At 72.8% G+C, this 55,163-nt stretch carries 53 protein-coding genes (2 of these 53 running past the window's edge); 30 read left to right on the top strand and 23 right to left on the bottom strand.

Annotated features, from left to right (window positions below; genetic code table 11):
• The 3 genes from ACZ6BG_RS00790 to ACZ6BG_RS00780 all read right to left on the bottom strand — a co-directional run.
• On the bottom strand, positions 1-42 hold the 5' end (the start) of the coding sequence (locus tag ACZ6BG_RS00790; protein ID WP_468994851.1) for a COX15/CtaA family protein. Its footprint begins 981 nt before the window's first position; the window shows 42 of its 1,023 coding nt (coding positions 1-42); its start codon is at positions 40-42; its stop codon lies off the left edge, out of view.
• 89 nt (positions 43-131) lie between these two features.
• Positions 132-902 (bottom strand): ABC transporter permease, encoded by a 771-nt coding sequence (locus ACZ6BG_RS00785; RefSeq protein WP_468994848.1) that lies wholly within the window; start codon positions 900-902, stop codon positions 132-134.
• Between the two features lie 88 nt (positions 903-990).
• Positions 991-1,917 (bottom strand): ABC transporter ATP-binding protein, encoded by a 927-nt coding sequence (locus ACZ6BG_RS00780; RefSeq protein WP_468994844.1) that lies wholly within the window; start codon positions 1,915-1,917, stop codon positions 991-993.
• 163 nt (positions 1,918-2,080) lie between these two features.
• On the opposite strand from ACZ6BG_RS00780, the gene ACZ6BG_RS00775 reads away from it, so the two are divergent.
• From ACZ6BG_RS00775 to ACZ6BG_RS00725, 11 genes are all read left to right on the top strand, one after another.
• The gene (locus ACZ6BG_RS00775) at positions 2,081-2,479 is read left to right on the top strand and encodes a formate/nitrite transporter family protein (RefSeq protein ID WP_468994841.1); all 399 of its coding nucleotides are present in this window, start codon (positions 2,081-2,083) and stop codon (positions 2,477-2,479) included.
• Between the two features lie 369 nt (positions 2,480-2,848).
• Entirely contained in the window at positions 2,849-3,601 is a 753-nt protein-coding gene (locus ACZ6BG_RS00770) for a helix-turn-helix transcriptional regulator (protein ID WP_468994839.1), read from the top strand.
• Positions 3,598-5,019: a Fe-S cluster assembly protein SufB gene (sufB, locus tag ACZ6BG_RS00765; RefSeq protein WP_289952409.1), complete on the top strand. Its 1,422-nt coding sequence runs from the start codon at positions 3,598-3,600 to the stop codon at positions 5,017-5,019. The genes ACZ6BG_RS00770 and sufB overlap by 4 nt, the downstream gene beginning before the upstream one ends.
• Before the next feature lie 65 nt (positions 5,020-5,084).
• Entirely contained in the window at positions 5,085-6,305 is a 1,221-nt protein-coding gene (gene sufD / locus ACZ6BG_RS00760) for a Fe-S cluster assembly protein SufD (protein ID WP_468994836.1), read from the top strand.
• Positions 6,305-6,622, top strand: a complete 318-nt coding sequence (locus tag ACZ6BG_RS00755; protein ID WP_468448693.1) for a non-heme iron oxygenase ferredoxin subunit — start codon at positions 6,305-6,307, stop codon at positions 6,620-6,622. Before sufD ends, ACZ6BG_RS00755 begins: the two co-directional genes overlap by 1 nt.
• A 6-nt stretch (positions 6,623-6,628) precedes the next feature.
• Positions 6,629-7,393, top strand: a complete 765-nt coding sequence (sufC, locus tag ACZ6BG_RS00750; RefSeq protein ID WP_468994833.1) for a Fe-S cluster assembly ATPase SufC — start codon at positions 6,629-6,631, stop codon at positions 7,391-7,393.
• Positions 7,390-8,658: a cysteine desulfurase gene (locus tag ACZ6BG_RS00745; RefSeq protein WP_468994830.1), complete on the top strand. Its 1,269-nt coding sequence runs from the start codon at positions 7,390-7,392 to the stop codon at positions 8,656-8,658. Before sufC ends, ACZ6BG_RS00745 begins: the two co-directional genes overlap by 4 nt.
• 12 nt (positions 8,659-8,670) lie before the next feature.
• A complete protein-coding gene (gene sufU, locus ACZ6BG_RS00740) occupies positions 8,671-9,135 on the top strand; it encodes a Fe-S cluster assembly sulfur transfer protein SufU (RefSeq protein WP_405654381.1) in 465 nt (154 codons plus the stop codon).
• A complete protein-coding gene (locus tag ACZ6BG_RS00735; protein ID WP_468994827.1) occupies positions 9,132-9,470 on the top strand; it encodes a metal-sulfur cluster assembly factor in 339 nt (112 codons plus the stop codon). The genes sufU and ACZ6BG_RS00735 overlap by 4 nt, the downstream gene beginning before the upstream one ends.
• Before the next feature lie 146 nt (positions 9,471-9,616).
• Entirely contained in the window at positions 9,617-9,937 is a 321-nt protein-coding gene (locus ACZ6BG_RS00730; protein WP_468994824.1) for a DMT family transporter, read from the top strand.
• Positions 9,937-10,494: a TetR/AcrR family transcriptional regulator gene (locus ACZ6BG_RS00725; RefSeq protein ID WP_468994822.1), complete on the top strand. Its 558-nt coding sequence runs from the start codon at positions 9,937-9,939 to the stop codon at positions 10,492-10,494. The genes ACZ6BG_RS00730 and ACZ6BG_RS00725 overlap by 1 nt, the downstream gene beginning before the upstream one ends.
• Here the strand turns inward: ACZ6BG_RS00725 and ACZ6BG_RS00720 are convergent.
• On the bottom strand, positions 10,466-11,356 hold the full coding sequence (locus ACZ6BG_RS00720) for a winged helix-turn-helix transcriptional regulator (protein WP_468994818.1): 891 nt from the start codon (positions 11,354-11,356) through the stop codon (positions 10,466-10,468). The two genes, ACZ6BG_RS00725 and ACZ6BG_RS00720, sit on opposite strands and share 29 nt — an antisense overlap.
• A 102-nt stretch (positions 11,357-11,458) precedes the next feature.
• Between ACZ6BG_RS00720 and ACZ6BG_RS00715 the strand changes: the two genes are divergently transcribed.
• The 5 genes from ACZ6BG_RS00715 to ACZ6BG_RS00695 all read left to right on the top strand — a co-directional run bounded on the left by ACZ6BG_RS00715 (position 11,459) and on the right by ACZ6BG_RS00695 (position 16,340).
• Complete coding sequence (locus ACZ6BG_RS00715; RefSeq protein ID WP_468994816.1) at positions 11,459-12,706, top strand: MFS transporter; 1,248 nt, start codon at positions 11,459-11,461, stop codon at positions 12,704-12,706.
• 33 nt (positions 12,707-12,739) lie between these two features.
• Positions 12,740-13,738 (top strand): 2,3,4,5-tetrahydropyridine-2,6-dicarboxylate N-succinyltransferase, encoded by a 999-nt coding sequence (gene dapD, locus ACZ6BG_RS00710; protein WP_468994814.1) that lies wholly within the window; start codon positions 12,740-12,742, stop codon positions 13,736-13,738.
• A 100-nt stretch (positions 13,739-13,838) separates the two neighbouring features.
• Positions 13,839-14,441 carry a hypothetical protein gene (locus ACZ6BG_RS00705; RefSeq protein ID WP_468994811.1) on the top strand — a complete coding sequence of 201 codons (603 nt, stop codon included), beginning with the start codon at positions 13,839-13,841 and terminating at the stop codon, positions 14,439-14,441.
• Positions 14,442-14,562: 121 nt separating this feature from the next.
• Entirely contained in the window at positions 14,563-15,117 is a 555-nt protein-coding gene (locus tag ACZ6BG_RS00700; RefSeq protein WP_468994808.1) for a SigE family RNA polymerase sigma factor, read from the top strand.
• Complete coding sequence (locus ACZ6BG_RS00695) at positions 15,114-16,340, top strand: WD40 repeat domain-containing protein (protein ID WP_468994806.1); 1,227 nt, start codon at positions 15,114-15,116, stop codon at positions 16,338-16,340. Before ACZ6BG_RS00700 ends, ACZ6BG_RS00695 begins: the two co-directional genes overlap by 4 nt.
• Here ACZ6BG_RS00695 and dapA read toward each other — a convergent pair.
• Entirely contained in the window at positions 16,301-17,269 is a 969-nt protein-coding gene (dapA, locus tag ACZ6BG_RS00690) for a 4-hydroxy-tetrahydrodipicolinate synthase (RefSeq protein ID WP_468994804.1), read from the bottom strand. The genes ACZ6BG_RS00695 and dapA overlap by 40 nt on opposite strands.
• A 233-nt stretch (positions 17,270-17,502) precedes the next feature.
• Here dapA and ACZ6BG_RS00685 point away from each other — a divergent pair, with 233 nt between their 5' ends.
• The 3 genes from ACZ6BG_RS00685 to ACZ6BG_RS00675 all read left to right on the top strand — a co-directional run bounded on the left by ACZ6BG_RS00685 (position 17,503) and on the right by ACZ6BG_RS00675 (position 20,172).
• Entirely contained in the window at positions 17,503-18,306 is an 804-nt protein-coding gene (locus ACZ6BG_RS00685) for an SGNH/GDSL hydrolase family protein (RefSeq protein ID WP_468994802.1), read from the top strand.
• 129 nt (positions 18,307-18,435) lie between these two features.
• A complete protein-coding gene (locus ACZ6BG_RS00680) occupies positions 18,436-19,134 on the top strand; it encodes an antibiotic biosynthesis monooxygenase (RefSeq protein WP_468997804.1) in 699 nt (232 codons plus the stop codon).
• 186 nt (positions 19,135-19,320) lie between these two features.
• Positions 19,321-20,172: an SRPBCC family protein gene (locus tag ACZ6BG_RS00675; RefSeq protein ID WP_468994798.1), complete on the top strand. Its 852-nt coding sequence runs from the start codon at positions 19,321-19,323 to the stop codon at positions 20,170-20,172.
• A gap of 92 nt (positions 20,173-20,264) precedes the next feature.
• On the opposite strand, the gene ACZ6BG_RS00670 is transcribed toward ACZ6BG_RS00675, so the two are convergent.
• A complete protein-coding gene (locus tag ACZ6BG_RS00670; protein ID WP_468994795.1) occupies positions 20,265-22,106 on the bottom strand; it encodes an endonuclease/exonuclease/phosphatase family protein in 1,842 nt (613 codons plus the stop codon).
• Between the two features lie 454 nt (positions 22,107-22,560).
• Here ACZ6BG_RS00670 and ACZ6BG_RS00665 point away from each other — a divergent pair, with 454 nt between their 5' ends.
• Positions 22,561-24,036: a hypothetical protein gene (locus ACZ6BG_RS00665; protein ID WP_468994792.1), complete on the top strand. Its 1,476-nt coding sequence runs from the start codon at positions 22,561-22,563 to the stop codon at positions 24,034-24,036.
• Positions 24,037-24,274: 238 nt separating this feature from the next.
• On the opposite strand, the gene ACZ6BG_RS00660 is transcribed toward ACZ6BG_RS00665, so the two are convergent.
• The 4 genes from ACZ6BG_RS00660 to ACZ6BG_RS00645 form a co-directional block, all read right to left on the bottom strand.
• Positions 24,275-24,721 (bottom strand): hypothetical protein, encoded by a 447-nt coding sequence (locus tag ACZ6BG_RS00660; protein WP_468994789.1) that lies wholly within the window; start codon positions 24,719-24,721, stop codon positions 24,275-24,277.
• 27 nt (positions 24,722-24,748) lie between these two features.
• On the bottom strand, positions 24,749-25,906 hold the full coding sequence (locus tag ACZ6BG_RS00655) for a chymotrypsin family serine protease (RefSeq protein WP_468994786.1): 1,158 nt from the start codon (positions 25,904-25,906) through the stop codon (positions 24,749-24,751).
• A gap of 51 nt (positions 25,907-25,957) precedes the next feature.
• Positions 25,958-26,152, bottom strand: coding sequence for a hypothetical protein (locus tag ACZ6BG_RS00650; protein ID WP_051811011.1), 195 nt, complete (start codon positions 26,150-26,152; stop codon positions 25,958-25,960).
• A 278-nt stretch (positions 26,153-26,430) separates the two neighbouring features.
• The gene (locus tag ACZ6BG_RS00645) at positions 26,431-27,237 is read right to left on the bottom strand and encodes an SDR family NAD(P)-dependent oxidoreductase (RefSeq protein ID WP_468994784.1); all 807 of its coding nucleotides are present in this window, start codon (positions 27,235-27,237) and stop codon (positions 26,431-26,433) included.
• A gap of 133 nt (positions 27,238-27,370) precedes the next feature.
• Here ACZ6BG_RS00645 and ACZ6BG_RS00640 point away from each other — a divergent pair, with 133 nt between their 5' ends.
• Positions 27,371-28,840 carry an alkaline phosphatase PhoX gene (locus ACZ6BG_RS00640; RefSeq protein ID WP_468994782.1) on the top strand — a complete coding sequence of 490 codons (1,470 nt, stop codon included), beginning with the start codon at positions 27,371-27,373 and terminating at the stop codon, positions 28,838-28,840.
• Positions 28,841-28,867: 27 nt separating this feature from the next.
• Here the strand turns inward: ACZ6BG_RS00640 and ACZ6BG_RS00635 are convergent, their stop codons facing one another.
• The 11 genes from ACZ6BG_RS00635 to ACZ6BG_RS00585 form a co-directional block, all read right to left on the bottom strand.
• Complete coding sequence (locus ACZ6BG_RS00635) at positions 28,868-31,252, bottom strand: protein kinase domain-containing protein (RefSeq protein WP_468994779.1); 2,385 nt, start codon at positions 31,250-31,252, stop codon at positions 28,868-28,870.
• A 478-nt stretch (positions 31,253-31,730) separates the two neighbouring features.
• Positions 31,731-34,316, bottom strand: coding sequence for a protein kinase domain-containing protein (locus ACZ6BG_RS00630; protein ID WP_468994776.1), 2,586 nt, complete (start codon positions 34,314-34,316; stop codon positions 31,731-31,733).
• A 293-nt stretch (positions 34,317-34,609) separates the two neighbouring features.
• Positions 34,610-35,836, bottom strand: a complete 1,227-nt coding sequence (locus ACZ6BG_RS00625; protein WP_468997802.1) for a TerD family protein — start codon at positions 35,834-35,836, stop codon at positions 34,610-34,612.
• Between the two features lie 272 nt (positions 35,837-36,108).
• Positions 36,109-36,330: a hypothetical protein gene (locus ACZ6BG_RS00620; protein ID WP_468994773.1), complete on the bottom strand. Its 222-nt coding sequence runs from the start codon at positions 36,328-36,330 to the stop codon at positions 36,109-36,111.
• A gap of 98 nt (positions 36,331-36,428) precedes the next feature.
• A complete protein-coding gene (locus ACZ6BG_RS00615) occupies positions 36,429-37,418 on the bottom strand; it encodes a zinc-dependent alcohol dehydrogenase family protein (protein WP_468994771.1) in 990 nt (329 codons plus the stop codon).
• Positions 37,415-38,221, bottom strand: coding sequence for a carbohydrate ABC transporter permease (locus ACZ6BG_RS00610; protein ID WP_468997800.1), 807 nt, complete (start codon positions 38,219-38,221; stop codon positions 37,415-37,417). Before ACZ6BG_RS00610 ends, ACZ6BG_RS00615 begins: the two co-directional genes overlap by 4 nt.
• A gap of 86 nt (positions 38,222-38,307) precedes the next feature.
• Positions 38,308-39,258, bottom strand: coding sequence for a carbohydrate ABC transporter permease (locus tag ACZ6BG_RS00605; protein ID WP_468994768.1), 951 nt, complete (start codon positions 39,256-39,258; stop codon positions 38,308-38,310).
• Positions 39,255-40,625: an ABC transporter substrate-binding protein gene (locus ACZ6BG_RS00600; RefSeq protein WP_468448642.1), complete on the bottom strand. Its 1,371-nt coding sequence runs from the start codon at positions 40,623-40,625 to the stop codon at positions 39,255-39,257. The genes ACZ6BG_RS00605 and ACZ6BG_RS00600 overlap by 4 nt, the downstream gene beginning before the upstream one ends.
• A 182-nt stretch (positions 40,626-40,807) precedes the next feature.
• The gene (locus tag ACZ6BG_RS00595) at positions 40,808-41,569 is read right to left on the bottom strand and encodes a DeoR/GlpR family DNA-binding transcription regulator (RefSeq protein ID WP_468994762.1); all 762 of its coding nucleotides are present in this window, start codon (positions 41,567-41,569) and stop codon (positions 40,808-40,810) included.
• A 376-nt stretch (positions 41,570-41,945) separates the two neighbouring features.
• Positions 41,946-43,154 carry an alpha/beta hydrolase family protein gene (locus tag ACZ6BG_RS00590; protein ID WP_468994759.1) on the bottom strand — a complete coding sequence of 403 codons (1,209 nt, stop codon included), beginning with the start codon at positions 43,152-43,154 and terminating at the stop codon, positions 41,946-41,948.
• A gap of 101 nt (positions 43,155-43,255) precedes the next feature.
• Entirely contained in the window at positions 43,256-44,065 is an 810-nt protein-coding gene (locus ACZ6BG_RS00585) for an NAD-dependent epimerase/dehydratase family protein (RefSeq protein WP_468994757.1), read from the bottom strand.
• A 213-nt stretch (positions 44,066-44,278) separates the two neighbouring features.
• Here ACZ6BG_RS00585 and ACZ6BG_RS00580 point away from each other — a divergent pair, with 213 nt between their 5' ends.
• From ACZ6BG_RS00580 to ACZ6BG_RS00570, 3 genes are all read left to right on the top strand, one after another.
• Positions 44,279-45,220 (top strand): 5-dehydro-4-deoxyglucarate dehydratase, encoded by a 942-nt coding sequence (locus tag ACZ6BG_RS00580; protein WP_468994754.1) that lies wholly within the window; start codon positions 44,279-44,281, stop codon positions 45,218-45,220.
• Positions 45,217-46,383 (top strand): hypothetical protein, encoded by a 1,167-nt coding sequence (locus ACZ6BG_RS00575; RefSeq protein WP_468994753.1) that lies wholly within the window; start codon positions 45,217-45,219, stop codon positions 46,381-46,383. The genes ACZ6BG_RS00580 and ACZ6BG_RS00575 overlap by 4 nt, the downstream gene beginning before the upstream one ends.
• Positions 46,384-46,485: 102 nt before the next feature.
• Positions 46,486-47,841, top strand: a complete 1,356-nt coding sequence (locus tag ACZ6BG_RS00570; RefSeq protein ID WP_468994749.1) for a S28 family serine protease — start codon at positions 46,486-46,488, stop codon at positions 47,839-47,841.
• On the opposite strand, the gene ACZ6BG_RS00565 is transcribed toward ACZ6BG_RS00570, so the two are convergent.
• Positions 47,816-49,033: an MFS transporter gene (locus tag ACZ6BG_RS00565; RefSeq protein WP_468994746.1), complete on the bottom strand. Its 1,218-nt coding sequence runs from the start codon at positions 49,031-49,033 to the stop codon at positions 47,816-47,818. The genes ACZ6BG_RS00570 and ACZ6BG_RS00565 overlap by 26 nt on opposite strands.
• A gap of 140 nt (positions 49,034-49,173) precedes the next feature.
• Between ACZ6BG_RS00565 and ACZ6BG_RS00560 the strand changes: the two genes are divergently transcribed.
• From ACZ6BG_RS00560 to ACZ6BG_RS00535, 6 genes are all read left to right on the top strand, one after another.
• A complete protein-coding gene (locus ACZ6BG_RS00560; protein WP_468994743.1) occupies positions 49,174-49,776 on the top strand; it encodes a TIGR03086 family metal-binding protein in 603 nt (200 codons plus the stop codon).
• 142 nt (positions 49,777-49,918) lie between these two features.
• Positions 49,919-50,905: a dihydrodipicolinate synthase family protein gene (locus tag ACZ6BG_RS00555; protein ID WP_468994740.1), complete on the top strand. Its 987-nt coding sequence runs from the start codon at positions 49,919-49,921 to the stop codon at positions 50,903-50,905.
• 122 nt (positions 50,906-51,027) lie between these two features.
• Positions 51,028-52,740 carry an L-arabinonate dehydratase gene (gene araD / locus ACZ6BG_RS00550; protein ID WP_468997798.1) on the top strand — a complete coding sequence of 571 codons (1,713 nt, stop codon included), beginning with the start codon at positions 51,028-51,030 and terminating at the stop codon, positions 52,738-52,740.
• A 72-nt stretch (positions 52,741-52,812) separates the two neighbouring features.
• Entirely contained in the window at positions 52,813-53,601 is a 789-nt protein-coding gene (locus ACZ6BG_RS00545; RefSeq protein ID WP_468994737.1) for a CPBP family intramembrane glutamic endopeptidase, read from the top strand.
• Complete coding sequence (locus ACZ6BG_RS00540; RefSeq protein ID WP_468994733.1) at positions 53,598-53,936, top strand: PadR family transcriptional regulator; 339 nt, start codon at positions 53,598-53,600, stop codon at positions 53,934-53,936. The genes ACZ6BG_RS00545 and ACZ6BG_RS00540 overlap by 4 nt, the downstream gene beginning before the upstream one ends.
• Positions 53,933-54,706 carry a hypothetical protein gene (locus ACZ6BG_RS00535; protein WP_468994729.1) on the top strand — a complete coding sequence of 258 codons (774 nt, stop codon included), beginning with the start codon at positions 53,933-53,935 and terminating at the stop codon, positions 54,704-54,706. Before ACZ6BG_RS00540 ends, ACZ6BG_RS00535 begins: the two co-directional genes overlap by 4 nt.
• A gap of 197 nt (positions 54,707-54,903) precedes the next feature.
• Here the strand turns inward: ACZ6BG_RS00535 and ACZ6BG_RS00530 are convergent, their stop codons facing one another.
• Positions 54,904-55,163: the final stretch of a peptidoglycan D,D-transpeptidase FtsI family protein gene (locus tag ACZ6BG_RS00530; RefSeq protein WP_468994723.1), read on the bottom strand. It continues 1,186 nt past the right edge of the window; 260 of the gene's 1,446 nt are visible here — the last part of the coding sequence; its start codon lies off the right edge, out of view — the gene reads right to left on this strand; it ends in the stop codon at positions 54,904-54,906.

Genomic DNA, 55,163 nt, shown 5'->3' with positions numbered 1-55,163 from the left:
TTGAGCGGCGTCGGCTCGGGTCACGTTTGGCACGGGCCCCATCGTAGAAGGCCGCTTGTGCACGCCTTCACGAGGGGGACGTATCCGCTCCATTTGTGGCGTGGGTTACGCCAGAGGGTGACGTCGGCGGCCTACTCCCAGCGGAAGAATCGTGCCGCCGCGCCGAGTCCGAGGACCGACCACACCGCCAGGATCCCGAGGTCCGCCCACGGCATCGCGGCCCCGTCCTGGAGCACGTCCCGAAGGCCGTCCGAGAGCGCCGAGATCGGCAGCAGGCCGAGCGCCGACTCGACGGCGCCGGGGAACTTGTCGAGCGGCACGATGACGCCGCCGCCGACCAGCAGGAGCAGGAAGACCAGGTTGGCGGCGGCCAGGGTCGCCTCCGCCTTGAGGGTTCCGGCCATGAGCAGGCCGAGCCCGGAGAAGGCGGCCGTGCCGAGGACCAGGAGCAGCAGCACCGCGAACGGGTTGCCGTGCGGCGACCAGCCGAGCGCGAAGGCGATCGTCGTGAGCAGCGCGATCTGGAGGACCTCGGTGACCAGGACCGACAGGGTCTTGGCCGTCATCAGGCCCCAGCGCGGCAGCGGCGAGGCGGCGAGGCGCTTGAGCACGCCGTAGCGCCGCTCGAAGCCCGTGGCGATGGCCTGCCCGGTGAAGGCCGTCGACATCACGGCGAGGGCGAGGACGCCGGGGGTCAGGAAGTCGACCGCCTTGCCCTCGCCGGTGTCGACGATGTCGACCGCGCTGAACAGGACGAGCAGGAGCGTCGGGATGACGACGGTGAGCAGCAGCTGTTCGCCGTTGCGCAGCAGCATCTTCGTCTCGAGCGCGGCCTGCGCGGCGATCATGCGGGGGAGCGGGGCGGCGCCCGGCTTCGGCGCGTACGTACCGGCGGCGCTCATCCGCGCAGCTCCTTGCCCGTGAGGTCCAGGCTGTGCCTTCCCGTGGGACGACCCCGGGACCCCCGGCCGAAAGACGACTGGGCCTGCGTCATGAGCGCAACTCCTTGCCGGTGAGCTCCAAGAACACGTCTTCGAGTGTGTGGCGTTCGACCGAGATCCGGTCCGGCATGACGCCGTGCTGGGCGCACCAGGAGGTGACGGTGGCGAGCAGCTGGGGGTCGACGGTGCCGCTGACGCGGTAGGCGCCGGGGGTGAGTTCGGCGGCGGCGGAGTCCGGGGGCAGCGCCTTCAGGAGGGAGCCGACATCGAGTCCGGGGCGGCCGGTGAAGCGCAGGGTGTTCTCGGCGCCGCCCCGGCACAGCTCGTCGGGGCTGCCCTGGGCGATGACCTTGCCCGCGTCGATGATGGCGACGTCGTCGGCGAGTTCCTCGGCCTCGTCCATGTGGTGGGTGGTGAGGATCACCGATACACCGTCGGTGCGCAGGTCGCGCACCAGGCTCCAGGTGGCCCGGCGCGCCTGGGGGTCGAGGCCCGCGGTCGGCTCGTCGAGGAAGACGAGCTCGGGCCGTCCGACCACGGCCATGGCGAGCGCGAGGCGCTGCTGCTGGCCGCCGGAGAGACGGCGGTAGGTGGTGCGACCGCAGGAGTCGAGGCCGAGGCGTTCGATGAGGGCGGGGACATCGAGGGGGTGCGCGTGCAGCTTCGCGACGTGGCGCAGCATCTCGTCGGCGCGGGCGCCGGAGTAGACGCCGCCGGACTGGAGCATCACGCCGATGCGGGGCCGCAGCGCGGCGGCCTGCCGGACCGGGTCGAGGCCGAGGACGCGGACCTCGCCGGCGTCCGGCCTGCGGTAGCCCTCACAGGTCTCGATGGTGGTGGTCTTGCCGGCGCCGTTCGGGCCGAGGACGGCGGTGACGGCGCCCGCGCGGACGTCGAGGTCGAGGCCGTCCACCGCGGTCTTCTTTCCGTACCGCTTGACCAGACCCACGGCCTGGACGACGGACTCAGTTCCCATGCCGGGAAGTCTAGAGAGGGTCGCGGCGTGCGCGGCCAGGGGGGCCGCGGGGGGTCAGGAGGGACCAAGAGGGCCCTTCGCCCTGGTCGGACCGGGCCCTGGGGTTGTCGGAAGGGGACTTATTCGGTCGGATCAGGGCGCGGCCGAGGCATGGCGTCGATGTGTGATCAGCGTCGCCGAGAACATCACGGAGACCGCGGGGCAGGCCGCCCACAAGGCCCGTGACCTGGCGGACCGCCCGCGCTACTTCGTGTCGGCCGTGCTGGCGGGCGCCTACATCGGCATCGGCGAGGTGCTGCTCCTGACGGCGATATCGCCGTTCGCCGCCGACCGCTCACCCGCCGTGCGGCTCCTCGAAGGGGCGGTCTTCCCCGTCGCCCTGACGATCGTGATGTTCGCGGGCGCCCAGCTCTTCACGTCGAACGTGATGGTGATGCCGGTGGGCGCCCTGTCGGGACGTACGGGGGGGCGAAGGACCTGGCGATGGGCTGGGGCCTGTCGCTCACGGGTGATCTGGCCGGGACCCTCGCCCTCGCGGCGATGGCACACGCCTCGGGGGTGACGTCCGCCGGGTCGGCCAGGGCCATGCTCGCCGGGATGCTGCGCGGCAAGGAGGCGCTCGGCGGCGGGGCGTACTGGTTCACGAGCGGGGCGCGGCGGGGCCAGGCCTCGCCGGTTCTCGTGCTCGCCGTGGCTCACTCCGGGCGCGCGCGGTTCGTCCGCGATCGTGTCGCGGGTGCACAAAGGGCCGGTGGGAGGGGGTGCGGGCGGGGGCGGGGGCCTTCCGGGCGGGTCGGGAACGGGCCGCCGATTTGATCGATCAGTGATCGTTTCCGCAGGTCAGCTTAGGTATACCTAAGTGACGTAGCGCACCGAACAGTGATCCGGGCGCGGGTTGTCAGGCCCTGAGGAATTACGCAACAATGGCGTTGTGAAAAACGTTGGCGAGGCTCGGGAGACCCCCACGGGGGCCCCTCAGGAAGACCTCGCGACCGGGGAGCGGTCGACCCGCAACCGAGTCGCGCGCTCCGTCCTGGACCACGGCCCGTCCACCGTGGCCGACCTCGCGGGCCGCCTCGGCCTGACCCAGGCCGCCGTCCGCCGCCACCTCGACTCCCTCGTCCAGGAGAACGTGGTCGAGGGCCGCGAGAAGCGGGTCTACGGCGCCCGGACCCGAGGCCGCCCGGCCAAGGTCTTCGCCCTGACCGACTGCGGCCGCGACGCCTTCGACCAGTCCTACGACAAGCTGGCCGCCGACGCCCTGCGCTGGATCTCCGAGACGCACGGTGAGACGGCCGTCGTGGAATTCGCCCGCGCCCGCATCGCCGAGCAGGCCAAGGCCTATCGCGCGGCGATGGACGCGGCACCCCCCGAGCGCAGGACCGACGCGCTGGCGAAGGCATTGACCGCCGACGGGTACGCTGCTACGGCGCGCAGCGCGCCGGTGGGGGAGCAGCTCTGCCAGCACCACTGCCCGGTCGCCCATGTCGCCGAGCAGTACCCGCAGCTGTGCGAGGCGGAGACGGAGATCTTCTCCGCGCTGCTCGGGACCCACGTCCAGCGCCTGGCCACCATCGCCCATGGGGACGGCGTCTGCACGACGTACATCCCGGGCGCGGCCCCGCACAGCACACAAGCCACCGAAGAAGCATCCACAAGCACGGCCGGGAGGAACCCCGCATGACTCTCCCCACGGAGACCGCCCACCCTGAGCTGGAGGGCCTGGGCAATTACGAGTACGGCTGGGCCGACTCCGACGCGGCCGGTGCCGCCGCCAAGCGCGGCCTGAGCGAGGACGTCGTCCGGGACATCTCGGCGAAGAAGTCCGAGCCGGAGTGGATGACCAAGCTGCGCCTGAAGGGCCTTCGGCTCTTCGACAAGAAGCCCATGCCGAACTGGGGCTCGGACCTCTCCGGCATCGACTTCGACAACATCAAGTACTTCGTGCGCTCCACGGAGAAGCAGGCGGAGTCCTGGGAGGACCTGCCCGAGGACATCAAGAACACGTACGACAAGCTCGGCATCCCCGAGGCGGAGAAGCAGCGCCTCGTCGCCGGCGTCGCCGCCCAGTACGAGTCCGAGGTCGTCTACCACCAGATCCGCGAGGACCTGGAGGAGCAGGGCGTCATCTTCCTGGACACCGACACGGCCCTGAAGGAGCACCCGGAGCTCTTCAAGGAGTACTTCGGCACGGTCATCCCCGTCGGTGACAACAAGTTCGCGTCCCTGAACACCGCCGTCTGGTCCGGCGGATCGTTCATCTACGTCCCCAAGGGCGTGCACGTCGAGATCCCGCTCCAGGCCTACTTCCGCATCAACACGGAGAACATGGGCCAGTTCGAGCGGACGCTGATCATCGTCGACGAGGACGCCTACGTCCACTACGTCGAGGGCTGCACGGCGCCGATCTACAAGTCGGACTCCCTGCACTCCGCGGTCGTGGAGATCATCGTCAAGAAGGGCGCCCGCTGCCGCTACACGACCATCCAGAACTGGTCGAACAACGTCTACAACCTGGTCACCAAGCGCGCCGTGGCGTACGAGGGCGCGACCATGGAGTGGATCGACGGCAACATCGGCTCCAAGGTGACGATGAAGTACCCCGCCGTCTACCTGATGGGCGAGCACGCCAAGGGCGAGACCCTGTCCATCGCCTTCGCGGGCGAGGGCCAGCACCAGGACGCCGGCTCCAAGATGGTCCACATGGCGCCCAACACGTCCTCCAACATCGTGTCGAAGTCCGTGGCGCGTGGCGGTGGCCGCACCTCCTACCGCGGTCTCGTCGAGATCGGCGAGGGCGCGGCCGGATCGAAGTCCAACGTGCTGTGCGACGCGCTGCTCGTGGACACCATCTCCCGCTCCGACACGTATCCGTACGTGGACGTCCGTGAGGACGACGTGTCCATGGGCCACGAGGCGACCGTCTCCAAGGTCTCCGAGGACCAGCTCTTCTACCTGATGAGCCGCGGCCTCACCGAGTTCGAGGCGATGGCGATGATCGTGCGCGGCTTCGTCGAGCCCATCGCGAAGGAGCTGCCCATGGAGTACGCCCTTGAGCTCAACCGGCTGATCGAGCTGCAAATGGAAGGCGCGGTCGGTTAAGACCCGCCCTCTTGAGCAGTCGCCAGATTTCTTGACGTACGTAGGAAGAGAGCAGACCGACAGCCATGGCTGAGGCTCAGAACGCCCCCAAGTCCTCGACTTCGCTCGGACAGGGGGGACCCCCCTCGGTGGGCTCGACCACCGCAGGCCAGATCGCGGTGGCCGCCGAGTCGACCGTCGCCACGCGCATGAGCGCGCCGCCGTCCTTCGACGTGGCGGACTTCCCGGTCCCGCACGGTCGCGAGGAGGAGTGGCGGTTCACCCCGCTGGAGCGCCTTCGCGGGCTGCACGACGGCACCGCGGCCGCCACCGGCGACGGCGTGCGGATCGACGTCGAGGCCCCCGAGGGCGTCGTCGTCGAGACCGTCGGCCGTGACGACGCGCGGCTCGGCAAGGCGGGCGTCCCCGTGGACCGCGTGGCCGCCCAGGCCTACTCCGCCTTCGAGAAGGCCGGTGTCGTCACCGTCCCCAAGGAGACGGTGCTCACCGAACCGATCCGCATCGCCGTGCACGGCGAGGGCGGCGTCGCCTACGGCCACCAGGTCATCGAGCTCGGCGCCTTTGCCGAGGCCGTCGTGGTCATCGACCACACCGGCGACGCGGTCCTCGCGGCCAACGTCGACTACGTGCTGGGCGACGGTGCCAAGCTCACCGTCGTCTCCGTCCAGGACTGGGACGACAAGGCCGTCCACGTCGGCCAGCACAACGCGCTGATCGGCCGGGACGCCACCTTCAAGTCGTTCGTGGTCACCTTCGGCGGCGACGTCGTGCGCCTGCACCCGCGCGTGACCTACGCGGGCACCGGCGGCGAGGCCGAGCTCTTCGGCCTGTACTTCACGGACGCCGGCCAGCACCAGGAGCACCGCCTCCTCGTCGACCACAACGTCCCGCACTGCAAGTCCAACGTCGTCTACAAGGGCGCGCTCCAGGGCGAGCAGGCACACGCCGTCTGGATCGGCGACGTCCTCATCGAGGCCAAGGCCGAGGGCACGGACACCTACGAGATGAACCGCAACCTCGTCCTCACGGACGGCGCCCGCGTGGACTCCGTACCGAACCTGGAGATCGAGACCGGCGAGATCGTCGGCGCCGGTCACGCCTCCGCCACCGGCCGCTTCGACGACGAGCAGCTCTTCTACCTGATGGCCCGCGGCATCCCGGCCGACGAGGCCCGCCGTCTGGTGGTCCGCGGCTTCTTCGCCGAACTGGTCCAGCAGATCGCCGTCGCCGACATCGAAGAGCGCCTCCTCGTGAAGATCGACGAGGAGCTGGAGGCGTCCGTCTGATGGCATTCGTACGCGCCTGTGGCCTCAGCGAGCTGGAGGAGGACACCCCGAAGCGGGTGGAACTCGACGGCACGCCGGTCTCGGTCGTCCACACCGAGGGCGAGGTGTTCGCGATCCACGACATCTGCTCGCACGCGAACGTCTCCCTCTCCGAGGGCGAGGTGGAGGACTGCCAGATCGAGTGCTGGCTGCACGGTTCCGCCTTCGACCTCCGCACCGGCAAGCCGTCCGGCCTGCCCGCGACGCGCCCCGTCCCCGTATACCCCGTAAAGATCGAAGGGGACGATGTGCTCGTCTCCGTCACCCAGGAGTCCTGAGGCACCATGGCTACGCTTGAAATCCGCGACCTGCACGTCACCGTCGAGGCCGACAACGCCACGAAGGAGATCCTCAAGGGCGTCGACCTCACCGTGAAGCAGGGCGAGACGCACGCCATCATGGGCCCCAACGGCTCCGGCAAGTCGACGCTCGCCTACTCCATCGCGGGCCACCCCAAGTACACGATCACGCAGGGCACCGTCACCCTCGACGGCGAGGACGTCCTCGAGATGGAGGTCGACGAGCGTGCCCGCGCGGGCATGTTCCTCGCCATGCAGTACCCGGTCGAGGTCCCCGGCGTCTCCGTCTCCAACTTCCTGCGCACGTCGGCGACGGCGATCCGCGGCGAGGCCCCCAAGCTGCGCACCTGGGTGAAGGAGGTCAAGGAGTCGATGGCCGCGCTCCAGATGGACCCCGCCTTCGCCGAGCGCAACGTCAACGAGGGCTTCTCCGGCGGTGAGAAGAAGCGCCACGAGATCCTCCAGATGGAGCTCCTCAAGCCGAAGATCGCGATCCTCGACGAGACCGACTCCGGCCTGGACGTCGACGCCCTGCGCGTGGTCTCCGAGGGCGTCAACCGCATCCGTGAGACGGGTGAGGTCGGCACGCTCCTGATCACGCACTACACGCGCATCCTGCGCTACATCAAGCCCGACTTCGTGCACGTCTTCGCGAACGGCAAGATCGCCGAGTCCGGCGGCGCCGAGCTCGCCGACAAGCTGGAGAACGAGGGCTACGAGGCTTACGTGAAGGGTGGCGCATCCGCGTGACTGTGGCCCGCCAGGGGCTCCCCGGCCTCCTCGACACCGAGGCGCTCCGCAAGGACTTCCCGATCCTGGAGCGCACGCTCCACGACGGCAAGAAGCTCGTGTATCTGGACAACGCGGCGACCTCGCAGACGCCGCGCCAGGTCATCGACGTACTCAGCGAGTACTACGAGCAGCACAACGCCAACGTCCACCGCGGCGTGCACGTCCTCGCCGAGGAGGCCACCGCGCTGTACGAGGGCGCGCGTGACAAGGTCGCCGCGTTCATCAACGCGCCCAGCCGCGACGAGGTGATCTTCACCAAGAACGCCTCGGAGTCGCTGAACCTCGTGGCCAACATGCTCGGCTGGGCCGACGAGCCCTACCGCGTGGACCACGAGACCGAGATCGTCATCACGGAGATGGAGCACCACTCCAACATCGTGCCGTGGCAGCTGCTCTCGCAGCGCACGGGCGCGAAGCTGAAGTGGTTCGGCCTCACCGACGACGGCCGGCTCGACCTGTCGAACATCGACGAGGTCATCACGGAGAAGACGAAGATCGTCTCCTTCGTGCTCGTCTCCAACATCCTGGGCACGGTCAACCCGGTCGAGGCGATCGTGCGCCGCGCCCAGGAGGTCGGGGCGCTCGTCCTGATCGACGCCTCCCAGGCCGCGCCGCACATGCCGCTGGACGTGCAGGCCCTGCAGGCCGACTTCGTGGCCTTCACCGGCCACAAGATGTGCGGCCCGACGGGCATCGGCGTGCTGTGGGGCCGCCAGGAGCTCCTGGAGGACCTGCCGCCGTTCCTGGGCGGCGGCGAGATGATCGAGACGGTCTCGATGCACTCGTCGACGTACGCGCCCGCGCCGCACAAGTTCGAGGCGGGCACCCCGCCGGTCGCGCAGGCCGTGGGTCTCGGCGCGGCGGTGGACTACCTCACCTCGATCGGCATGGACAAGATCGCTCAGCACGAGCACGCGATCACCGAGTACGCGGTCAAGCGCCTCCTCGAGGTCCCCGACCTCAAGATCATCGGCCCGTCCACGGCCGAGGAGCGCGGCGCCGCGATCTCCTTCACGCTCGGCGACATCCACCCGCACGACGTGGGCCAGGTCCTCGACGAACAGGGCATCGCCGTCCGGGTCGGCCACCACTGCGCCCGCCCGGTCTGCCTGCGGTACGGAATTCCCGCGACCACGCGAGCGTCGTTCTATCTGTACTCCACGCCCGGCGAGATCGACGCTCTCGTCGAGGGCCTGGAGCACGTACGGAACTTCTTCGGCTGAGGGGCCTGGGACGTGAAGCTGGATTCGATGTACCAGGACGTGATCCTGGACCACTACAAGCATCCGCACGGGCGCGGTCTGCGCCCGGGCGACGCCGAGGTGCACCACGTCAACCCGACGTGCGGCGACGAGATCACGCTGCGCGTGAAGTACGACGGCTCGCGCATCGAGGACGTCAGCTATGAGGGCCAGGGCTGCTCCATCAGCCAGGCCAGCGCGTCCGTCCTGAACGAGCTGCTCGTCGGCAAGGACCTGGCCGAGGCGCAGAAGATCCAGGGCGTGTTCCTGGAGCTGATGCAGTCCAAGGGCAAGCTGGAGCCGGACGACGCGATGGAGGAGGTCCTGGAGGACGCGGTCGCGTTCGCCGGGGTCTCCAAGTACCCCGCGCGCGTGAAGTGTGCTCTGCTGAGCTGGATGGCGTGGAAGGACGCGACCGCCCAGGCCCTGGGCGAGAGCGTGGAGAGGAAGACGGCATGAGCGAGAACGAGACCCTGACCACGAAGCCCGCTTCGGAGGAAGAGGTCCGCGAGGCGCTGTACGACGTCGTCGACCCGGAACTGGGTATCGACGTCGTCAACCTGGGCCTGATCTACGGCGTTCACATCGACGACGCCAACATCGCCACCATCGACATGACGCTCACGTCCGCGGCCTGCCCGCTGACCGACGTCATCGAGGACCAGGCGAAGTCCGCGACGGACGGCATCGTCAACGAGCTGCGGATCAACTGGGTCTGGATGCCCCCGTGGGGCCCGGACAAGATCACGGACGATGGGCGCGAGCAGCTCAGGGCGCTGGGCTTCAACGTCTGAGTCCCGCCGCTGTACGCCTGAGAAGGGCCCGCACCGAACCGGTGCGGGCCCTTCTTCGTGCCGCTCCCCGGCCCTGGGGAGCGGGTCGATTTTTTCATGCATCTGCATATGTACATCCGTACCTATCGTTGTGTACGGTAGTACGCATGGGATACGGACTGCTGGCCGCGGCGATCGCGGCGGAGGTGGCCGGGACTACGGCCATGAAGTACAGCGAGGGGTTCAGCCGGCTGTGGCCGTCGCTGCTCACCGTCGCGGGATATCTGCTGGCCTTCACGCTGCTCGCGCAGACGCTGAAGACCCTGTCGGTGGGGACGGCCTACGCGATCTGGGCGGGGATCGGCACCGCCGCCGTCGCCGGGATCGGGATGCTGTTCCTCGGCGAGTCGGCGAGCCTGGTCAAGATCTCGGGCATCGCGCTCGTGATCGCGGGCGTCGTCGTCCTGAACCTCGGCGGGGCCCACTGATGGGGCGGCGCTACGACCCGGAGCGACGGCAGCGCATCATCGACGCGGCGCTGCGGGTCGCGGCCGAGAAGGGCATCGCGGGCCTCAGTCACCGGTCCGTCGCCGCCGAGGCCGATGTGCCGCTGGGGTCGACGACGTACCACTTCAAGACGCTCGACGATCTGCTGGTGGCCGCGCTGCGCCAGTCCAACGAGGGGTTCGCGCAACTCGTGCGCGACCGTGGGGTGCTGCGGGACCCGGACGCCGACCTCCCCGCCGAGCTGGCGGCGCTGCTCGGCGAGTGGGCCTCGGGGCGGCGCGAGGCGGTCGAGCTGGAGTACGAGCTCTATCTGTCCGCCCTGCGCCGCCCCGCGCTGCGGCCGGTGGCCGCCGAGTGGTGCGAGGGGGTCGCCGAGGTCCTGCGGGAGCGGACGGACCCCGTCACCGCGCGCGGCCTGGTCGCGGTGATGGACGGGGTCTGTCTCCAGGTGCTGCTCACGGGGGGCGAGTACGACGAGGCGTACACCCGGGACCTGCTGGGGCGGGTGCTCAGCTCTGCTGGTCCCGCAGGGAGTTGACGGTCGCCAGAGCCGCTTCCACGCTCGCCGTCACATCCGTGACCGGGTACTGGACGTCCCGGACGACCCGGTCCGCGTCCACGACGAGCGTCAGCCGCTTGAGGCGGCTCACGCCCGCCGCGCGGAACGTCGGCAACCGCAGCGCCGCCGTCAGGGCGAGGTCCGCGTCCGAGAGCAGCGGGAAGCGCAGGCCCTCCTTGGCGGCGAACGCCCGCTGCTCGTCGGGGCGCTGGGTGGACACGCCGCGCACGGCCGCGCCTGCTGCGGTGAAGTCGGCGAGCCGGTCGCGGTACGTGCACGACTCCAGCGTGCAGCCGGGCGCGCCGGGGATCGCGGACCAGCCGGGCGGGTAGGCGTCCTTGCGGGCGTAGGCGCCGGGGAAGCAGTACAGGACCGTGTGCGCCGCGTCTGTGACCGGGTCCGCCGGCTCGCCGTCGTCCGCGAGCAGGCGCAGCGCGGGCACCTTCGTGCCGAGCAGCTCGTGCACGCGCCGCGCTTCCTGTGACGTCTGTGTCGGGGCTGTCGCCGTCATCTCTCCCTCTCCGAGTACCCACGTGTCGCCCCAGTCCTGAAGGGCGATCAGGACCGGCACCAGGGCCCGCCCGCGTGGCGTGAGCCGGTACTCGTGGCGCGGCGGGCGGTCCTGGTACGGCACCCGGGTCAGGACGTCCGCGTCGACCAGGAGCCGCAGGCGCTCGGTCAGCACCTTGCGGGACAGGCCCAGTTCGCGCTGGAGCTCCTCGAAGCGGTGCACCCCGCGAGCCGTGTCGCGCACGATCAGCAGGGTCCACCAGTCGCCGACGACGTCCAGGGCCTGCGCGATGGCGCAGTGGGCGTCGCCGAGGCTCGTTCGCCGTGGCATGTCCTTCACGCTCTCTCAGGTCGGCGGGACGTTGACCCGGAGCCTCGCATGCTGCCATAGTCCGTTCCCAAAAGGAACTCACTCGATGGCGGGGGTAGGGCGATGAGCGGGGGAGGCCTGCGGCGCGGGCTGCGAGAGGTGCCGAGGACCGTGTGGCTGCTGGCCGCGGGCCAGTTCTTCAACATGATCGTGGCCTTCACGTTCGTGTACTTCTTCGTGTACCTGACCGACGACCGGGGCCTGTCCGTCGCCCAGGCCGGGGTGATCAGCGGCATCGGCGGCGCGGGGCAGGTCGCGGGGAACTTCACGGGCGGCTGGTTCGGCGACAGGTACGGGCACCGGCGGGTGCTGCTCGTCGGGTCGCTGATCAGCGGGGCGGGGGTCCTTGCGCTGCCTGCCCTGCCGGTGCCGCTGCTGTACGTCGTGCCGGTGCTCAGCCAGTACGCGGGCGGGTGCGTGCGGGCGGCCAACGGGGCGCTCGTCGCCATCGTCGTGCCCGAGGGAGCGCGGCGGCAGGGGTTCGCGGTGATGCGGTTCGCGGCCAACGCGGGGTTCGTCGTGGGACCGCCGCTGGGGGCCCTGCTCATCGCGCAGGCCGGGTACGGGACGCTGTTCGTCGTCGACGGGGTGGGGACGCTGGTGTTCGCCGCGTATGCCGGGCGGGTGCTGCCCGCCCGCGGAGCGGGCCGATCCGCGGTGCCCGGCGACGGGGCGGCCGGGCCCGGTGTGTTCGCGAGTCTGCGGCAGCGGCCCGTCGTCGTGCTGCTGCTCGCCGCGATCCTCGTCACCGACCTCGTCTATCGGCAGCAGTACTCCACGTTGCCCACCGACCTCGATCACCACGGCATCGGGACCGGCGTGTACGGGTGGCTGCTCGCCATCAACGGGGGGCTCATTCTGCTCCTTGAGCTGCCGGTCACCGTCGCTCTGCGGGGGCGGGCGCCGCTGCGGATCATCGGTGGGGGTGTGCTGCTCGTGGGGGCGGGGTACGGGGTGCTGGCCCTCGGTACGGGGGTGGGGACGGCTGTCGCGATGATGTTGCTGCTCACCGCGGGGGAGGTGCTGTACAAGACGCCTGCCACGGCATTCGTCGCCGATCACGCGCCCGCCCATGCGCAGGGGCGGTTCCAGAGCCTGTACTCGGGAGTGTCCGTGAGCGGGGTCGTGCTGTCGGCGCCGCTCGGCGGGGCGCTGTACTCGGCGGCGCCGGGGGCGCTGTGGCCTGTATGCGCGGGGTTGGCCGGACTGTCCGGAGTGCTGCTCCTGGTGGCGGGGCGGGCGGGCCGACCAGGGGTGACCCAGGCCGAAGAAGTGCGCCCGGCACGTGAGACGGCCACCCGTACCGGTTAGCCTCCGTCGCCCCGGCCCGGTTAGGTTTCACTCATGACCGATACGCCTTCTGTTGACTCCTCCCGTACGACCGGCGCCGTCGCCGCCGGGCTCGCCACCGTCGCCGCCGACGGCACCGTCCTCGACACCTGGTTCCCCGCCCCCGAGCTCGTCGCCGAGCCCGGCCCGGCCGGCAGCGAGAGGCTCTCCGCCGAGCGCGCCGTGGAACTCCTCGGCGAAGGCGCCGCGAAGGCGATCGGGCCCGACGCCCGCCGTGGCGTGGAGGTCGTCGCCGTCCGCACGGTCATCGCGTCCCTGGACGACAAGCCGCTGGACGCGCACGACGTGTACCTGCGCCTGCACCTGCTCAGCCACCGCCTGGTCAAGCCGCACGGCCAGAACCTGGACGGCATGTTCGGGCTGCTCGCCAACGTCGCCTGGACCTCGCTCGGCCCGGTCGCCGTCGACGACCTGGAGAAGGTCCGCCTGAACGCCCGCGCCGAGGGCCTGCACCTCGCGGTGACCTCGGTCGACAAGTTCCCGCGCATGACGGACTACGTCGCCCCCAAGGGCGTCCGCATCGGCGACGCCGACCGGGTGCGGCTCGGCGCGCACCTCGCCGCGGGCACCACCGTGATGCACGAGGGCTTCGTGAACTTCAACGCGGGCACCCTCGGCACGTCCATGGTCGAGGGCCGCATCTCCGCCGGTGTCGTCGTCGGCGACGGCTCCGACATCGGCGGCGGCGCCTCCACCATGGGCACCCTGTCCGGCGGCGGCAACGTCCGCATCGTCATCGGCGAGCGCTGCCTCGTCGGCGCCGAGGCCGGTGTGGGCATCGCGCTCGGCGACGAGTGCGTCGTCGAGGCCGGTCTGTACGTCACCGCGGGCACGCGCGTCACGATGCCCGACGGCGAGATCGTCAAGGCCCGTGACCTGTCCGGCGCCTCGAACATCCTCTTCCGCCGCAACTCGGTCACCGGCGCCGTCGAGGCCCGCCCGAACAACGCGGTCTGGGGCGGCCTGAACGACGTACTGCACAGCCACAACTGAGCCCGCCCGAGCCACCGAAGCGCCCTCCCGGCCCACCGGGAGGGCGCTTCGCGTGCGTATGCTGCGCGAGCACACAGCACATGAACTCGGGGAGGACCGGATGCGAAAGACAGCGGTGGGATCGATGGTCACGGGCACGGTGGCCGTCGCGGTGCTCGTCGCCTGCGGGCAGAGCGTCGCGCGGACCGGCGACGCGCAGGCACCCGCGGCGGCGGCGAAGACAGGGGGCCACACCTACAAGCTCCAGCACTCCGACATCCACTGGAGCGGCTCCAAGACCCCCTTCGAGTCGCTGATCAAGCTCCCGGACGGCCGCAAGGTGGCCATGCACTACCTGGAGAAGAAGGGCCTGTACGTCCAGGACTACAGCCCCAAGGCGCGCGGCTGGTCCAAGCCGAAGAACATCTACCGCACCAAGACCGACGCCTGCCAGGGCATCCACCTCAAGCACCGGGCCGGCACCGTCGCGGCGATCGCCGACTGGGCGAAGTACTGCGCCGACGGCGAGCCCCCGCAGGAGTCCCTCGCCGCCGTCGCCACCGGCCGTCTGACGAAGTGGGACCGCCACCTCACCAAGGGCTTCGACGGCTGGGCCAAGGCCGACATCACGAAGAACGGCAAGCAGGTCACGTTCAAGTACCACTCCGACCGGCTGAAGTGGACCAAGGCGAAGGGCTTCCCCAAGAACCCGCTCGACCACTGACCCTCCCGGTCACCACGCGTTCCTTTGGACCCGCGCCGCGCCACAGGCATAGCGGCGCGGGTCCGCGCACGTCATCCACAGCAGAGGGGGCAGCAGGGCCGCCGGAGAAGAGAAGGTGACGATGGATGCCGAGAGCCAGGACCGCTTCCGGGAGTTCGTGGAGAACAGATCCTCCGCCCTGCTGAGGACCGCCGTGCTGCTGTGCGGCGGCGACCGGCACGCCGCCGAGGACCAGTTGCAGACCGCCCTGGTGAAGGTCGCGGGCCGGTGGAGCAGGGTCGAGGACCCGGAGGCGTACGTCCGGCAGGTCCTCTACCGCCAGCAGGTCAGCTGGTGGCGCCTGAAGTGGCCGCGCCGCGAGGTGGCCGTCGCCGAGCCGCCCGAGCGGGCCGACGACGGCGGGGAGAGCGCCGCCGAGCTGCGCGTCGTGATGCGCGGCGCGCTCGCCCGGCTCACCCCGCGCCAGCGCTCCGTGCTCGTCCTGCGGTACTACGAGGACCTGCCGGAGGCCGACGTCGCCCGGATCCTCGGGTGCTCCGTCGGCACCGTCCGCAGCACCGCGCACCGCTCGCTCGCCCGGCTGCGCTCCCTCGCCCCCGAACTGGCCGCGCTCGGCCCGGCCGTCGCCGAGGCCTCGCCGTCCCGTGACATCTCGCCTGTGGAGGTACGTCCGTGAACGTTGACCAGCTGGTGCGCGAGGCGCTCCAGGAACAGGCCGCCGAACAGGGCGGACCGCGCGGGGACCTGGCGGGCCGGGTGCTCGCCACCAGGCGCCGCCGACGCGCCCGGACGATCGCGGGCGCCGCGCTCGGCACGGCCGCCGCCGTCGTGGTGGGCGTGACCGCCCTCGACTCCGGGAACGAGCACACGGGCCCGGCGAGCGCGTCCCGCACGGACGACGTGATCGCGTACCCCGGCCAGTCGGTGCCCCGGGACTTCGTCGCCGCCGGGAAGACCGGCCTGGCCGGATACTCCGTCACCCGAGACGTCCCGCAGCGCAACGGCGACGAACTCCTCGCCCGCTCGTACTTCCTGCTGAACCCCAAGACCATGAAGTACGAGAAGGCCGACGCCAGATGGGCCTGGGTCGCCGTCGCCCCCGGCATGCGCACCGCCGCCGTCCTGGAGGGCGAACTGCCCGCACGCCGCGTCGGGATGCTCGACCTGCGCACCGGCAAGGTGACGCGCTGGATCACGCTGGACCACGGCGTGGCGGGCGTCGAGTGGTCCCCGGACGGCAAGCGTCTGGTGGCGACCGCGTACCGCAAGAACCCCGACCGGATGGTCGCCGTGCCCGGCAACGACTCCGTGAACTGGCCGCGGCACCACGGCAGCCGCACCGGCTACGTCCTGATCGACGCCGCATCCGGCAAGGTCGGCCCCTTCCGCGACGTGCCCCAGCCCTCCCCGGACGAGGACGGCATGTTCCCCGGCGTCTCGCGCCAGGACCTGCACTTCAACCACGACGGCACCCGGCTCTACGTCCAGCATTACGCGCGTCAGGGCAAGAGGGACTACCGCGACTGGTACACCCTGAGCGGCAGGCCGACCTCCGCGCCCCCCGCCGAGAAGCACGCGGGATGGTCGCAGGCCGGACTCTCGCCCGACGGCAAGCTGCTCGCGGCCGACGGCGACGCCAAGGGCTCACCGGTCCTCGACCCGAGGACCGGCAGGAAGGTTGCGTGGGTGCCGAGCCAGGAGCAGCTCGCCTGGGCCGACAGCAAGCGGATCGTCGCGCTCGCCTGCGCCGACGCTGCGCGGTGCACCGGCAAGAGCAAGGACCGCAAGCGGCTCGTCCTCGTCACCGTCGACAGCAGGAAGGCCGTGCCCCTGACCGCCGTCCGCGGGAAGGTCGAGGGCTACGGGCGGGAGTGGACGCCGATGCTCACCGCGCGCTGAACGGCCCCGGCCGGGAGCGCTCCGCCGAGCGCCTCGTACGCCGCGAGCAGCCCGTCGGCCTTCTCCCGGCCGACGGGCAGCAACGGCGCCCGGACCGGGCCCGCGGGCAGGCCGAGCGCGTTGAGCAGCGCCTTCGCCGTGACCGTGCCGGGCAGCCCGGAGGCCATCATCAGCTCGATGAGTTCGGTGAGCTGCCGCTGACCGCGCGCCGCGCCCGCCGTGTCGCCCGCGTCGAACGCGTCCACGATCGCCCGCAGCGAGCGCGGCGCGACGTTGGCGACCGTGCTGATGTACCCGGCGCCGCCGAGCGCGTACAGCGGCAGGACGAACTCCTCGCAGCCCGTGTAGTACGCGAGGTCCGAGTGCGCCATCACCTTGGCGGAGCCGAGCAGGTCGTACGCGCAGTCCTTGACTCCCACGATCCTCGGATGCTCCGCGAGGCGCAGCATCGTGTCCGGTTCGATGCGGGTGCCGGTGCGGCCCGGGATGTCGTAGAGCAGTACTGGCAGGCCGGACACGTCCGCGACCGCGCGGAAGTGCGCCTCGACCGCGTCCTGCGGCGGCTTGCTGTAGTACGGCGTGACCACGAGCAGCCCGTCGGCGCCCGCCTTCTCGGCCTGCAGGGCCAGTTCGCCGGTGTGTGCGGTGTCGTTGCTGCCGACGCCCGCGACGACGGCGGCCCGCTCGCCGACCGCCTCCCGGACGGCGCGCACGAGCGCGTTCTTCTCGGCGTCGGACGTCGTCGGGGACTCGCCCGTGGTGCCGGAGAGGACCAGGCCCTCGCAGCCGTCCGCGACGAGCCGGTCGGCGAGGACCTGGGCGCCGTCGAGGTCGAGGGCGCCGGACGCGGTGAAGGGCGTGACCATGGCGCACAGGGCACGGCCGAAGGGGGCGCCCGGGGACGCGGCGGGTGTGGAGGGTGCGGTCATAGGGGCAGTCTCGGCGGACCGGTCGTGAAGCTCCACTTAATTCTGCTACGAGGTAATGCGAAGGCGTGCTACGAGGTTTGGGGTGTCCGCACGGACCCGGGACCGGCGGTGTCCCGCTGCCTTCCGCCCCCGGGCGGGGCGTGGGAGCACCCGTGGGACGCGCTGTGCAGGAGTGTGGCACGTACCGACGAGGCGTCGTTGACGGGCCCGGGCGGGCGCAGGACCCTCGGGCCATGACCACGCATCCGTACGAGCGTTACGTGGCCGTCGGAGACAGCCAGACCGAGGGGATCGGCGACGGCGACGAACGGCACGGCTACCGCGGCTGGGCGGACCGGCTCGCGGAGATCCTCGCCGCCGCGAGCCCCGACTTCACCTACGCCAACCTGGCCGTGCGCGGCCGGCTGGCGGAGCAGGTCAGGGACGAGCAACTGGCCCCTGCCCTGGCGCTCAAGCCGGACCTCGCGACCGTCGTGGCGGGCGTGGGCGACCTGGTCAGGCCCGGCTACGACGCGGCCCGCACCGCCCGCGCCGTCGAGGAGATGTTCGCCGAACTCACCTCGGCGGGCGCCCGCGTGGTGACCGTGACCTTCCCCGACATCGGCCGCATCGCCCCGCTGGCCCGCCGGGCCCAGCCGCGCGTCATGGAGCTCAACGCCCGTATCCGCGCCGCCGCCGACCGGCACGGCGTCGTCGTCCTCGACCTGTTCCCGCAGCGGATCACCGCCGACCCGCGGCTGTGGAGCCGCGACCGCACCCACGCGAGCCCCGTCGGCCATGCCCGCATCGCCGCCGGCGTCGCCGACCTGCTCGGCCTCGCCGGGCACGAGGACTGGGCGCGCCCGCTGCCGCCGCTCGCCCCGGTGTCGGCGCTCGGCGGCGCGGCCCAGGAGGTGCGCTGGCTCGTCGGGGCGGCGGGGCCCTGGGCGCGGCGGCGGGTGCGGCGGGTGCGGCCCGGCGGGGGTGCGGGCGGCGCGCACCGGGCGAAGCGGCCCGGGCTCGACGCGGTCACCCTGCCCGCACCCGAACGGGCTTGACCTGAACCTAACTTCACGTTGGAGCGTAGGGGTCGTACGCCACGCACGAACACCGCGTACACAGTCACCGACCTGCGCGTCCGCGGCCGCACCGACGGCCTCGTACGCCCATCGAACGTGGAGATCCCCATGACCCGCCGCGCCTCCGTCCACCCCGACCCGACCCGCTCCGACATCGGCCTCACCTTCTTCAGCACCTGGCACGTCGGCACCCCCGAGCGGCAGCGGGCGGCGGTGGCCGCCATCGCCCGCGCCTGGGAGAGCCGCCCCTGGCCGCACGAGGGCCTCCTTGGCTACCACGTGTACGCCGGTGAGGACGGCGCGACCCTGATGCACCACTCGCAGTGGCGGGACGAGGAGTCCTACCAGGACTTCCTCGCGAACGGCAGGGACGCGCGCAACGACGAGATCGACGCGGCCGTGCCCGGCATCGAACGCCTCGGCCTGACCAAGTCCCGGCTGTACCGCAGCGTGACACCGGGCTCCGGAGGCCCCGCGCCGGAGGCGTTCGTGACCGTGCACGTCGCATTCGAGGGACCGGACGCCGACCGGCAGCGGAAGTGGGTGGACACGGTCCTCACCGCGCTGGGCACCGGCCCCGTCCCGGGCCTGGTCTCGGCGCACTTCCACCTGAGCACCGACGGCACCCGGATCGTCAACTACGCGGAGTGGGAGACCGCGGCGGACCACCAGCGGGCGCTGGAGGCGCCGGGCAACGGCATCGGCACGCTCTCGCAGGAGTGGCGCCGGGTGCGGGAGTTCCCGGGGACGCTGGAGGCGGGGGAGATACGGCGCTGGCGGCGGGAGTTCGGGGTCGTGCCCGCGTAGCGCGCGGACGGTGGTGGCCGCGGCCGTGTGTCCCGGGGTGCGTCCGGGTGGGCGCGTCCGGGCCCGGCCGGACGGGTAGTTCGTGCCCGGGGGCTTTACCCGGCGGGCCGTCCGTGGGGTCATGGAGGCGTGAGCGGGACCGGGGCCCGGCGGCCGCGGCCGTCCCGCTCGACCCGAGGAGTCGCCATGGCCAAGGACAGCCGCAGGAGCAGGGGCAGGAGCAGCGGGAGCGGCAGGGGGGACACAGGCGGCAGGGGCACCGGCAGGGACGCCGGTGACGGAGGCGGCGCCGTCGGCAGCGGCGTGCGGGAGTTCGAGATCGTCCGGGAGTTCGAGGTCGGCGCGCCGCCGCAGCAGGTGTGGGACGCGTTCACCACCGTCACCGGCACCGGCGGCTGGCTCTGGCCGATGGAGTACGAGCCCCGGGTGGGCGGCGCCGCGCCGCACGGCGCCGTCGTCACGGCCTGGGACCCGCCGCGGCGCCTCACGGTCTGCTCCGACGGCCCGGCCGCGCTCTTCGCGGAGCGCAGCACCCTCCACCTGGAGCACCTGATCGAGCCCTGCGACGGCGGCCGCCGCTCCTGGGTGCGGCACGCGCACAGCGGGATCTTCGCCCAGGACTGGGAGAACCAGCACGACGCGGCGAGCAAACACACCGACTTCTATCTGCACACCCTGCGCGAGTACTTGACGTACTTCGCGGGCCGCCCGGTCACCTACACCCACCTCGACGCCCCCGCCGCCGCCACGGCCCGGGACGCCTTCAGCCGGCTCGCGCTCGAACTCGGCCTGCCCACCGACGCCTCGGAGGGCGCCCGCTTCCGGCTGAGCGCGGCCGGCGCCGAGCTGGACGCCGTCCTCGACTTCCGCACGCCGTACTTCATCGGCCTGCGCACCGACGACGCGCTCTACCGCTTCTTCGGCCGCAACCACTTCGGCCGCCGCGTCGGCGTCACCGTCCACGACTTCGCGACGCACGCGGACGCCAAGAGGGCGGAGCCCGCGTGGCGGGACTGGCTGACGCGGCTGTACGGCTGACGCGGCGCTCTCCGGCAGGGCTTGGCGCCGCGCGCGGGCGGGCCCGGGGAACACGGCCCCCGGGCCCGCCCGTTCACCGGCTGCGGCTACCGCTACGGCCGGAAGCGCACCACCTGCGGGTCGTGGTCGCTGTTCTGCTCCGCGAACTCGGCGTTCACATGCACGCTGTCGTAGCGGAACCGGCCCACGCCCGGGCTCACCAGGATCTGGTCGAGGACCTGGGAGTTGCCCTGGAAGACGTAGGAGTAGCGCTCGGAGCGCGGCAGCGACTTGATCCCGGCGCGCAGCGCGCCGCCCTTCTCCAGAGCCTTGGTCGTGGCGGAGAACTCGAAGTCGTTGATGTCGCCGACCACGAGCACGTCCGCGTCCCGCTGGGTGGCCCGGATCTCCTGGACGAAGGAGTTCACGGCCTCGGCCTGGCGCACCCGCTGCGTCTCGGAGGAGCGCACCGGCGGCTGGTGGTGCGAGGTCAGCGACTCGTCGCCGCCCTTGGACGCGAAGTGGTTGGCGACCACGATCACCGGCTTGCCCCGGAAGGAGAACTCACCGGCGAGCGGCTTGCGGCTGTTGGTCCACGCCGAGTCCGCCGGGGCGATCCGGCCCGGCGAGTGCGTGAGCGCGGCACGCTTGCCGACGCGGACGACGCCCGTCGGGGTCGTCGCGTCACCGGCGGCGCGGTCGGTGAACGACACGCGCTCGGGGTTGAAGAGGAACACCTGGCGGATGTTGCCGCCCGGCTCGCCGCCGTCCTTGTTGTTCTCGGGGTCGACGGACCGCCACTCGTAGCGCGGCCCGCCCGCCGCGACGATCGCGTCCGTGAACTTCCTCAGGGTCTGCGCGGCGGACACCGTGCCGTCGTTCTTCGCGCCGTTGTCGTCCTGGATCTCCTCCAGGGCGACGATGTCGGGCGTGGCCAGGTTCGTGACCACACCGGCGGCCAGCGCGTCGAACTTCGACTGCGGGTCGCCCGGGTCGAGGTTCTCGACGTTGTACGTGGCCACGGCCAGCTCGCCCTTGCCCTGCGGCCGGGTCCGCTCCCGCTGCAGGCCCTTGCCGCCCTTGCCCTGCGGCACGACCTCGCCCAGCTCCCGCGCGGTCAGGGTGTACCCGCCGAACTGGTTGAAGTCCAGCGGCCCCTCGGTCGCGCCGGTCAGCGTGTCACCGACGTCCGCCTTCGGGAACGGCTGCTCGGAGACCGGCGCCAACTGCTGGATCTGGAGCCTGCCGGTGTTCTGCGCGTCGTACGAGCCGTACAGCGCGCCCCCGCGCCGGGTGGCGCTCTCGTGCGGCTTCACGGTCACCCAGAGTTCGTTGTACGGGTCGGTCGCGCCGACGACGCGGGACGAGCCGACGCGTACGTTCATGCCCTCCAGGGACTCGTACAGGTCCAGGGCGTACGAACGGGGCTTCAGGGGCAGCCCGTTGACGCTGTTCCCCGCGGCCGGGTCGCCCTTGGGGGCGTACGCGGCGGGCACCGACTTGGCGCCGACGGCCACCGGGGCGGGCAGGGCGTTGCCGGAGGACTCGACGGTCACCGTCGGCTTGGTGATCTGGGTCAGCGACTGGTTGCCGGAGGCGGCGCCGCCGGGCACGTACTCGGTGACGGTGCCGGAGACCCGGACCGCGTCGCCCGCCTTCACCGTCGGCGTCGAGGAGGTGTACACGAACACGCCCTCGCTGGTCGCCCGGTCGTCGTCCGGCCGCGTGTCCTGGATCCAGAAGCCCTTCGAGCCGTAGCCGCGCACGCCCGTGACGATGCCCGGCACATCGCTGACCTGCTGCCCAGCCAGCGGTGAGAGCCGCGTCGTGCCCTGGATGTCGTGCACCCGCACCTGGTCGGCGGACGCGCTGGAGGCGGTGGCGACGAGCAGCCCGGCCGCGAGGGCGGTGGCGACGAGGGTGCTGACGGCGGCGGATCTCGGTATGTGGGGCATCGGGGACTCCGAGTGAGGGTGAGGGTGACTAAGGGGCTAAAGGGATGGAACGGGCGGAACGCTGACGCGAACGGGGACACGCGGTGCATCGGCCGGGGGAGTGCCGCTCTACGCGCGTCAATCTCTTGTGCGGGCGGGGGAGTTGTCAAGGTTCCTCGGGTGTGCGTGATCTGTACGTCTCCCGACGGGAGGATGAAGCCGGGCGGAGTCGGGGCGATGCGGGCGAAGCCGGGCGGCCGTGCCGGGCGGCGGGCGGGGGCGGGTCCGGGGCCGGTACGGCCGACGGGCGGGCGGCAAACGGTCATATCCGTCTAGGCTTCACGCAGCAGATCCGTACGCCCGGAGGCGGCGGACGCCGACGCTCCCGAGGGCGGCAGGCGCCTACGCCTCGAGGGCGGCAGACCGTACGCCCGTCAGGGCGGCAGACCCGCACGTTCGTCAGGAGAACCAGCCGATGTCCCAAAGCCCCGCCACCCTGCCGCCGGTGCTGCTGCACTCCGAAGCGGAGCTCGCGCGGGACGCGCTCGCCACGCCCCTGCTCGGCCGCGCCGCGCGGCTCGCCCGCTGGGCGGGCCCGGACACGCGGGTGGGCGCGGGCGGCGAGCTCGTCGACGAGCAGCTTCCGGCCGCCGCGGCGGAGCTCGGGCTCACGGACGGTTCCGCCGGGGCGGACGAGGGGGACGCGGCGGCGTACGCCAGCGAGGCGTGGCGGGTCGCCGTCGACACCGGCCTGGTGGAGATCCACGAGGCCCCCGAGGACGCCGAGGGAACCGCCGAGGCCGAGGGGACCGTCACCGCGGGCGAGGAGCTGGGCCTGCTCACCTCCGGGGCGCCGCAGGACGTCCTCGGCATCTGGCTCGCCGCCCTGGAGACCGTGTTCGCCGACGCGACGGTCCCCGACCTGGACGACCTCGTCGACGCCATCGAGGACGGCGGCGAGATCGACTTCGAGGCGCTGGGGTGGGACCCGCAGGGCGAGGCCGACTTCCTGGAGGGCGTCCTCGGCAACCTGTACCTGCTGACCGTCGGCGAGGGCGCCGCGGACGGCGCGGTGCCGCTGCCCGCGCTCGCCGCGTCGATGATCGTGCCCGACGACATGGGGGAGCCCACCGACGACATCCTGGAGCAGGTGTCGGACGCGATGATGCGGCTCGACGACCAGTTCCGGATGCTGGAGCCGATCGGGCTCGTCGAGTACCAGCCCGTCGACGAGGCCCTGATGGCCGACATCGACAGCGAGGAGCCGATGCCGCCCGTCGACGACGAGGACGTCACGCGGTACGGCATGGTCAGGCTGACGCCGCTCGGGCTCTACGGCATCCGGGCGCGGATGCTGGAGGCCGGGCTCGACGCGCCCGCCGTCGGCGACCTCGCCGACAAGGGTGCCGACACGCTCCTCGACGGCACCGCGGAGTTCCCGCAGGGGGCCGCGCAGGCCGAGATCGAGCAGTGGCTGGCCCGGCGGGAATCGCTCGGTGCCGCGCGGGAGTTGCTGGCCGCGGCGCGCGGCGGCGACGAGGGGGCGCCGCTGCGGCGGCTCCGCTGTCAGCAGGCGCTTTCCCTCGTCGGGGACGAGGCCGAGCCCGCGCTGCGGGACGTCCTCGACGACGCGGAACTCGGGGGGCTCGCCCGGGTGTGGCTCGCCGAGCACGGCGCCGCCGATGTGCCGCCGCCGTCCGAGGGCATGGTCTTCTGGCTCACCATCGACACGATCGCCGCGCAGCTCGCTGCCGAGGGCAACTCCGAGGAGCTCCAGGCCCTCGTCGAGGGGCTCGCCGCGCAGCACGGCGGCTTCTTCGCCGCGGCGTGGCGCGTGGAACACCCCGCCACCGCGGACGTCCTGGAGGCGATGGGCCGCCTCCACCCCGACAAGAAGGTGGCGAAGGAGGCCCGCAAGGCAGCGTTCAAGGCCCGCTCCCAGCAGGCCTAGGCGGGGGCCCTGCCGGGGGCTCCCCAGTCCCGCCCCTTCCCGTAACCAGGGGCGCTGCGCCCCCTGGACCCCAGCCCCCGCGCCGATGGCCCCCTCGGGTGGGACGGGCCTCCGCCGAATCGGCGCTTCGCGCCTCGTCCTCAAGCGCCGGACGGGCTGGAATATCCAGCCCGTCCGGCGCTTGAGGACGAGCCGGGCCGGAGGCCGCGAAAGACGGTCCCCGGCCCGGCCCGAGGGCTCAGCACTCGTAGCGCGTCGTGTGCTTGAAGGACGATGTCGCGCCGTCGAAGCCGTACGTGCCGCGGTACGCGGGCGGGTTCTGGTACTCGCCGACGATGGTGATCGTCGTGGCGCAGGAACCCTGGCCGGCGCGCTTGGCGTCCAGGCGGATGGTGTCGCCGACGAAGCCGCCGGTGATGTCCCAGGGGGCGCCGCAGATGCCGGAGGTGATCTGGCCGCCGGTCACGACGTGCGGGTAGGTGTTGGGGTTGTACTTCACCTCGATGCCGAACGTGACCTGGCCGTTGTGGAGCGTGAGCTTGCAGGCGGTGGAGACGGCCTCCGCCGACACGTCCATCTGCGTGGCGAACGCCTCGTCACGCGTCTTGACCTCGGCCCCCTGCGGGTTGTGGAAACGGTGCTCCGCGCGGGCCTGGCCCTTCTGCTTGCGTGCCTGTGTGGTCATGGAACCCTCCCTCCGGGAAGTCATGCGTCAGGCCAGCTGCTCGGCGATCTCGACGCGCAGCAGCGCGCGGACGTTCTCGATGTGGTTGATGACGGTGACGGTCGATGAGCCCGCGAAGAGCAGGCCGAGCGCCACGTTGTCGAGCGAGGTCACCAGGGAACCGGAGTCGCCGCCCGCGGAGATGTTCGTGGTGAGGATCTGGTCCTTGAAGCGGGCGGTGCCCGCCGTGCCGTAGTTGACGTCGATGGTCGCGTCCACGGAGACGATCCGGCCGAAGCTGATGTTCGTGGTGCGGCCGGACTTCTTGACGAGGTCGCCGACGGCGACGTTGGCCTTGCGCCGCCAGGCGCGCGGCGCCCCGCTGAAGTACTGCTCACGGGTCGCGTCCTGGAACTCCACGGCGCCGAGCGCCGCGTCCACGACGTTGTTGTGCCGCTCCAGCGGGATCTGCGGGGCGAACTGGATCGTGATGAAGCGGGCCAGGGTCGCGATCCGGTCGGCGGGGTCCTGGCCGCCGTCGAAGACGCCGGGCTGCACGATGGCGCTGCCGAGCTGGGCCCGGTTGGAGTCGGCGAGGACGTGGTTGTTGGACAGGATGAAGAACTTCGCGGGTACGCCGAGTCCGGCGCCGGGCGGGTCGACGGACGCGCCGGGCAGGAAGTCGTACACCACGCTGCCGAGGGTGCCCGCGGTCACGCGGACGTTGCCGACCGAGAAGCCGGAGGGGCTCGGCCGCATCCGGCGCTTGAGGAGCTGCGGTTCGAACGCGCCGAGCCCGCCGAGCTCTTCGAGCCGGGGCTGGGACAGGCCGGCGAACTGTTCGCTGACCGTGCCGTCGGCGTCGTACGACAGCGAGGAGCGGTCCTCGCCGCGCCCGGACCTGCGCTGCTGGCGCTGCGCGGCCACGTGGCCGACGGCCAGGATGTCGGTGGGGGTGCCGTCGTCCATCTGACGTGGAATCACGTCCCGCTCGGGGAGCAGCGATTCGGGCACCTTCTGGGTGACGAACACGAGCACGGCGGGCTCGCCGGTGGGGCGGCCGTCGCTCCACTTCACACCGTGACCGAAGCCGACCACGTTCGCGAGCGGCTGGTCACGGCGCATGAAGTCGTCCGTCGCCTGCTGGCGGGAGCTGTCGCTGAGCGTGCCGCCGGTGGGTCCTCGCATCAATTCGGGCTGGCTCACGCCAGACCACCTCTTCCCCTTGTGGTGAAGTCCCGGGTTCCGGTGGGTGTCTCAGGCGTCGCCCTGTGCGCCGACGTCGCCGATGGCGAGGACGCGCACGGGCACGCCGTCGAGCACGTCCGGAACCACGTCTTCGTCCCGGAGCCGGTCACGGGGCACCCGGTGCGTGACGAAGACGACGATCACGTCCGCGCCCGAGTGTTCGTCCCTGCCGGTGCCCACTCCGGTGACGTTGGCCAGCCTCATCAGCCGGTCCTCATGGAGGCTGCGGGCCTGGTGTGCGTCCACTCCGGCTCGCCTCCCCGCGTGGGTGATGCGGTTCCGCAGGTATTCCTGCGGGATGCGGTACCTGGGTGTCTATTGCCGGGGCCACCGGCGGTCAAGGCGTGCTGCGCGAAATCTTGCCTTTACAGATGGTCCATGCCGGTTGACCTTGTTTACGAAGACTCTTCCGGGAATACGAAGTCTCTTCCGACCAGTGACGCGCACGCGATGTACGCCGCTTCCCGTAGGCCGCAGCGGGCTCAGGTGCGCAGGTGCGACGCGCCGTTGAGATCCAGGACCGCGCCCGAGGCCCACTCGGCCATCGGCGACGCCAGCCACACCACGGCCGCCGCGATCTCCTCGGCCGTCCCCGCCCGCCCGAACGGGCTCTGCGCGCGAATCGCCTCGCCCTCCGCCCCGCTCAGCCGGTGCGCCACCCTCTCCGTCCCGAAGAACCCGGGCGCCACCGACGCCACCGCGATCCCGTGCGGCGCGAGCGCCACCGCGAGGGACTGGCCGAGCGCGTGCGCGGCCGCCTTCGTCGCCCCGTACGCCGGGTGGTCCGGCTCGCCCCGGAAGGCGCCGCGCGAGCCGATGTTGACGATGCGGCCGCCGGTGCCCTGGCCGATCATGCGGTGCGCCGCGAGATGGCTGAGGTTGGCGGTGGCGAGCAGGTTGACCGACACATGCCGTTGCCACAGCGCGGACCAGTCCTCGTACGAGGTGGTGGCGGGCGGGTGCGGCAGGTTCACGGCCGCGTTGTTCACCAGTACGTCGACGCCGCCGAGTGCCCCGGCCGCGCGGTCCGCGACGTCCCTGGCCCCGGCCGGGTCCGACAGGTCCCCGCCGACCAGCGCGTGCCCGGACCCCGGCAGCGAGTCGAGGGTGGCCCGCGCCTCGTCCGCGCGTGAGCCGAAGTGCACCGCGACCCGGTCGCCGTTGTCCGCGAACGCCCGGGCCAGGGCGCGGCCGAGCCCCCGGGAGGCGCCGCTGATCAGGACGCGGCGGCCGGTGGCGGGAAAGGGGGCGTGCTCGCTCGCGTCGGGGGCCGTGTGTGCGTCGCTCATGGGAGCCTCCTGGCGGAATGTGGGCATCCGGAAAACGACCGCCGAAGTCGGCCTTCGTTCAACCGCTGTTTATACGCGAGCGGGAATCTGTCGCCGACAGCAGGCCCGGCCGCTCGCGCCCTCAGGAGAAATCATGCCGTCGCTCACTCGCAGGGACTTCGCCAGACGATCAGCGGTCACCGGGGCGGGCGTCGCCCTGGCAGGCAGCGTCGGCGCGCTCGCCACCGCGCCCGGCGCGCTCGCCGCGGAGGACCCGGAGGTGGCCGGGGCCGACGGGCACGACGAGTACGGCCACGGTCACGGCGCGCCGGGCTACGGCCCGCTCCTGCCCGACCCCAAGGGCCTGCTCGCCCTCCCCGCCGGGTTCTCGTACCGCGTCATCACGCACAGCGGCAGGACGAAACTGGACACCGGCGAGTTCACGCCCTCCCACCACGACGGCACCGCCGCCTTCGAGGGCCCGCGCGGGGTGACCCTGCTCGTCAACAACCACGAGCTGGGCGGCCCCCGCACCAAGGCGAAGTTCCCGGTGCCGCTCGCCGACGGCCTCGTCTACGACCCGGCGGCGGCCGGTGGCTGCACGGTCGTCGAGGTCCGGCGCGGCGGCGAGGTCGCCGAGTGGGTCGGCGTCGCGGGCACCGCCACCAACTGCGCGGGCGGCTCCACGCCTTGGGGCACCTGGCTCACCTGCGAGGAGACCGAGGACCTGGCCGGCCAGAACGGCATGACCAAGGACCATGGCTACGTCTTCGAGGTCGACCCCTACGACCGGCGCGCCAACCGCGACCCCAAGCCCATCAAGGCGCTGGGCCGCTACGCCCACGAAGCGGTCGTCGTCGACCCCAAGCGCGGCCACCTCTACCTCACCGAGGACGCCGCGGGACCCAACGGCCTGCTCTACCGCTGGACCCCGCCGCACGGCTTCCGGCACGGCCGCGGCAAGCTGCGCGCCCTCGCCGACGACGCCGGTGTCCTGAAGGCCCTCAAGTGCTACGACTCCGGCGGCCGCTTCGTCGACGACCTCGCGCGCGCCACCCGGATCGGCACCGTGTACGGCGTCGACTGGGTGGAGGTCGAGGACCGCGACGCGCGGACGGTCCCGGTGCGCCGGCAGTTCGACACCGGCGCCGTCACCCGCGCCCGCAAGCTCGAGGGCATGTGGTGGGGCGACGGCGGCGCGTACATCGTCTCCTCGTACGCCCGTGCCGAGAGCCCCGAACAGCACGACGGTCAGGTGTGGTTCTACCACCCAGGCCGCCGCACCCTGACCCTGAAGGTGCTGATCGGCGCGCACGTCGAAGGTTCGGTCCCCGGCGAGGACGGCGCGTACGACGGCCCCGACAACATCACCGTCTCGCCCTACGGCGGACTCGTCGTCGCCGAGGACGGCGACGGCGTCCAGCACCTGTTCGGCGCGACGGAGCGCGGGCGCACGTACCCCATCGCCCGCAACGAACTGAACGCGGGCACCCCCGAGAAGCCGTCCTACAGCGAGTTCACGGGCGTCACCTTCTCGCCCGACGGACGGACCCTGTACGCCAACATCCAGACGCCGGGCATCATGCTGGCGATCAGGGGCCCGTGGCGCCGCCAGCGCCCGTGACCGGCGGCACGCCCGTCCCTGCCCCGGTCACCGCGCGGGCGCGTTGACGGCCCGCGCGGACGTCCCGTCGACGATCGCGTACCAGCCGTCGCCGTCGGCCGTGAGCGCGGTGGCGGTGCCGTCCAGGCGCCACCGCGCCCGCCGCTCGCCGTCGCGCAGGCCTAGGGCGCGGACCTCGCGGCCCGCCGTCGCGTAGACGGTGTCCCCGCCGACGGCGGGCGGGCGTTGCCCCGTCGCCTCGAACGACGCCGTCCACAGCGGCTTGCTGCCGTCGCGCACGTCGACGGCCGCGAGGGTGTTGGTGTCCGTCCAGTGCACCAGGACGCCGTCTGCGGTCACCGGTCCGCGGGCGCCGCCCGCCCGGCGCGGCCAGCTCGCGTCGAGGCCCGCCGACGCGTGGGACCACAACCGCCCGCCGTCCCGGGGGGCGAAGCCGACGATCCGGCCGCCGCCGAGCACCAGGCCGACCCCGGCCGCCTGCCCCACGGCCGTCGTGCCCCGCCCCGCCGCCAGGTCGAGCCGCCGCCGGGCGAGGCGCCCGCCGTCCCGCACGTCGATGAGGTGCAGGTCGGACTCCTCGGTGAACAGCGCGAAGCGCGCGCCGACGGAGCCCTTCCGAGGGAGCGTCACGGGGGCGGCCACCGCCCGGTCGTCGCCGGTGAGATGCCGGTACGTCCAGCGCGCCCCGCCCGTGCGCGCGTCCACGCAGGACACCCCCTCCACCAGCTCCGCGGGCTCCGGCGCGAGCAGCAGCGACGACCCCGAGACGGCAGGGGGCAGCCAGGCGGGCACGTCCTTGCGGACGCCGGGCGCGGTGCCGCCGGGCAGGGTGCGCAGCCGCAGCTCCGGGTCGTTCGACGAGCCGGTCACGTGCAGCGTCACCAGGCGCTCGCCCGAGACCGCGAACCACCGGGTGGTCCCCGGCGACGGCCAGGCGCTCTTCACCGGCCACGGCTTTCCCGTCCGTACGCCGACGACCTCCGCCAGCACGTCCGGCGCGATCAGGAGCCCGTCGGCCACGCCCCACAGCGCGGGCCCGGACCGCGCCCCGCCGTCCCGCCGCCACCGCTCGGTGCCGTCGGCGGCCCGCACGGCGTGGACGGTGCCACCGCCCAGCGTGGTGCCGCGCTCCGGCCCGCGCACCAGCACGGTGCCGCCCGCGAGCAGCAGCGCGTCCAGGCTGCCGCCGACCGTGTCGTCCAGGGTCAGCGTCCACCGCGTGGCCCCGGGGGCGCGCTTGCCCTTCCGCAGGCTCAGCGTGCTCTGCGCCGCCGGGTCCTTCGCCCGGGAGCCGGACGGCGCGGTGCTGATGGCCCACCCCATCAGCGCGACGAGCCCACCACCGGCGACGGTGAGGGCGGAGCGGCGGGCGAGGGTGCGGTGCCGGTGGGCGCGGGCGGGGCGGTCTTGGGGGGTGGGGTACGCCGGGGGAGGCGGGGGCGGGGCGGTGATGGCCGGGCGGGTGGGCGCCCCCGGACCCGCCCCCGCCCCGAGGGTCGCGCCCGCACCGGAGGCGACTTCACCCTCCCGCCCCACCGCTCCCGCATCGGCGACGAGGGACCGCAACGGCTCCTCCCGCCACCACAGCGGGCTGTCGGGCCTTGCGGTCCGGCGCAGGACGTCCCCGACCGCGGGCCGCTCGGCCGGATCCCGCCGCAGACAGGCCGCGACGAGTTCACGCAGCCCCGCCTCCTCCGGGACGTCCCCGAGCTCGGGGTCCTCGTGGGCCGCGCGGTACAGGAGGACGGCGACGGGGCCCGCGCCGAACGGCCCCGCGCCGGTCGCCGCGAAGGCGAGGACCGCGCCGAGGGCGAACACGTCGGTGGCCGGTCCCGTCGGGCCGCCGAGGATCTGCTCGGGGGCCATGTAGCCGGGCGTGCCGAGCATCGCCCCCGTCGCGGTCAACGGCCCGTGCGCGTGCTCGCCCGTGGCCCGGGCGATGCCGAAGTCGATGACACGGGGGCCGTCCGTGGTGATCAGGACGTTGGACGGCTTCAGGTCGCGGTGCACGATGCCCGCCTCGTGGATGCTGGCCAGGGCCTCGGCGAGGGCGGCGGCGAGCGCCCGGCCGACCCCACCGGCCAGCGGGCCGCCGGCGGCGACGGCCTGGCGCAGGGTGACCCCCGGCAGGTAGGCGGTGGCGAGCCACGGCTGATCGGCGTCCGGGTCGGCGTCCACCACGGCCGCGGTGTGGGCCCCGGTGACGGCCCGCGCGGCGGTCGCCTCCCTCCGGAAACGCTCCCTGAACGTCGCGTCGGCGGCGAGGTGTTCATGCACGGTCTTCACGGCGAGCAGCCGCCCGCCGGGGCTCCGGGCGAGATACACCTGCCCCATCCCACCCGCACCGAGCCGGGACAACAGCCGGTGCCCTCCCAGGGTCTCGGGGTCCTCGGAGAGGAGCGGGGAGGTCATGTGCGGGTGCCGTTCGGGTTGGCGGGAGGGGGAGGGGTGTTGGTGGTGTGGTGAGGGGTGTGGGTGCTCGCGGGGGCGGGCGGGGCGACAGCGCTGACGGGGGCGGCGGGCCGGCCGGGAGCAGCGAGGCCCCAGGGGGAGTTCGGGGGTCTGGGGCCCACGGGGGCAGCGGGGCTGACCGGGCCGACAAGGGCGAAGGGGGCATCGAGGTGGTGGGGGGAGGTCGGGTGTCCGGGGCCGGCATGGCTGATCCGGGTGGCGAGGTCGATGGGGGAGGCCGGTTGCCTGGTGCTGCTGGGGCGGGCAGAGGGCGGGTGGCTCGCGGGGCCGGTCGGGGCGGCAAGATTGAGATGGCCGGAGGGGTGGACGGGGGCCGCGAGGCCGCGGGGAGGGTCCGGGTGTCCGAGGCCGGGCGGGGTGTCCTGGGTGCCCGGGGCGTCCTGGCTGTTGGGGTGTTCGGGGCGGCTGGGGGTGAGCGTCATGGTTGCTCCGGGGGTGCTATCGCCACGACCGTCCCGTCCGCGTACACGTGGATCACGTCCGGTGCCGCGGCGGCCGCCTTCGCCGTCGTGAGGCCGTCGGACCGTGCCGCCCAGGCCGTGCGGCCGGTGCGGACGTCCAGGGCGTGCAGGCCCCAGTCGGGCTCACCGGTCGTGCCCGGCTCGGGGCCCACGACGTACACATGGCCGCCCGCCGTCAGCAACGAGCCGTCGGCGGCGGTGAGTTCCTCGACATCCGTACGGGACCACCGCGACTCGCCGCCCGACTCGGCCGCGTACCCGCTGAGGCCGTCGGACGTCGCGGCGAGCAGCATCCCGCGCGTCGGCACCGGCGTGACGGCCGTCGGCGAGTCCAGGCGGCGGGTCCAGCGGACGCGGCCCGTGGTGAGGTCGACGGCGTGGATCGCCGTGCGGCTCGCGTAGCACGCCAGGCCCTTCGCGCCCGGGTGGGCGCGCGGGTAGCGCGCACCGTCGCGCACCGTCCGCTCCACCTTGCCGTCCGCCGCGCGCAGGACGACCAGCGGGTCCCGCCGCGCGTAGTCGTCCGTGCCCTCCATGCCGGGCTTCGCGGACGCGGCCACGGCGATGCGCCCGCCCGCCTCGTCGACGCCGATCACCCCGGCGGCGGTGCCCTCGTGGAACCACAGGGCCTCCCGCGTCCGCGCGTCGAACCCGTACGCCCGCCAGCGCCGTCCCCACGCGCTGCGCTGCGCCCACATCGTGTCGTACGGGGCGTACGTCAGGAAGCACAGCACGTCACCGGCCAGCACGAACGTCCCCTGGTTGCCCTCCAGCCCGCTCTTGTCCGAGTCGAAGCCGGGCAGGCCCTCGGCGCGGCGCTTCGGGTTGAGGCGCGGGAAGGGGGACGTCCACACCTTGCGGCCGGTGGTGGCGGTCAGGGCGTGCATCTCGGGTTCGAAGAGGTCGTCGCGGAGGACGTAGACCGTGTCGCGGTAGCGGTCCACGTTCTGCAGCCGCTCCGCGGTGTACACCCAGCGCTCGGTGTTGGAGCGGGCTTCCAGGCAGGTGAGGGAGTCGGGGGCGAGCAGGTAGAGGTCGTCGCCCCGGCGCACCAGGCCGTCGGGCCGGAGTTCGCCGACGTCCCTGCTCCACAGGACCCGCCCCTTGGCCGTCGCGTCCGGCGGCCGCCTCCGCGAGCCCGGGTCCTCCTCGTCCGCGTCTCCGTCTCCGTCCCCGTCCCCGTCCTGGAGGGCGATGGCCACGCCGGTGACGCCCGCAGCGGCGAGGGCGCCGCCGCCCCAGAGGAGGAGATCGCGGCGGGAGGGGCGCGGGGCGGTGGGAGGGGTGTCGGCGGCGGGAGGGGCGTCCGTGGGGGTGAGGGAGCTGGAGCGGGTGCTGGTGGGGGTGCTGAGGGGGTGGGTGTCGGTGGAGGACCGCTGCTCGGAGGGGCGTGGGCCGGGCGCCTGCTCGGCGGGGGTCCGCGGGCTGGCAGGTCGGCGCGGGGCTTGCCGCTCGGACGGCTGTGGGGCGGGGGCCTTGGTGCCGGGTGCCTGTGGGGTGGGTGCCTGTGAGCCGGGTGGCTGTGGGGCAGGGGCCTTGGCGTCGGGGGCCCGCGAGGCACTGAACTGCCCGTCGGGTTCTCGGCCCTCAGAGTGCGGCGTGGCGGGCGCCGCCGTTCCGCTCCCCTCGCCGCTCCCCTTCCCACCCCCCAACAACCGCACCACATCATCCTCATGACGCCGTATCAGCCCAGCGGCAGCGCCCCGCTCCCACCACGGCGCCCCCTCCACCCTCGCCGCGCACCAGGCCAGGACCTGCTCGACCGTGGGCCGGTCGGCCGGGGCGCGGGTGAGGCAGCGGGACAGGAAGGCGCGCGGGGCGGGGCCCGGTACGCCGTCGAGGTCCGGGTCCTCGTGGAGGGTGCGGTAGAGGACGCGGGCGGCGCCGTCCGCGCCGAAGGGGGCGCGGCCCGTGACCGCGAGGGCGAGGAGGGCGCCGAGGGCGAACACGTCGGCGGCCGGCCCGGGGCGGGCGTCGTCGGCGCCGCGCGCGAGCTGCTCCGGGGCGATGAAGCCGGGGGAGCCGATGGCCTCGTCGGTGGCGGTGAGGCTGTCGTCGGTGGCGCCCTTGGCGATGCCGAAGTCGAGGACTTTGGGGCCGTCGCGGGTGACGACGACGTTGGACGGCTTGAGGTCGCGGTGGACGAGGCCCACCGCGTGCACGGCGGCGAGGGCCTCCGCGAGAAAGGCGCCGAGCGCGGCGAGGTCGGCGGTGGAGAGGGGGCCGTGCGCGGACACGGCGTCCGTGAGGTCGGGGCCCGCGCAGAACTCGGTGGCGAGCCACGGCTGTTCGGCGTCCGGGTCGGCGTCGAGGACGGCGGCGGTGTACGGGCCGGTGACGGCGCGGGCGGCGGCCGTCTCGCGACGGAAGCGCTCGCGGAACTCCGGTTCGGCGGCGAGGTGCGGGTGCACGGTCTTCACGGCGACGGGGCGCCCGGACGCGGAGCGCGCCAGATGCACCTGGCCCATGCCGCCCGCCCCGAGCCGGGCCACGATCCGGTACCCGCCCACCTCGACGGACGTCCCACGCCCGGCCCCAGCCATGCCTCGCGTACCCCCTCGCCCCGCCGGCCCCGGACGCCTCGCCCGGCCGAACTGTGCGACGCCTGTGGGGCATCGTACGGTTGCGCCGACCGGGGGATCCCGGCATCTCACCGGCTCACAGACTCACAAGTCGCCGCGCCCGGACGGCCAGCCCCCGCGCCTCGGCGCCCCACGACGACGGCCTCCGCAGCCACTCGGGCTGCGGAGGCCATCGTTCGGTGTCGACCGCTCGGCGCCGATCACGCGATGCCGACTACGGGGGACGGGGGAGCCCGGTCGAGGCGCCCCGCCAGCTACAGCGCTTGCGCCGCCGGCTTCACCATGCCCCGCACCGTCCGCGACTTCACGAAGTCGCCCATCGCGGTCATGTCCCACTCGCCCGTGAACTGGCGGATCAGCTTGGCCATCATCACGCCCGTCTGCGGCTCGGCGTTCGTCAGGTCGAAGCGGACCAGTTCCTCGCCCGTGGCGCCGTCGATCAGGCGGCAGTACGCCTTCGCGACCTCCGTGAACTTCTGGCCGGAGAAGGAGTTGACGGTGAAGACCAGGCCGGTGACCTCCTGCGGGAGCGCGCCGAGGTCGACCACGATCACCTCGTCGTCACCGCCGCCCTCGCCCGTCAGGTTGTCGCCGGAGTGCTTGACGGCACCCTTGAGGATCTTCAGCTTGCCGAAGTAGCAGCTGTCGATGTGGTTGCGCTGCGGGCCGTACGCGATGACCGACGCGTCCAGGTCGATGTCCTTGCCGCGGAACGCGGGCTCCCAGCCGAGGCCCATCTTGACCTGGGAGAGAAGCGGGCGGCCGCCCTTGACCAGGGACACCGTCTGGTTCTTCTGGAGGCTGACGCGACCCTTGTCCAGGTTGATCTTCCCGACGCCCGGGGCGGGGGCCGCCGGGGCGGCGGGCGCGGGCGGGGCCGGGGGCTGCTGGGCCAGGCGCGGGTCCGCGCCCGGGGGCGGCGGCGCCTGCACCGGGGGGCCGGTCGGCGGGGCCATGGGGGCGGCGGGCTGGGCGGGGGCCGGGGCCGGCTCCTCCACCGTCACGCCGAAGTCCGTCGCGATGCCCGCCAGGCCGTTGGAGTAGCCCTGGCCGACCGCTCGGGCCTTCCAGGCGCCGTTGCGCAGATAGACCTCGACGATCACGAGGGCCGTCTCCGTGCCCAGCTGGGGCGGGGTGAACGTCGCGAGGACCGAGCCGTCGTCCGCGTTGCGGATCGTGGCCGTGGGCTCGACGCCCTGGAAGGACTGGCCCGCCGCGTCCGGACTGGCCGTCACGACGATCTTCTCGATGCCCGGGGGGACGGCGGAGGTGTCGACCGTGATCGCGTCGGGGGACGTGCCGCCGCCCGAGCGGTACGTCACGCCCGGGCCCGTGGGCTGGTTGTAGAAGATGAAGTCGTCGTCGGAGCGCACCTTGCCGTCGGCGGTGAGCAGCAGGCCCGATACGTCAAGACGCACGGGGGCGGTGACGTCCACCGTCACGCGGGCCGCGGTCAGGGGGATGTTCGAGCCAGGGGTCATAGCTGTCATGCCTGGGGTAACGAGCGGGGGGACTTTGCCGTTCCCTTACCTCAGGAGAATTTCCGTTCGGCCTTCGCGGGGCGTCCCGGTCCCGCCCCTTTCCCCGAACCAGGGGCGCCGCGCCCCTGGACCCCGGCCCGCCGCCGGCGTCCCGTGCGGGTGGGAAAGGCCTGCGCCGATCGCGCTGCGCGCTCGTCCTCAAATGCCGGACGGGCTGAAATGGAAATGGTTCGGGTGGGCCGGACAACGCGGGTGAGGCCGCTTTCGGGGGCTCAGCGGGTGTTCCGTGGATGTCCCCGCGACGCCCTCTCATTGCCCCGCTTGTAGTTCCCCGTCCAGCGCGCCATCACCAGCTGGGCGTCGCCGGACCCCGCCTCCGTCAGGAACTGCTCGGCCCGGGGGCCGCGCAGGGTCGCTGCGGTGCGGGTGCCGTGGGTGATGACGACGGTGCCGTCGGCGCGCCGCTCGTACTGGAATCCATGGGGTCTGGGCATGACCGGGATGGTAGGTCCCGGCCATGCCCGGACGGTATGGGTTTTCGGTCCGGTCGGGCCCGGACGGAGTCGGCTCAGGGCAGCACGACGGGCTCAGCTCACGGCACCACCACGATCTTGCGGCCCTCGCCCGCCGCGAACTTGCTCAGGGCCTCGGGGTACTGGGCCAGGGGCAGCCGGTCGCTGATGAACACGTCGGGGTCGAGGACGCCGGCGGCGAAGAGTTCGGCGGCGCGTTCGTAGCTGTGCAGGACGGCCATGGAGCCGGTGATGGTGATTTCCTGGTTGTAGATGCGGTACGGGTCGATGGTGACGCGCGTGGCGTAGTCGGCGACGCCGAACTGGAGGAACGTGCCCGCCTTGGCGACGCGGTCGAGGCCGTCCTGGATGGCGGCGGCGTTGCCCGTGGCGTCGATGACGACGTCCCAGCCGCGCGGGCGGTCCAGCTCGTCGGGGTGCGCGCCGGAGCCGCTCACGCCGAGGCGCTCGGCGGTGGCGAGCCGGTCGGGGTTGAGGTCGACGACGTCGACGCTCGCGGCGCCGGTGCGCTTGGCCAGCTCCAGCATCATCAGGCCCATGGTGCCGGAGCCGTAGATCAGGACGCGGGCGCCGAGCCGGGCGCGCAGCACGTCGTAGCCGCGGACCGCGCAGGACAGCGGCTCGATGAGGGCGGCGTCCTGGGTGCGGATGTGCTCGGGCAGACGTACGCAGTTGGCGACCGGCGCCACCGCGTACTGGGCCGCGCCGCCCGCCGTGGTCACGCCGATCGCGGCCCACCGCTCGCACAGGTTGTTGTGGCCCTCGCGGCAGTAGCGGCACTCGTGGCAGTACAGGGAGGGGTCCACGGCGACCTGGTCGCCGATCGACACCTCGGTGACGTCCCTGCCCACGCCGACCACCTGGCCGGCGAACTCGTGCCCCGGCACCACCGGCAGCGTCGGCGCGAACTCGCCCTGCAGGATGTGCAGATCGGTGCCGCAGATGCCGCACGCGGCGACCTCCACGACCACGTCGCGCGGTCCGGGCGTGGGGTCGGGGACCTCGCCGACCACGGCCTTGCCGACGGACTCGATGATGGCGGCTTTCACTTGACGGCTCCCAACGACAGGCCCTGGACCAGTTTGTCCTGGGCGGCGAACCCCGCGGCGAGCACCGGCAGGGAGATGACGAGCGACGCGGCGCACACCTTGGCCAGGAACAGGCCCTGGCTGGTGATGAAGCCGGTCAGGAAGACGGGTGCCGTCTGGGCGACCACGCCCGTCAGGACCCGGGCGAAGAGCAGTTCGTTCCAGGAGAAGATGAAGCAGATCAGGGAGGTCGCGGCGATGCCGGGAAGGGCGATGGGGGCGACGACCCGGGTGAGGATCGTGGGCAGCCTGGCGCCGTCGATCTGCGCCGCCTCGATGATCGCGACCGGCACCTCGGACAGGAACGACTGCATCATCCAGACGGCGATCGGCAGGTTCATCGACGTGTAGAGGATGACCAGGAGCCAGATGTTGTCCAGGAAGTCGGTGTTCTTCGCGAAGAGGTAGATGGGGAGGAGGCCCGCGACGACCGGGAGCATCTTCGTCGAGAGGAAGAAGAAGAGGACGTCCGTCCACTTCTTCACCGGGCGGATCGACAGGGCGTACGCCGCCGGGAGCGCCAGGACCAGGACGAGCAGCGTCGAGGCCGTCGACGCCACGAACGAGTTGATGAGCGAGGGCCAGGGGCTCGCGCCGCCGCTCGCGCCGAAGAACTCCCGGTAGCCGTCCAGGGTGAGGGACGCAGCGACCGAGGGCGGGTTCGTCGCCGCGTCCTCCTCGGAGTGGAAGGACGTCAGCGCCATCCAGGCGATGGGCAGGAAGAAGAGCAGCCCGGCCAGCCAGGCAAGCAGGCCGAGGCCCATGCCCTTGGTCCGCGGCCGCACTCCCGTGGCCGCCCCCTTCGCCGGTGCGCGGAGGCCGGGGGGCGCCTCCTTGGTCCGTACGTCGCTCATGCGCGGGACACCTCCTCACGGAAGAGGGACGACACCACGCGGAGCGCGAAGGTCGCGATGATGATCGAGCCGATGACGACGAGGACACCGGCGGCGGACGCCAGACCGTTCTCATGGGCCTGGTAGAAGCTCTGGTAGACGGTGTAGGGCAGGTTCGCGGTGCCGAGGCCGCCCGAGGTGATCGTGAAGACCGCGTCGAAGTTCTGCACGATGTAGATCGAGCCGAGCAGGGCGCCGAGTTCCAGATAGCGGCGCAGGTGCGGGAGCGTGAGGTGGCGGAACACCTGCCAGTTGTTCGCGCCGTCCATGCGGGCCGCCTCGATCAGCTCGGTGTCGCGGCTCTGCAGCCCCGCGAGCAGGATCAGCATCATGAACGGCGTCCACTGCCAGATCAGGGACAGCTCGATGGCGATCAGCGGGGTGTTGGAGATCCAGTCGGGCTGGGTCGCGCCGTCGCCGCCGACCCAGTGCAGGACGCCGTTGAACAGGCCGTACTCGGGGTTGTAGAGCACGTGCTTCCACAGCAGCGCCGCGGCCACGGGCACCAGCAGGAACGGCGCGATCAGCAAGGTGCGCACCACGCCCCGGCCACGGAACTTGCGGTCCAGGAGGAGCGCGAGGCCGAGGCCTGTGACGAGGCTCGCGAGGACGACCGTCGCGGTCAGGAGGATCGTCGTCCACACAGACTTGCGCAGGTCGGCGTCCGTGAGGACTTCCTTGTAGTTGGCGAGGCCGGTGAAGCTGCGGGCGTCCGGGTAGAGCGCGTTCCAGTCGAAGAAGGAGATCACCAGGGTCGCCACGAACGGCAGTTGCGTCACGGCGATCATGAAGATCAGGGCGGGCAGGAGCGGGGCCCGGGTGGCCCAGGCGCGCAGTCGGCCGGAGGGGCGTGGCGCGGAGGCGCGCGCTGTCGCGCGCGGGAGCGGGGTGCTTGTCGTGGCGGTCATCGTCCCTCGTACTCCTCGGAGATCTTCTCGGCGAGCTTCTGGGACTTGTCCAGCGCCGACTCGACGGACTGGCGTCCGGCGATGGCCGCGCTGATCTCCTGCGAGACCCGGGTGCCGAGGTCGGTGAACTCGGGGATGCCGACGAACTGGATGCCGGGCGCGGGCCGGGGCTGCACACCCGGGTCGCGCGGCCGGGCGCCTGCGATCGCGGCGCGCATGACGCCCTGGAAGGCGGCCGCCTCCTCGCGGTACTTCGGGTTCTCGTACGTCGACGCGCGCTTGCCCGCGGGCACGTTGGACCAGCCGACCTTCTCGCCGACCAGGTTCTCGTACTCCTTGCTGGACGCCCAGGAGATGAACTTCCAGGCCTTGTCGGGGTTCCGCGAGGACTTCTGCAGGCCCCAGGCCCAGGTGTAGAGCCAGCCGGAGCTCGCCGTCTTCTCCACCGGCGCCGGCACGTAGCCGATCCTGCCCTTGACCGGGGACTTGGCGGCCTCCAGGGAACCGGCCGCGGCCGTGGCGTCGTACCACATGGCGGTTTTGCCCTGGGTGAGGTTGTTCAGGCACTCCGCGTACCCGGATTGGGCCGCGCCCGACTCGCCGTGCCCCCGGACGAGGTCCACGTAGAAGCGCGTCGCCTTCTCGAACTCGGGGGAGTCCAGGCGCGCCTTCCAGTCCTTGTCGAACCAGGTGCCACCGAAGGTGTTGACGACCGTCGTCAGCGGCGCCATCACCTCGCCCCAGCCGGGCAGGCCGCGCAGGCAGATGCCCTTCATGCCCTTCTCGGCGCCGTCCACCTTCGCGGCGAGGTCCGCGACCTGCTGCCAGGTGGGCTTCTTCGGCATGCTCAGGCCCGCCTTCGCGAAGACGTCCTTGCGGTACATCAGGAACGACGACTCGCCGTAGAAGGGCTCTCCGTAGAGCTTGCCGTTCTCACCGGTGAGCGACTGGCGCATCGGCGGCAGGATGTCGTCCTGGTCGAAGGCGCGGTCCTTGCGGGCGTACGGGCCGAGTTCGCGCAGCCAGCCGTTCTTGGCGTAGATGGGGATCTCGTAGTTGCTGAGCGTCGCCACGTCGTACTGGCCCGCCTGGTTGGCGAAGTCCTGGCTGATCTTGTCGCGGACGTCGTTCTCGGGCAGCACGGTGAAGTTCACCTCGATGCCCGTCTTCTTGGTGAAGTGGGCGGCGGTGAGCTTCTGCAACTCCACCATCTGCGGGTTGTTCACCATCAGTACGTTGATGGAGTCGCCGCCGGAACCGGACCCGCCCGCCCCGGCCCAGCAGCCGGAGAGCAGCGGGGTGAGCAGCGTCCCTGCGGCGGTCGCGGCGAGCAGCCGCCGCGACCTCCGTCGGCTCTGGGTTCGCATGAATCGCTCCTGAACAAGGGGGACAGAGAGGGGGGAAGGGAGGGGAAGGGAGAGGGAGAGGGGCAGGGGGCCGGGGGCCGTATCGGGTTCTGGGTGTGCGGTGCCGCACCGGCGGCCCTGGGGCGAGCCGGTGTGCGGGAGTGGGAAAGCAGTTGTCGGGCGGGTGGCCGGTGGCCCGGCGGTCAGGCGCGAATGACCTGCGGCCCGCGCAAGGAGTAGCGGTGCGCCTCGGAGGCGGGCAGTTGCACGCCGGTGACGATGGACTCCAGGTCGCCCACGCCCGCGAACCGGCAGAAGCTCGCCGCCCCGAACTTGGTGTGCACGCCCACGAACACGGTGCGCCGGGACGCCCGCATGGCCTGCGCCTTCACCTCGCTGACCGCGGGGTCGGGGGTGGTCAGGCCGTGTTCGCGGGAGATGCCGTTGGCGCCGATGTACGCCAGGTCGATCACGAAGCCCGCGAGCATGCGGGTGGTCCAGTGGTCGACGGTGGCGAGCGTCCCGGCCCTGACGCGGCCGCCGAGCAGCAGGACGGTCACGTGCTCGGACGCGGCGAGCGCGCCCGCCGTCGAGAGCGAGGCGGTGATCACGGTCAGCGGGCGGTTCTTGGGCAGCGCCTCGGCGACGAGCTGCGGGGTGAAGCCCTCGTCGACGAAGACGGTCTCGGCGTCGCCGAGCTGCTCGGCCGCGGCGGCCGCGATCCGCCGCTTCTCGGGCACGTGCATGGTCGTACGGAAGGCGAGCGTCGTCTCGAAACCGGCGCTCTCCACCGGGTAGGCGCCGCCGTGGGTGCGGCGGACCAGGCCGTGGTCCTCCAGGGCGCGCAGGTCGCGGCGCACGGTCTCCTTGGCGACGCCGAGCTCGGCCGCGAGCACGGACACGTCGACGGATCCGGAGCGGCGTGCCGCGCGCACGATCTGCCGCTGGCGTTCCTCCGCCGACATGGGTGCCACCTCTTCCCACAGACTCCACTGCGATGTGCTGCCCGTTCGGGCCCTGTGGGGAAGTTCTACAGCGCGTGGAAGTGGGTGACCAGGCGCGCAACGGCCATGATGATGCCCGAATCCGCCCGTTTACCCGGGCGATGTCCTGCGCGGCAAGGTGATCATGTGCCCGTTGCTCGGCCCGTCACGCCCGTTTCCCGCCCGTTTGGAGCGCGGGCGCAGGGCGGGACGAGTCCTGGACGGCCGGAAATGACCGGTGGGAAATGAACGGTCGGGGGCCTGCCGCCGACCGGGACCCGTAGTCGGCCCGGGGCCTGCCGCCGACCGGGACCCGTAGTCGCCCCGGGACCAGCCGTCGACCGGCCCCCCCGGTCCGTCAGGGCTGGTGGAAGCCGACCTCGGGGTGCGCGGGCGTCGGCCCGTCGAGCAGGGGCTGCTCGATCCCGCGCAGGTGCTGGTCGTAGAACGCGGCGATGCAGGCGCGGGTGATCTGCTCGGCCCGCCGCCCCGAGATCGGCGCCGTGGGGTCGTGCGCGCCGAGTTGCCCGAGGACGACCGGCGCGTCGGTGAACGTGAAGTGCCCGGACCCGGCGACCGTCAGCCAGCGCTTCCAGCCCGCGAGGCGCGGCCAGGCGGCGCCCCAGTCGTAGGGGTCGTCGGACTGGAGCGTGGTCGTGGTGCCGAGCAGCAGGAAGGGCCGGTCCACGCGGTCGGGCCTGGTGTGGAAGCCGCCGTCCATGTCCATGCCCGCGCGCACCCGCGGGTCGGTGTCCATCAGGGCGGCCGTGGCGGCGCCGCCGATGGAGTGTCCGCCCATCCCGATCCGGCGGGCGTCGATCATCCCGGAGTGCCGCCAGACCGCCTTGCCCGTCCTGCCGCCGACGAGCCGGTCGAGGACGTACGACAGGTCCTTGGCCCGGTCCGCGGTGATGCGCGGCCCCGTGTCGCCCCCGCCGTCCACGCAGCCGACGCAGGGCAGCACGCGCCCGCCGCTGAACTCCGCGCCCGCCGCCTCATGGGCGTGGTCGACCGTCGCGACCACGTACCCCCGGCTCGCCAGGTCCTCGGCGAGGTGCGTCAGCGTCGAGCGCGGCGCGGTGAAGCCGGGGGAGAGCACCACCAGCGGGAAACCTCCCCGGGCGGGGTGCGCCCCGGTGCGGGCGTAGGTGCGGGTGGAGCCGTAGTCGGCGGCGGAGACCCGGTCGTCCAGCTCCTGGTAGGCCAGCAGCTCCTGGGCCGCCGCCTTGGAGGTGTACGCGGTGGGCCGCCCGCCCGTGCCGCGCGCCGGGTAGTACATCGACAGCATCAGCTCCCGGGCCCCGGCCGAGGGCACCCAGGGGTCCTTGCGGCTCTTGTCGACCAGGTGCAGGGTGTCGCGGCCGACGGCGAACCGGCCGGTGGGGCGGGGCAGTTCGGGACGGATCGCGGGTGCGTCGGCGGTGCGGGCCGACGTGGTGGCCGAGGGGGTGGCGTCGGTGGCGGGTGCGGCCTGGGCGCTCGCCGTGGCCGCGAGGGGCACGGCGAGCGCCAGCGCGAGCACGGTGGCGACGGCGCGCCCGCGCGGGGTGCTGAGGGTTCCAGTCATGACGACTCACCGTAGCCAGCGGCGTGTTCCCGCACGTCACCCCGCGGGCTGACCCGCACCAGACCGCAGGCGTACGGAACCGTCAGCTCCAAGGACGAGCCTCAATGCGGCCACACTGGCGGGTTCGTGCAGAAGTGGCCGCCCAGGTGCGCGTGGTCGGGGTTGGCGGGGTCGAGTTCGCCGTGCTCGGCGATCAGCTTCTCCGCGTACTGCTCGGAGTCGTCCCGTGGCTCGTACCCGAGCGCCCGGGCGGGCCCTAGGTCCCACCACAGCCGGGTGTTGGCCGACGAGCCGTACACGACGGTGTGCTTGACGTGCGGCGCGGTGAGCGCCGCGTGGAACAGCCGGGCCCCGTCGCCGGGCGACATCCACACCGACATCATGCGGACGTTGACGGGCTCCAGGAAGCAGGCGCCGATCCGCACGGACACCGTCTCGATGCCGTGCTTGTCCCAGTAGTACTGCGCCAGGTCCTCGCCGAAGGACTTCGACAGGCCGTAGAAGGTGTCGGGCCTGCGCGGGGTGTCGACGGGGATCAGCGGGTCGTCGCCGACGGGGCGCGGGGTGAAGCCCACCGCGTGGTTGGAGGAGGCGAAGACGACCCGCGGGACGCCCTCCTCGCGCACCGCCTCGTAGAGGTTGTGCACGCCTTCGACGTTCGCCTTGAGGATCTTGTCGAAGGTGGACTCCAGGGAGATCCCGGCGAGGTGCAGGACGGCGTCGACGCCGCGCACCGCCTCGCGCAGGGTGGCCCGGTCGGCGAGGTCCACCGTGAGGGCGTCGGGCTCGCCGCCGACGGGACGCACGTCGAGCAGCCTCAGGTCGTATCCGTACGCGGGCAGGAGCCCCCGCATCAGGGTGCCGAGACCGCCGGCGGCGCCGGTCAGCAGGACGGTGCGGGGAGCGGGCATGCGGTGATCTCCTCGTACGCGTTCATGTATGAGATTCACATTCGTGGACACGCTAGGGAGCGGTGGCCACAGACGTCAAGTGCCGCGCGGAGTCCGTGAATCCGCTCCTGAGTTGCGGGTTTGCGCGCTTGACCGGTCCGGCGCGGCGGCTTAGCGTGGGCGCGTTCAGGGATATGGATATGAATCATAGACATGCACGCTTAGGGAGAGCCCGTGACGTCAGCCCCCCTCGCCGCCAGGCTCCGCGTTCCCAGCGGGCCGCTGTTCTTCCCGGTCACGCCGTACGGGGCCGACGGCTCCGTCGACATCGAGGCCTTCCGCACGCATGTGCGCGGGGGCGTGGAGGCGGGCGCCGCCGCGGTGTTCGCGTGCTGCGGCACGGGTGAGTTCCACGCGCTCACCCCCGAGGAGTTCCAACTGCTCGTCACGGCCGCCGTCGAGGAGACCGCCGGCCGCGTCCCCGTGATCGCGGGCGCCGGGTACGGCACCGCGCTCGCCGTGCGGTACGCGCGCCTCGCCGAGGCCGCCGGCGCCGACGGCCTCCTCGCCATGCCGCCGTACCTGGTGGTCGCCGCCCAGGAGGGCCTGCTCCGGCACTACACCGAACTGGCCGCGGCCACCTCCCTCGACGTCATCGTCTACCAGCGCGACAACGCCGTGTTCACCCCCGAGACGGTCGTCGAGTTCGCCCGCGCGGACGGCATCATCGGCTTCAAGGACGGCCTCGGCGACCTCGACCTGATGCAGCGCGTCGTCAGCGCCGTGCGCGCCGAAGCCCCGGGCGACTTCCTGTACTTCAACGGCCTTCCCACCGCCGAGCTGACCGGCCTCGCCTACCGCGGCATCGGCGTCAGCCTCTACTCGTCGGCCGTCTTCTGCTTCGCGCCCGACCTCGCGCTCGCCTTCCACAAGGCCCTGAACTCCGGCGACGACGAGACCGCGGAGCGCCTCATCGACGGCTTCTACCGGCCCTTCGTCGAACTGCGCAAGGAGGGCCGCGGCTACGCGGTCTCGCTCGTCAAGGCCGGGGTGCGCCTCGCCGGCCTCGACGTCGGCGGGGTGCGCCCGCCGCTGCACGAGCCGTCCGACGACCACGTCAAGCGGCTCGCCGAGCTGATCGAGCGCGGCCGGGCGCTGCTGCGGGAGGACGTGTGAGAGCGTCCGCGTTCCTCTACCCCTGGGACGTCGTCGGCGACCCCCGGGCCGCCGCGCGCATCGCGGACCTCGGCGTCGAGCAGGTCACCCTCGCCGCCGCCTACCACTCCACCCGCGCCCTCACCCCCCGCCACCCCCGCCACCGCGTCGTCACCGCCGAGCACGCCGCGGTCCTGTACGCGCCGGACGGCCGCTGGGCGTCCCGCACCCTGCGCCCGTACCCGGCCGGTGCCTGGGCCCCGGGCGACACCTACCAGGAGGCCGCGGACGCGCTGGCCGCCGCCGGGCTCGACGTGCACACCTGGGTGGTCCTCGCGCACAACTCCCGCCTGGGCGCCGAGCACCCGGACACCTCCGTGGTGAACGCCTACGGCGACCGCTACCCGTGGGCGCCCTGCATCGCTCAGCCCGCCACCCGCGCCTACCTGGTGGACCTCGCCGCGGAGGCCGCCACGAGGCCGGGCGCGGGCGGCACCGAACTGGAGTCGTGCGGCTGGTACGGCCTCGCCCATCTGCACGCCCACGACAAGATCGCGGGCGTGGGCCTCGGCGAGGCCGGGCAGTACCTGATGTCGCTGTGCTTCTGCGGGGGCTGCCGCGCCGGGTACGCCGGGCACGGCCACGACCCCGACGAACTGGCCGCCGCCGTGCGCCTCGCCCTGGAGCCGGTGTGGCGCGGCGCGGCCACCGACCCCGGCTGGGCGGGCGTGGAGAAGCTCATCGGCGCCGAGACGGCGGCGGTCACCCGGGCCTGGCGCGAGGGATGCGCCCGCGCGCTCCAGGAGGCGGCGGTCGGCGCGGTGCGCGCGGCGGCTCCCGACGGCTTCCGGGTACTGCTGCACGCCGACCCGGTGGCGCACCACTGCGGGGCCAACGCCGGAGTGGACCCGCGCCACGTCCTGTCCGTCGCCGACGGCGTGGTCGTGCCCTGCGCCTTCGGCCCCGACCTGCTCGCGCCGTTCGCCGCGCACGCCGGTCCGGGCGCCGTCCTCGCGGCCAACCTCACGGTCGTGGCGGGCATGGGCGGCAGCCCCGCGACGCTCGCCGCCGACGCCCGTGCCGCCGCCCGGCTCGGCGCCACTGAACTGCGCCTTTACCACGCCGGTTTGGCCTCGGACGAGGACCTGGCGCTGGTGCGGACGGCCCTGTCGCAGATCGACTGACAACGGCTACGATCCGCGCACCACACGCCGCGAACAGGCGAGAACAGGGTGAACCCACCCGCTCTCCCCGCGGCGCGACTCATCGTCAGACGAGGAGACAAGGTGCGCAACAAGGGGATATCCGCGCTGGTCTGCGCCGGACTCACGGCGGGCGCGGCGGTGCTCGCGACCACCGCGCCCGCGGCGGCACAGACCGGGCAGCCCGGCCCCCGCCCCACCGGCACGGCCGACATCCGCGAACAGCTGGAGAACATCCCGGGCATGACGGTCGTCTCCGTCACGGAGAAGGAGGGCCACCCCCTCTACTCCCTGACGTACCGCCAGCCCGTCGACCACCACCGCCCCGGTGCCTCGGGGACCTTCACCCAGCGCCTGACCCTGTGGCACAAGGCCACGGACAAGCCGACCGTCCTCTACACCGGCGGCTACACCCTCGCCTCCGGCACCACCGCCCTCACCAAGCTGATCGACGCCAACCAGGTCAGCCTGGAGCACCGCTACTTCGAGCAGTCCCGCCCCACGGGCGCCGCGGGCAAGGACTGGTCCAAGCTGACGGTCCAGCAGGAGGCGGCCGACGAGCACCGCATCACCAAGGCCCTGCGCGCCATCGAGAAGGGCAAGTGGCTCGGCACGGGCGCCAGCAAGGGCGGCATGACCGCCACGTACCACGAGCGCTTCTACCCGGACGACCTGGACGCCGTCGTCGCCTTCGTCGCGCCCAACGACGCGAACAACAAGGACGACAGCGGCTACGAGCGCTTCTTCCGCACCGTCGGCACCAAGGAGTGCCGCACCGCCCTGAACGCCGTGCAGCGCGAGATGCTGGTGCGCCGCGACGCGCTCCTGCCCAAGTTCGAGGCCGACGCGAAGGCGAACGGCCAGACCTTCCACGAGACGCTCGGCACCACCGACCGGGCGTACGAGTTCGCCGTCCTCGACCAGGTGTGGAACTTCTGGCAGTCCGGCACCGCCGCCGACTGCCCGACCGTCCCCGACGCCAAGAAGGCCGGTGACGACGAGCTGTACGACTGGTCGAAGAAGCACGGCCTGAGCGTCTACCACGACGCCGAGCTCGGAGAGAACACCACCGGGCCCTACTACCGCCAGGCCGCCACCCAACTCGGCTGGGCCGACCTGAAGTTCAAGCACCTCAAGGGCGTGCGCCACTACCCGGACATCTACCAGCCGAACTCGGTGCTCCCGCCCGCCATGCGCGGCTCGTACAACAACAGCACCATCGCCGACGTCGACCGCTGGGTGAAGACGCGCGGTCAGCGGATCATGTTCATCTACGGCGAGAACGACCCGTGGAGCGCGGAGCGGTTCACGCCGAGCCACCGCGACTCGTACCTGTACGAGGTGCCGGGCGCCAACCACGGCGCGAGCATCGCGAAGCTGCCCGAGCCGCAGCAGTCGCGGGCCGTCGCCACCATCAAGCGCTGGGCCGACGTGAAGTAGCGGGCTCGGCCACGGACCGGAGCAGGGGCGCGGCGACCAGCAGCCGCGCCCCCGCGACGGCGTACAACGGCAGCCGGTGGCCGACGAGTTCGACGAGCGCCGCGCCGAGCGCGATGCCCGCCGCCGTGGGCGCGAACATCAGCGTGCTCGCGGTCGCGGCCACCCGCGCCACCAGGTCCGGCGGCGCCTCGCGCTGCACGGCGGTCAGCGCGGCGACGAGCACGCACGGCAGCCCCACGCCGTTCGCGAAGCTCCCCGCGAGCACCAGCGCGTCCCACGGCGACGCGAGCAGCACCGCCGACACCGCGGTCAGCGCGATCCCGCCGCCCGCGAACCGCCGCTCGCCCACGCGCCGCATCAGGGCGCCCGAGGCGATCCCGACGGCGACGGACCCGGCGCCCTGCGCGACGTACAGCGTGCTCGTGTACGCGGGGGAGTGGCCGAGCGCGCCGACGATCGCGTACACCAGCGCGCCGCTCACGCCCGACGACAGCATGGTGAGTCCGCCCGCCACGACCAGCGGCCGCAGCCGCGCGTCGCCCCACAGCAGCCGGGCACCCCGCGCGGTGCCCGCCCGCCACCCCTCGGGGTCCGGCGCCGGGCGGACCTCCGACACCCGAAGGAGCGCGAAGAGACCACCGGCCAGCACGAAGGTGACGGCGTCGAGCAGCGCCACCCGCGGCCCGCCCCAGGCGGCGAACACCGCGGCCCCGGCAACGGGCGCGAGCAGCTTCATGCCCTCGTTCGCGGACATCCGCAGCCCGTTGAGGTCCCCCAGCAGATCCTTGCCGACGGCCCCCGCGACCAGCGCGGCCTCCGCCGCGTCGGTGACGACGCCGCACGCCCCGTACACCCCGAGCACGGCCAACAGCAGCCACAGCCCCGCCGCCCCGCCCGCGCGGTCCACCCACAGCAGGGAGAGCAGCAGCACCCCGAGGCCCACGTTCACGGCGACGAGCAGGGGCCGCCGCCGGGTGCGGTCGGCGAGGGTGCCGAGCAGGGGGCCGAGGAGCAGCGGGGCCCACAGGGCGAGGGCGCACAGGGCGGCCAGGCCGTCGGAGCCGGTCCGCTCCTTCACCCAGATGCCTGACACCAGCGTCATCGCGGAACTCCCGAACCCGGAGACCACGACCGCCGTCAGGTACAGGCCCGCGTTGCGGTCCCGCAGGACACGTCCGATCGTCGTTGCCATGCGCCCGATGCTGGTTCTGAGGCCGCGCGCCGGGCATCCGGCAGATGCCCTACGCGACGGCGATGAGTTCGGCGCGCCCGACGAGTCGACCTAAGGGGAGGGCCTTACCCGGGCCCCGTACGCGTACGAAGGAGAAGCCCATGCCGGACGACACCGAAGCCCTGCTGCCGGACTTCGGCCCGCAGACACGGCTCGTGGCGCGGCTCGCCGAAGCCGTCAAGGACGACCAGCTCGACGGGCCCACACCCTGCCCCGACTACGCGGTGCGCCACCTCCTCGGCCACGTCGTCGGCCTCACCGCCGCCTTCACCGACGCCGGCCGCAAACAGCTCGGGCCGACCACGGACACCGACCCGGGGAGCGCCCTGCCCGACCTCGCCGATGGCTGGCGGGAGGCACTTCCCGGGCAGCTCGCCCAACTCGCCGAGGCGTGGCGGGACCCGGCGGCGTGGACCGGGGACACCCGGGCGGGCGGCGTCGACCTGCCCGGCGACATCGCGGGCACCGTCGCCATGAACGAACTCGTCCTGCACGGCTGGGACCTGGCGCGCGCCACAGGGCAGGAGTACGCCCCCGACGAGGTCGGCCTCGCCGTCTCCTACGCCATGGTGTCCGCCACCGCCGCGGAGTCGCCCGAAGCGCGGGGCACCCTCTTCGGACCGCCGCTGCCGGTCGCCGAGGGCGCCTCGCTCCTTGACCAGGTGGTGGCCCTGAGCGGACGCGATCCGTCCTGGCGGCCCTGACCGGGGGCGACCGGTAGCGGCAGGGAGGTGCAACGACCGGTCGCCGCACGGCCGTTGACGCGGACCGCGCGGCGCGCCTAGCTTCATCGCGTCGTACTTCATGCGTCATATATGAGACGCGATACGCGAGAGGCGCGCGCCCATGACTCCAGCGACCTCAGGAACATCGGCGACCCCAGGGGCCTCGACGGCCGCGGGGAGGGCGGGGACGGCCGGGGCCCCGTGGGACTCCGCGGATCCTCGCCGCGCCGCGCTCGCCGATGTCGTGGCCATCCCCGTGACCCCCTTCGCCGCGGACGGCTCCCTCGACCGCGCGGCCCACCGCGCCCTGCTGCGCCGCCTGCTCGACATGGGCATCCGCACGCTCACGCCGAACGGCAACACCGGCGAGTTCCACGCCCTGAGCCCCGAGGAGCGGCGCGCCGTCACCGAGCTGACCGTCTCCGAGGCGGGGGAGCGGGCCGCCGTCGTCGTCGGCGTCGGCCATGACCTGGCGACCGCGACGGCCGACGCCCGGCACGCCGCCGAGGCGGGCGCGCGCCTGGTGATGGTGCACCAGCCCGCCCACCCGTACGTCTCCGGCGCGGGCTGGGTCGCCTACCACCGGGCCGTCGCCGAGGCCGTGCCCGGCCTCGGCGTCGTGCCGTACGTACGCGACCCGCGCCTGCCCGGGGCCCGGCTCGCGGAGCTGGCCGACGCCTGCCCGAACGTGACCGGCGTGAAGTACGCGGTGCCGGACGCGGCGCGCTTCGCCGCGTTCGCGCGGGACGCGGGCGCCGAGCGGTTCGTGTGGGTGGCGGGCCTCGCGGAGCCGTACGCGCCCGCGTACTTCTCGGCCGGGGCGACCGGCTTCACCTCGGGCCTGGTCAACGTGGCGCCACTGCTCTCGCTCGCGATGCTCGGGGCGCTGCGGCAGGGGGACCACGGCACGGCGATGGCGGTCTGGGAGCGGATCCGCCGCTTCGAGGAGCTGCGGGCCGCCGACGGCTCGGCGGCCAACGTGTCGGTGGTGAAGGAGGCGCTCGCGGTCCTCGGCCTGTGCCGACGCGACGTACGCCCGCCGAGCAGCGTGCTGCCGGAGCCGGTGCGCGCGGAGGTCGCGGAGATCGTGGCGGGGTGGGGGCGGTGACGGGCGGCGGGGGCATACCGGGGGCCGGCGGCGGCCCGGACGGCGGGAGCGCGCCGGAGGCCGACGGCGGGCCGGGGGCCGCGCCCGCGCCGGACGACGCGCGCAGCCCCGCCCCGCCCGCCCTGCGCAGCCACCAGTGGTACGGGTCCGGTGTCTCCGCGGGCCTGCGGTCCTTCTCGCACCGCGCCCGCACCCGCCAGCTCGGCTATCTCCCCGAGGAGCACCTCGGCAAGCCCGTCGTGGCGATCCTCAACACCTGGTCGGACATCAACCCCTGCCACGTCCATCTGCGCGAGCGCGCCCAGGCCGTCAAGCGCGGGGTCTGGCAGGCGGGCGGCTTCCCCCTGGAGTTCCCGGTCTCGACGCTCAGCGAGACGTTCCAGAAGCCCACGCCCATGCTCTACCGCAACCTCCTGTCCATGGAGGCCGAGGAACTCCTGCGCTCCTATCCCGTGGACGGCGCGGTGCTGCTCGGCGGCTGCGACAAGTCGACGCCCGCGCTCCTGATGGGTGCCGCGTCCGTCGACCTGCCCACGGTGTTCGTGCCCGCGGGGCCGATGCTGCCGGGCCACTGGCGCGGCGAGGTCCTCGGCTCCGGCACGGACATGTGGAGGTACTGGGACGAGCGGCGGGCCGGTCTGATCGGCGACTGCGAGCTGGCCGAGCTGGAGAGCGGCCTGGCGCGCTCCCCGGGCCACTGCATGACGATGGGCACCGCCTCCACGCTCACCGCCGCCGCCGAGGTCCTCGGCGTGACCCTGCCCGGCGCCTCGTCGATCCCGGCCGTCGACTCCGCGCACGACCGCATGGCCGCCGCGTCGGGCCTGCGCGTCGTCGAACTCGTCCGCCGGGGAAGGACGTTGTCGCGCCTGCTCACCCCCGACGCCTTCCAGGACGCGGTGACGACGGTCCTCGGCCTCGGCGGCTCCACGAACGCCGTCATCCACCTCATCGCGATGGCCGCCCGCGCCGGGGTCCGCCTCACCCTCGACGACTTCGACCGCACGGCGCGGCGGGTGCCGGTGCTCGCCGACGTGCGGCCGGGCGGCTCGACGTACCTCATGGAGGACTTCCACTTCGCGGGCGGCCTGCCCGGCTTCCTCACCCGCATCCCCGACCTGCTGCACCTGGACCGCCCGACCGTCGCCCACGACACCCTGCGCGAGCAGCTCAGGACCGCCCGGGTGCACAACGACGACGTCATCCGCACCCGCGACAACCCCGTGGCCGACGAGGGCGGCGTCGCCGTCCTGCGCGGCAACCTCTGCCCCGACGGCGCCGTCATCAAGCACATCGCCGCCGACCCCCGGCTGCTCCGGCACACCGGCCCGGCCGTGGTCTTCGACGACTACCGCACCCTGCGGCGCACCATCGACGACCCGTCCCTCGGCATCACCGCCGACCACGTCCTGGTGCTGCGCGGCAGCGGCCCCCTGGGCGGCCCCGGCATGCCCGAGTACGGCATGCTGCCGATCCCCGAGCGGCTCCTGAGGCAGGGCGTGCGGGACATGGTGCGGATCTCCGACGCGCGGATGAGCGGCACCTCGTACGGCGCCTGTGTGCTGCACATCGCGCCCGAGTCGCACGTCGGCGGCCCCCTCGCCCTGGTTCGCACCGGCGACACCATCACCCTCGACGTGCCCGCCCGCACGCTCCGACTCGACGTCCCCGACGAGGAGTTGGCCCGCCGCCGCGCCGCTTGGACGCCACCCCCCGTCCGCCACGAACGCGGCTACGGCGCCCTGTACGCCGCGCACGTCACGCAGGCCGACACCGGCTGCGACTTCGACTTCCTCGCCAGACCGGGAGCCGTGCCCGACCCCTACGCAGGCTAGCTTGCTAGGTTGCATTCCTAACTAGGTCGCTCTACGGTCTAGGTAGTTCACAAGACCAGGGGGCGCACGACCATGTCACCACTCCTCGCGACGGACTCCGCACCACACCTCGCGGCGACCTTCTCCGCGGACCACGCGCCGGAGTTCTCCGCCGCCGCCACGGCCGTCGCGGGCGCGCTCGGCGCGTATCTGCTGCTCGTCGAGCCATGGCTGGGCCGCCGGATGTACGCCTCGCTGGCGCGCCGCCGCGCCACCGAACCGCGCGCGCTCGTGCGCTACTTCACCCTCTCCATCGTGCTCTGGTGGGCGTTCGCCGCGCTGGCGGTGAGCGCCCTGCTGCTCTCGCCGGGCGTGCGGGCGGCGGACGTCGGCATGGCGCTGCCGAAGGACCCGCTCTTCTTCCTCCCCGTGGTCCTCCTCTTCGCCGTGATCGCCGTCGCCTCCGGGCGGGCCTTCCGGGACATGGCCAAGGAGGGCAAGCACATCCCGGGCCGGGCCGCCATCGAGGCGATGCTGCCGCGCACCGGCACGGAGCGGCGGCTCGCGGTGGCCGCCGCGGTGACCGACGGCATCTGCGCGGAACTGGTCTACCGCGGCCTGCTCATCGCCTTCGGCGTCGGCGCCCTCGGCCTCGACCCCTACCTGGCGGCGGCGCTCTCGGTCGCCGTGTACGCCCTCGCGGGCTGGTACCAGGGCGCCACCGGCATCGTCGTCCTCGCCCTCTTCGGCGCGCTGCTCACCGGCCTGTACCTGGCCACCGGCAGCCTGCTCCTGCCCATCGCCGTGCACGCCATGATCAGCGTCCGCGACCTGCTGATCCCCGCGCCCGAACTCCCGCACGCCCAGGGCGGCACGGCATGAGCGCGGACCGGCGCGCGAGCTGGTTCAAGGGCGTGCTCGACCTCCTCGTCCTCGCCTCCCTCACCGACGGCGAGAGCTACGGCTACGAGATCGCCAAGCAGCTCGGCGCGGCGGGCTTCGGACAGATCAAGGGCGGCACGCTGTACCCCGTCCTGAACCGCCTGGAGGAGGCGGGCCTGGTGGCGGCGGAGTTCCGGGCGACGGAGAAGGGCCCGGGCAGACGCTACTACTCCCTCACCGCCGAAGGCAGTGAAGTCCTCTCCCGGCAGGGCGAGTTGTGGCTGGCGTTCGACGGTTCGGTACGTGAGGTCCTGGCGAAGGCGGGAGTGCGATGAGCTCGGCGGACACGGCGGACACGGCGGACACGGCGGACACGACGGCGGGGTACCTGGACGACCTCGGCGCGCGGCTGCGGGAGCTCGGGCTGCCCGCCGAGCACGTCAGGGTGACCGTCGCGGACCTCTCGGCGCACCTCGCGGAGTGCGGGGGAGCGGCGGAGGACGAGTTCGGGCCGGTCGAGGAGTTCGCGCGCGAGCTGGCGCCGGGGGCGGTGCGGGAGGCTCCGGTACCGGCCGAGGGGGACGCGCGGGTCGAGGTCTGGCGGTGGACCGCCGACACGTTCGTCGACGAGGAACTGCTCGGCCGGTTCGGCGACGAGGGGTGGGAGATGCGGCGGGTCGACGCGGTCGGCCGGTTCGTCTGCCACCGGGACCTGGACCGCCCCCAGCGGTGGGAGTACCGGAGGGAGCTGGTCACGCGGGGCCGGGAGGGGCTGGACGAGCGGCTGGCGCCCGAGGGCTGGGAGGCCTGCGGCGACTGGTTGGTGTACGCGTGGTTCAAACGCCCCCGCGCGGCAAGCCTCGGCCCCGCGGCGGAACTGTCGGCGGTGCCGTCGGCGCCCTCCCGCCGGAACTTCTTCAGCCGCCGCTTCTACGCCCTGCTGGGTCTGCTGGCGGCCGCCCTCGCCGCGTCCGGCGTCACCGTGGCCCTCCGGGACGGCGACGCGGCCTCCGGCCTGGGCTACGTCACGGGGCTCCTGGCAGGGGCGGCGGTGCCGGTGGCCCTGTTCGCGGCTTGGCGCCATGGGCGCGACCGCCGTCCATAGAGGAGGGGCAGACAGCCCGCAGCTGCCGAAGACGCGCCCGGTGCAGACGGTCCGCAGCCGCGGGACGGCCGGTCGTGGCACTGGCGGCCAGAAGCCTGCGGTCGAGTGGAAACGGGATGGGGGTCCCCCTGCTCTTCAAGAGCTTGGGGGAGGGTGGGGGAGTGATCCGCCGCGCAGCGGCGGGACTGAAGCCCCGGCTAGCGCAGAGCCGCCCGCATCATCGCCGAAGCCACAGGCGCAGCCAGCCCATTCCCACTGACCTCGGACCGAGCGGCGTCGGACGACTCCACGATCACAGCGACAGCGACCTCCTTGCCGTCCCCGCCCTTGGCGTACGAGGTGAACCAGGCGTAAGGCGTCTTGGAGTTGTTCTCACCGTGCTGAGCGGTACCGGTCTTGCCTCCGACGACGGCCCCGTCGATCTTCGCGTTGGTCCCCGTGCCCTCCTCGACGACCG

Source organism: Streptomyces sp. NPDC041205 (assembly GCF_055591765.1).
This window is presented reverse-complemented; position numbering and strand designations above follow the sequence as displayed.

Coding starts and splice junctions, on each gene's coding strand:
- ACZ6BG_RS00540 (WP_468994733.1), top strand. CDS start 53,598: ATGAGCGCGGACCGGCGCGCGAGCTGGTTCAAGGGCGTGCTCGACCTC.
- ACZ6BG_RS00590 (WP_468994759.1), bottom strand. CDS start 43,154: ATGACTGGAACCCTCAGCACCCCGCGCGGGCGCGCCGTCGCCACCGTG.
- sufB (WP_289952409.1), top strand. CDS start 3,598: ATGACTCTCCCCACGGAGACCGCCCACCCTGAGCTGGAGGGCCTGGGC.
- ACZ6BG_RS00715 (WP_468994816.1), top strand. CDS start 11,459: ATGAGCGGGGGAGGCCTGCGGCGCGGGCTGCGAGAGGTGCCGAGGACC.
- ACZ6BG_RS00660 (WP_468994789.1), bottom strand. CDS start 24,721: ATGACCACACAGGCACGCAAGCAGAAGGGCCAGGCCCGCGCGGAGCAC.
- ACZ6BG_RS00665 (WP_468994792.1), top strand. CDS start 22,561: ATGTCCCAAAGCCCCGCCACCCTGCCGCCGGTGCTGCTGCACTCCGAA.
- ACZ6BG_RS00675 (WP_468994798.1), top strand. CDS start 19,321: ATGGCCAAGGACAGCCGCAGGAGCAGGGGCAGGAGCAGCGGGAGCGGC.
- ACZ6BG_RS00725 (WP_468994822.1), top strand. CDS start 9,937: ATGGGGCGGCGCTACGACCCGGAGCGACGGCAGCGCATCATCGACGCG.
- sufC (WP_468994833.1), top strand. CDS start 6,629: ATGGCTACGCTTGAAATCCGCGACCTGCACGTCACCGTCGAGGCCGAC.
- ACZ6BG_RS00585 (WP_468994757.1), bottom strand. CDS start 44,065: ATGCCCGCTCCCCGCACCGTCCTGCTGACCGGCGCCGCCGGCGGTCTC.
- ACZ6BG_RS00625 (WP_468997802.1), bottom strand. CDS start 35,836: ATGACCCCTGGCTCGAACATCCCCCTGACCGCGGCCCGCGTGACGGTG.
- ACZ6BG_RS00650 (WP_051811011.1), bottom strand. CDS start 26,152: ATGAGGCTGGCCAACGTCACCGGAGTGGGCACCGGCAGGGACGAACAC.
- ACZ6BG_RS00785 (WP_468994848.1), bottom strand. CDS start 902: ATGAGCGCCGCCGGTACGTACGCGCCGAAGCCGGGCGCCGCCCCGCTC.
- ACZ6BG_RS00680 (WP_468997804.1), top strand. CDS start 18,436: ATGACCCGCCGCGCCTCCGTCCACCCCGACCCGACCCGCTCCGACATC.
- ACZ6BG_RS00705 (WP_468994811.1), top strand. CDS start 13,839: ATGCGAAAGACAGCGGTGGGATCGATGGTCACGGGCACGGTGGCCGTC.
- dapA (WP_468994804.1), bottom strand. CDS start 17,269: ATGACCGCACCCTCCACACCCGCCGCGTCCCCGGGCGCCCCCTTCGGC.
- ACZ6BG_RS00620 (WP_468994773.1), bottom strand. CDS start 36,330: ATGCCCAGACCCCATGGATTCCAGTACGAGCGGCGCGCCGACGGCACC.
- sufD (WP_468994836.1), top strand. CDS start 5,085: ATGGCTGAGGCTCAGAACGCCCCCAAGTCCTCGACTTCGCTCGGACAG.
- ACZ6BG_RS00635 (WP_468994779.1), bottom strand. CDS start 31,252: ATGACCTCCCCGCTCCTCTCCGAGGACCCCGAGACCCTGGGAGGGCAC.
- ACZ6BG_RS00610 (WP_468997800.1), bottom strand. CDS start 38,221: ATGGGCCTCGGCCTGCTTGCCTGGCTGGCCGGGCTGCTCTTCTTCCTG.
- ACZ6BG_RS00780 (WP_468994844.1), bottom strand. CDS start 1,917: ATGGGAACTGAGTCCGTCGTCCAGGCCGTGGGTCTGGTCAAGCGGTAC.
- ACZ6BG_RS00640 (WP_468994782.1), top strand. CDS start 27,371: ATGCCGTCGCTCACTCGCAGGGACTTCGCCAGACGATCAGCGGTCACC.
- ACZ6BG_RS00730 (WP_468994824.1), top strand. CDS start 9,617: ATGGGATACGGACTGCTGGCCGCGGCGATCGCGGCGGAGGTGGCCGGG.
- ACZ6BG_RS00720 (WP_468994818.1), bottom strand. CDS start 11,356: ATGCCACGGCGAACGAGCCTCGGCGACGCCCACTGCGCCATCGCGCAG.
- ACZ6BG_RS00685 (WP_468994802.1), top strand. CDS start 17,503: ATGACCACGCATCCGTACGAGCGTTACGTGGCCGTCGGAGACAGCCAG.
- ACZ6BG_RS00670 (WP_468994795.1), bottom strand. CDS start 22,106: ATGCCCCACATACCGAGATCCGCCGCCGTCAGCACCCTCGTCGCCACC.
- ACZ6BG_RS00565 (WP_468994746.1), bottom strand. CDS start 49,033: ATGGCAACGACGATCGGACGTGTCCTGCGGGACCGCAACGCGGGCCTG.
- ACZ6BG_RS00545 (WP_468994737.1), top strand. CDS start 52,813: ATGTCACCACTCCTCGCGACGGACTCCGCACCACACCTCGCGGCGACC.
- ACZ6BG_RS00700 (WP_468994808.1), top strand. CDS start 14,563: ATGGATGCCGAGAGCCAGGACCGCTTCCGGGAGTTCGTGGAGAACAGA.
- ACZ6BG_RS00535 (WP_468994729.1), top strand. CDS start 53,933: ATGAGCTCGGCGGACACGGCGGACACGGCGGACACGGCGGACACGACG.
- ACZ6BG_RS00555 (WP_468994740.1), top strand. CDS start 49,919: ATGACTCCAGCGACCTCAGGAACATCGGCGACCCCAGGGGCCTCGACG.
- dapD (WP_468994814.1), top strand. CDS start 12,740: ATGACCGATACGCCTTCTGTTGACTCCTCCCGTACGACCGGCGCCGTC.
- ACZ6BG_RS00755 (WP_468448693.1), top strand. CDS start 6,305: ATGGCATTCGTACGCGCCTGTGGCCTCAGCGAGCTGGAGGAGGACACC.
- ACZ6BG_RS00600 (WP_468448642.1), bottom strand. CDS start 40,625: ATGCGAACCCAGAGCCGACGGAGGTCGCGGCGGCTGCTCGCCGCGACC.
- ACZ6BG_RS00645 (WP_468994784.1), bottom strand. CDS start 27,237: ATGAGCGACGCACACACGGCCCCCGACGCGAGCGAGCACGCCCCCTTT.
- ACZ6BG_RS00595 (WP_468994762.1), bottom strand. CDS start 41,569: ATGTCGGCGGAGGAACGCCAGCGGCAGATCGTGCGCGCGGCACGCCGC.
- ACZ6BG_RS00735 (WP_468994827.1), top strand. CDS start 9,132: ATGAGCGAGAACGAGACCCTGACCACGAAGCCCGCTTCGGAGGAAGAG.
- ACZ6BG_RS00560 (WP_468994743.1), top strand. CDS start 49,174: ATGCCGGACGACACCGAAGCCCTGCTGCCGGACTTCGGCCCGCAGACA.
- ACZ6BG_RS00630 (WP_468994776.1), bottom strand. CDS start 34,316: ATGGCTGGGGCCGGGCGTGGGACGTCCGTCGAGGTGGGCGGGTACCGG.
- ACZ6BG_RS00605 (WP_468994768.1), bottom strand. CDS start 39,258: ATGACCGCCACGACAAGCACCCCGCTCCCGCGCGCGACAGCGCGCGCC.